General features: G+C 30.2%; 67 protein-coding genes and 4 tRNA genes (1 of these 71 cut by a window edge). 11 read left to right on the top strand and 60 right to left on the bottom strand.

Features of this window, described 5'->3' with window-relative positions; translation table 11 throughout:
• Positions 1–628, bottom strand: partial view of a 4-hydroxy-tetrahydrodipicolinate synthase gene (gene dapA / locus AC8IGH_RS00355; protein ID WP_507418729.1) — the 5' portion only. It extends 257 nt beyond the left edge of the window; only the first 628 of its 885 coding nucleotides appear in the window; it begins with the start codon at positions 626–628; its stop codon lies beyond the left edge, outside the window.
• 62 nt (positions 629–690) lie between these two features.
• Here dapA and AC8IGH_RS00350 point away from each other — a divergent pair, with 62 nt between their 5' ends.
• On the top strand, positions 691–3024 hold the full coding sequence (locus AC8IGH_RS00350) for a lytic transglycosylase domain-containing protein (protein WP_507418728.1): 2334 nt from the start codon (positions 691–693) through the stop codon (positions 3022–3024).
• Here the strand turns inward: AC8IGH_RS00350 and AC8IGH_RS00345 are convergent.
• Entirely contained in the window at positions 3021–3767 is a 747-nt protein-coding gene (locus tag AC8IGH_RS00345) for a hypothetical protein (RefSeq protein ID WP_507418727.1), read from the bottom strand. The genes AC8IGH_RS00350 and AC8IGH_RS00345 overlap by 4 nt on opposite strands.
• A 5-nt stretch (positions 3768–3772) precedes the next feature.
• A tRNA-Ser gene (locus AC8IGH_RS00340) sits at positions 3773–3867 on the bottom strand.
• Between the two features lie 101 nt (positions 3868–3968).
• Here AC8IGH_RS00340 and AC8IGH_RS00335 point away from each other — a divergent pair.
• Positions 3969–4199 (top strand): hypothetical protein, encoded by a 231-nt coding sequence (locus AC8IGH_RS00335; RefSeq protein ID WP_507418726.1) that lies wholly within the window; start codon positions 3969–3971, stop codon positions 4197–4199.
• A gap of 27 nt (positions 4200–4226) precedes the next feature.
• Positions 4227–4541, top strand: coding sequence for a DMT family transporter (locus AC8IGH_RS00330; RefSeq protein ID WP_507418773.1), 315 nt, complete (start codon positions 4227–4229; stop codon positions 4539–4541).
• A gap of 4 nt (positions 4542–4545) precedes the next feature.
• Here the strand turns inward: AC8IGH_RS00330 and AC8IGH_RS00325 are convergent, their stop codons facing one another.
• From AC8IGH_RS00325 to gatC, 9 genes are read right to left on the bottom strand one after another with little or no spacing between them, the layout of a single operon-like run.
• Positions 4546–5247 carry a pirin family protein gene (locus AC8IGH_RS00325; protein ID WP_507418725.1) on the bottom strand — a complete coding sequence of 234 codons (702 nt, stop codon included), beginning with the start codon at positions 5245–5247 and terminating at the stop codon, positions 4546–4548.
• 3 nt (positions 5248–5250) lie between these two features.
• Positions 5251–7074, bottom strand: a complete 1824-nt coding sequence (gene typA, locus AC8IGH_RS00320; RefSeq protein ID WP_507418724.1) for a translational GTPase TypA — start codon at positions 7072–7074, stop codon at positions 5251–5253.
• Between the two features lie 54 nt (positions 7075–7128).
• Positions 7129–7425: a TIGR03643 family protein gene (locus AC8IGH_RS00315; protein ID WP_507418723.1), complete on the bottom strand. Its 297-nt coding sequence runs from the start codon at positions 7423–7425 to the stop codon at positions 7129–7131.
• Positions 7425–7904: a peroxiredoxin gene (locus AC8IGH_RS00310; RefSeq protein WP_507418722.1), complete on the bottom strand. Its 480-nt coding sequence runs from the start codon at positions 7902–7904 to the stop codon at positions 7425–7427. The genes AC8IGH_RS00315 and AC8IGH_RS00310 overlap by 1 nt, the downstream gene beginning before the upstream one ends.
• A complete protein-coding gene (gene trhO / locus AC8IGH_RS00305) occupies positions 7901–8809 on the bottom strand; it encodes an oxygen-dependent tRNA uridine(34) hydroxylase TrhO (RefSeq protein ID WP_507418721.1) in 909 nt (302 codons plus the stop codon). The genes AC8IGH_RS00310 and trhO overlap by 4 nt, the downstream gene beginning before the upstream one ends.
• Position 8810: 1 nt before the next feature.
• Positions 8811–9470: a class I SAM-dependent methyltransferase gene (locus AC8IGH_RS00300; RefSeq protein ID WP_507418720.1), complete on the bottom strand. Its 660-nt coding sequence runs from the start codon at positions 9468–9470 to the stop codon at positions 8811–8813.
• Position 9471: 1 nt separating this feature from the next.
• Positions 9472–10938 (bottom strand): Asp-tRNA(Asn)/Glu-tRNA(Gln) amidotransferase subunit GatB, encoded by a 1467-nt coding sequence (gatB, locus tag AC8IGH_RS00295; RefSeq protein WP_507418719.1) that lies wholly within the window; start codon positions 10936–10938, stop codon positions 9472–9474.
• Positions 10938–12401 carry an Asp-tRNA(Asn)/Glu-tRNA(Gln) amidotransferase subunit GatA gene (gene gatA, locus AC8IGH_RS00290; protein ID WP_507418718.1) on the bottom strand — a complete coding sequence of 488 codons (1464 nt, stop codon included), beginning with the start codon at positions 12399–12401 and terminating at the stop codon, positions 10938–10940. Before gatA ends, gatB begins: the two co-directional genes overlap by 1 nt.
• A 2-nt stretch (positions 12402–12403) precedes the next feature.
• Positions 12404–12691: an Asp-tRNA(Asn)/Glu-tRNA(Gln) amidotransferase subunit GatC gene (gatC, locus tag AC8IGH_RS00285; protein WP_507418717.1), complete on the bottom strand. Its 288-nt coding sequence runs from the start codon at positions 12689–12691 to the stop codon at positions 12404–12406.
• Between the two features lie 37 nt (positions 12692–12728).
• On the opposite strand from gatC, the gene ruvX reads away from it, so the two are divergent.
• From ruvX to AC8IGH_RS00255, 6 genes are all read left to right on the top strand, one after another.
• Complete coding sequence (gene ruvX, locus AC8IGH_RS00280; RefSeq protein ID WP_507418716.1) at positions 12729–13208, top strand: Holliday junction resolvase RuvX; 480 nt, start codon at positions 12729–12731, stop codon at positions 13206–13208.
• A 57-nt stretch (positions 13209–13265) separates the two neighbouring features.
• Positions 13266–14213 (top strand): aspartate carbamoyltransferase catalytic subunit, encoded by a 948-nt coding sequence (locus AC8IGH_RS00275; RefSeq protein ID WP_507418715.1) that lies wholly within the window; start codon positions 13266–13268, stop codon positions 14211–14213.
• Positions 14210–15499, top strand: coding sequence for a dihydroorotase (pyrC, locus tag AC8IGH_RS00270; protein ID WP_507418714.1), 1290 nt, complete (start codon positions 14210–14212; stop codon positions 15497–15499). The genes AC8IGH_RS00275 and pyrC overlap by 4 nt, the downstream gene beginning before the upstream one ends.
• Positions 15499–16059: a glycerol-3-phosphate 1-O-acyltransferase PlsY gene (gene plsY, locus AC8IGH_RS00265; protein ID WP_507418713.1), complete on the top strand. Its 561-nt coding sequence runs from the start codon at positions 15499–15501 to the stop codon at positions 16057–16059. The genes pyrC and plsY overlap by 1 nt, the downstream gene beginning before the upstream one ends.
• A gap of 88 nt (positions 16060–16147) precedes the next feature.
• A complete protein-coding gene (topA, locus tag AC8IGH_RS00260; protein WP_507418712.1) occupies positions 16148–18715 on the top strand; it encodes a type I DNA topoisomerase in 2568 nt (855 codons plus the stop codon).
• Positions 18651–19169 (top strand): RidA family protein, encoded by a 519-nt coding sequence (locus AC8IGH_RS00255; protein WP_507418711.1) that lies wholly within the window; start codon positions 18651–18653, stop codon positions 19167–19169. Before topA ends, AC8IGH_RS00255 begins: the two co-directional genes overlap by 65 nt.
• Here the strand turns inward: AC8IGH_RS00255 and AC8IGH_RS00250 are convergent.
• From AC8IGH_RS00250 to AC8IGH_RS00230, 5 genes are read right to left on the bottom strand one after another with little or no spacing between them, the layout of a single operon-like run.
• Complete coding sequence (locus AC8IGH_RS00250; protein ID WP_507418710.1) at positions 19166–19489, bottom strand: hypothetical protein; 324 nt, start codon at positions 19487–19489, stop codon at positions 19166–19168. The two genes, AC8IGH_RS00255 and AC8IGH_RS00250, sit on opposite strands and share 4 nt — an antisense overlap.
• A gap of 2 nt (positions 19490–19491) precedes the next feature.
• Complete coding sequence (gene clpA, locus AC8IGH_RS00245) at positions 19492–21786, bottom strand: ATP-dependent Clp protease ATP-binding subunit ClpA (RefSeq protein ID WP_507418709.1); 2295 nt, start codon at positions 21784–21786, stop codon at positions 19492–19494.
• The gene (gene clpS, locus AC8IGH_RS00240) at positions 21787–22095 is read right to left on the bottom strand and encodes an ATP-dependent Clp protease adapter ClpS (protein WP_507418708.1); all 309 of its coding nucleotides are present in this window, start codon (positions 22093–22095) and stop codon (positions 21787–21789) included.
• The gene (locus tag AC8IGH_RS00235) at positions 22088–23404 is read right to left on the bottom strand and encodes a UDP-glucose dehydrogenase family protein (protein WP_507418707.1); all 1317 of its coding nucleotides are present in this window, start codon (positions 23402–23404) and stop codon (positions 22088–22090) included. The genes clpS and AC8IGH_RS00235 overlap by 8 nt, the downstream gene beginning before the upstream one ends.
• A gap of 1 nt (position 23405) precedes the next feature.
• Positions 23406–24209 carry a sugar phosphate nucleotidyltransferase gene (locus tag AC8IGH_RS00230; protein ID WP_507418706.1) on the bottom strand — a complete coding sequence of 268 codons (804 nt, stop codon included), beginning with the start codon at positions 24207–24209 and terminating at the stop codon, positions 23406–23408.
• 24 nt (positions 24210–24233) lie between these two features.
• Here AC8IGH_RS00230 and panC point away from each other — a divergent pair, with 24 nt between their 5' ends.
• Complete coding sequence (gene panC / locus AC8IGH_RS00225; protein ID WP_507418705.1) at positions 24234–25043, top strand: pantoate--beta-alanine ligase; 810 nt, start codon at positions 24234–24236, stop codon at positions 25041–25043.
• Positions 25043–25663 carry a lipoyl(octanoyl) transferase LipB gene (gene lipB / locus AC8IGH_RS00220; RefSeq protein WP_507418704.1) on the top strand — a complete coding sequence of 207 codons (621 nt, stop codon included), beginning with the start codon at positions 25043–25045 and terminating at the stop codon, positions 25661–25663. Before panC ends, lipB begins: the two co-directional genes overlap by 1 nt.
• Here the strand turns inward: lipB and AC8IGH_RS00215 are convergent.
• The 43 genes from AC8IGH_RS00215 to AC8IGH_RS00005 form a co-directional block, all read right to left on the bottom strand.
• Positions 25642–26571, bottom strand: a complete 930-nt coding sequence (locus AC8IGH_RS00215; RefSeq protein ID WP_507418703.1) for an RluA family pseudouridine synthase — start codon at positions 26569–26571, stop codon at positions 25642–25644. The genes lipB and AC8IGH_RS00215 overlap by 22 nt on opposite strands.
• On the bottom strand, positions 26571–26951 hold the full coding sequence (gene crcB / locus AC8IGH_RS00210) for a fluoride efflux transporter CrcB (RefSeq protein WP_507418702.1): 381 nt from the start codon (positions 26949–26951) through the stop codon (positions 26571–26573). The genes AC8IGH_RS00215 and crcB overlap by 1 nt, the downstream gene beginning before the upstream one ends.
• Before the next feature lie 15 nt (positions 26952–26966).
• Positions 26967–27407 (bottom strand): 50S ribosomal protein L17, encoded by a 441-nt coding sequence (gene rplQ / locus AC8IGH_RS00205; protein ID WP_507418701.1) that lies wholly within the window; start codon positions 27405–27407, stop codon positions 26967–26969.
• Between the two features lie 5 nt (positions 27408–27412).
• Positions 27413–28426, bottom strand: a complete 1014-nt coding sequence (locus tag AC8IGH_RS00200; RefSeq protein ID WP_507418700.1) for a DNA-directed RNA polymerase subunit alpha — start codon at positions 28424–28426, stop codon at positions 27413–27415.
• 26 nt (positions 28427–28452) lie between these two features.
• Entirely contained in the window at positions 28453–28929 is a 477-nt protein-coding gene (gene rpsK / locus AC8IGH_RS00195) for a 30S ribosomal protein S11 (RefSeq protein WP_507418699.1), read from the bottom strand.
• Positions 28930–28933: 4 nt separating this feature from the next.
• On the bottom strand, positions 28934–29314 hold the full coding sequence (gene rpsM / locus AC8IGH_RS00190) for a 30S ribosomal protein S13 (protein WP_507418698.1): 381 nt from the start codon (positions 29312–29314) through the stop codon (positions 28934–28936).
• Between the two features lie 55 nt (positions 29315–29369).
• Positions 29370–30023 carry an adenylate kinase gene (locus AC8IGH_RS00185; RefSeq protein ID WP_507418697.1) on the bottom strand — a complete coding sequence of 218 codons (654 nt, stop codon included), beginning with the start codon at positions 30021–30023 and terminating at the stop codon, positions 29370–29372.
• Positions 30023–31333, bottom strand: a complete 1311-nt coding sequence (gene secY, locus AC8IGH_RS00180; protein ID WP_507418696.1) for a preprotein translocase subunit SecY — start codon at positions 31331–31333, stop codon at positions 30023–30025. Before secY ends, AC8IGH_RS00185 begins: the two co-directional genes overlap by 1 nt.
• Positions 31334–31338: 5 nt before the next feature.
• The gene (gene rplO, locus AC8IGH_RS00175) at positions 31339–31815 is read right to left on the bottom strand and encodes a 50S ribosomal protein L15 (RefSeq protein WP_507418695.1); all 477 of its coding nucleotides are present in this window, start codon (positions 31813–31815) and stop codon (positions 31339–31341) included.
• 4 nt (positions 31816–31819) lie between these two features.
• Positions 31820–32317, bottom strand: a complete 498-nt coding sequence (gene rpsE / locus AC8IGH_RS00170) for a 30S ribosomal protein S5 (RefSeq protein WP_507418694.1) — start codon at positions 32315–32317, stop codon at positions 31820–31822.
• A 3-nt stretch (positions 32318–32320) separates the two neighbouring features.
• The gene (gene rplR, locus AC8IGH_RS00165; RefSeq protein WP_507418693.1) at positions 32321–32659 is read right to left on the bottom strand and encodes a 50S ribosomal protein L18; all 339 of its coding nucleotides are present in this window, start codon (positions 32657–32659) and stop codon (positions 32321–32323) included.
• Between the two features lie 2 nt (positions 32660–32661).
• Positions 32662–33198 carry a 50S ribosomal protein L6 gene (gene rplF / locus AC8IGH_RS00160; protein ID WP_507418692.1) on the bottom strand — a complete coding sequence of 179 codons (537 nt, stop codon included), beginning with the start codon at positions 33196–33198 and terminating at the stop codon, positions 32662–32664.
• A 3-nt stretch (positions 33199–33201) separates the two neighbouring features.
• Complete coding sequence (rpsH, locus tag AC8IGH_RS00155) at positions 33202–33597, bottom strand: 30S ribosomal protein S8 (protein ID WP_507418691.1); 396 nt, start codon at positions 33595–33597, stop codon at positions 33202–33204.
• Between the two features lie 9 nt (positions 33598–33606).
• Positions 33607–33912, bottom strand: coding sequence for a 30S ribosomal protein S14 (gene rpsN, locus AC8IGH_RS00150; protein ID WP_507418690.1), 306 nt, complete (start codon positions 33910–33912; stop codon positions 33607–33609).
• Positions 33913–34551, bottom strand: a complete 639-nt coding sequence (gene rplE, locus AC8IGH_RS00145) for a 50S ribosomal protein L5 (RefSeq protein ID WP_507418689.1) — start codon at positions 34549–34551, stop codon at positions 33913–33915. It abuts the gene before it with no gap.
• Complete coding sequence (gene rplX, locus AC8IGH_RS00140) at positions 34548–34859, bottom strand: 50S ribosomal protein L24 (protein WP_507418688.1); 312 nt, start codon at positions 34857–34859, stop codon at positions 34548–34550. The genes rplE and rplX overlap by 4 nt, the downstream gene beginning before the upstream one ends.
• Positions 34856–35224: a 50S ribosomal protein L14 gene (gene rplN, locus AC8IGH_RS00135; protein WP_017943915.1), complete on the bottom strand. Its 369-nt coding sequence runs from the start codon at positions 35222–35224 to the stop codon at positions 34856–34858. Before rplN ends, rplX begins: the two co-directional genes overlap by 4 nt.
• Entirely contained in the window at positions 35225–35461 is a 237-nt protein-coding gene (rpsQ, locus tag AC8IGH_RS00130; protein ID WP_507418687.1) for a 30S ribosomal protein S17, read from the bottom strand.
• Positions 35461–35652 carry a 50S ribosomal protein L29 gene (rpmC, locus tag AC8IGH_RS00125; protein ID WP_507418686.1) on the bottom strand — a complete coding sequence of 64 codons (192 nt, stop codon included), beginning with the start codon at positions 35650–35652 and terminating at the stop codon, positions 35461–35463. The genes rpsQ and rpmC overlap by 1 nt, the downstream gene beginning before the upstream one ends.
• The gene (rplP, locus tag AC8IGH_RS00120) at positions 35652–36068 is read right to left on the bottom strand and encodes a 50S ribosomal protein L16 (protein WP_507418685.1); all 417 of its coding nucleotides are present in this window, start codon (positions 36066–36068) and stop codon (positions 35652–35654) included. Before rplP ends, rpmC begins: the two co-directional genes overlap by 1 nt.
• Positions 36052–36750, bottom strand: a complete 699-nt coding sequence (gene rpsC, locus AC8IGH_RS00115; RefSeq protein WP_507418684.1) for a 30S ribosomal protein S3 — start codon at positions 36748–36750, stop codon at positions 36052–36054. The genes rplP and rpsC overlap by 17 nt, the downstream gene beginning before the upstream one ends.
• Positions 36750–37130, bottom strand: a complete 381-nt coding sequence (rplV, locus tag AC8IGH_RS00110; RefSeq protein ID WP_507418683.1) for a 50S ribosomal protein L22 — start codon at positions 37128–37130, stop codon at positions 36750–36752. Before rplV ends, rpsC begins: the two co-directional genes overlap by 1 nt.
• Entirely contained in the window at positions 37117–37422 is a 306-nt protein-coding gene (gene rpsS / locus AC8IGH_RS00105) for a 30S ribosomal protein S19 (RefSeq protein WP_507418682.1), read from the bottom strand. Before rpsS ends, rplV begins: the two co-directional genes overlap by 14 nt.
• A 2-nt stretch (positions 37423–37424) precedes the next feature.
• The gene (gene rplB / locus AC8IGH_RS00100) at positions 37425–38252 is read right to left on the bottom strand and encodes a 50S ribosomal protein L2 (protein ID WP_507418681.1); all 828 of its coding nucleotides are present in this window, start codon (positions 38250–38252) and stop codon (positions 37425–37427) included.
• A gap of 2 nt (positions 38253–38254) precedes the next feature.
• Positions 38255–38557 (bottom strand): 50S ribosomal protein L23, encoded by a 303-nt coding sequence (gene rplW, locus AC8IGH_RS00095; protein ID WP_507418680.1) that lies wholly within the window; start codon positions 38555–38557, stop codon positions 38255–38257.
• Positions 38554–39180 (bottom strand): 50S ribosomal protein L4, encoded by a 627-nt coding sequence (gene rplD / locus AC8IGH_RS00090; RefSeq protein ID WP_507418679.1) that lies wholly within the window; start codon positions 39178–39180, stop codon positions 38554–38556. The genes rplW and rplD overlap by 4 nt, the downstream gene beginning before the upstream one ends.
• 4 nt (positions 39181–39184) lie before the next feature.
• Positions 39185–39970 carry a 50S ribosomal protein L3 gene (rplC, locus tag AC8IGH_RS00085; RefSeq protein WP_507418678.1) on the bottom strand — a complete coding sequence of 262 codons (786 nt, stop codon included), beginning with the start codon at positions 39968–39970 and terminating at the stop codon, positions 39185–39187.
• 3 nt (positions 39971–39973) lie between these two features.
• Positions 39974–40282 (bottom strand): 30S ribosomal protein S10, encoded by a 309-nt coding sequence (gene rpsJ, locus AC8IGH_RS00080; RefSeq protein WP_017943904.1) that lies wholly within the window; start codon positions 40280–40282, stop codon positions 39974–39976.
• Between the two features lie 3 nt (positions 40283–40285).
• On the bottom strand, positions 40286–42361 hold the full coding sequence (gene fusA, locus AC8IGH_RS00075; RefSeq protein ID WP_507418677.1) for an elongation factor G: 2076 nt from the start codon (positions 42359–42361) through the stop codon (positions 40286–40288).
• 4 nt (positions 42362–42365) lie between these two features.
• Complete coding sequence (gene rpsG, locus AC8IGH_RS00070; RefSeq protein ID WP_507418676.1) at positions 42366–42836, bottom strand: 30S ribosomal protein S7; 471 nt, start codon at positions 42834–42836, stop codon at positions 42366–42368.
• Positions 42837–42838: 2 nt separating this feature from the next.
• A complete protein-coding gene (rpsL, locus tag AC8IGH_RS00065; RefSeq protein WP_507418675.1) occupies positions 42839–43210 on the bottom strand; it encodes a 30S ribosomal protein S12 in 372 nt (123 codons plus the stop codon).
• Positions 43211–43402: 192 nt separating this feature from the next.
• Complete coding sequence (gene rpoC, locus AC8IGH_RS00060) at positions 43403–47563, bottom strand: DNA-directed RNA polymerase subunit beta' (protein ID WP_507418674.1); 4161 nt, start codon at positions 47561–47563, stop codon at positions 43403–43405.
• Positions 47564–47566: 3 nt separating this feature from the next.
• Positions 47567–51649 (bottom strand): DNA-directed RNA polymerase subunit beta, encoded by a 4083-nt coding sequence (rpoB, locus tag AC8IGH_RS00055; protein ID WP_507418673.1) that lies wholly within the window; start codon positions 51647–51649, stop codon positions 47567–47569.
• A 50-nt stretch (positions 51650–51699) separates the two neighbouring features.
• Positions 51700–52077, bottom strand: a complete 378-nt coding sequence (gene rplL, locus AC8IGH_RS00050; RefSeq protein ID WP_507418672.1) for a 50S ribosomal protein L7/L12 — start codon at positions 52075–52077, stop codon at positions 51700–51702.
• A gap of 19 nt (positions 52078–52096) precedes the next feature.
• On the bottom strand, positions 52097–52606 hold the full coding sequence (gene rplJ / locus AC8IGH_RS00045) for a 50S ribosomal protein L10 (protein WP_507418671.1): 510 nt from the start codon (positions 52604–52606) through the stop codon (positions 52097–52099).
• Positions 52606–53298 (bottom strand): 50S ribosomal protein L1, encoded by a 693-nt coding sequence (gene rplA, locus AC8IGH_RS00040; RefSeq protein WP_507418670.1) that lies wholly within the window; start codon positions 53296–53298, stop codon positions 52606–52608. The genes rplJ and rplA overlap by 1 nt, the downstream gene beginning before the upstream one ends.
• Entirely contained in the window at positions 53298–53723 is a 426-nt protein-coding gene (rplK, locus tag AC8IGH_RS00035) for a 50S ribosomal protein L11 (RefSeq protein ID WP_507418669.1), read from the bottom strand. Before rplK ends, rplA begins: the two co-directional genes overlap by 1 nt.
• Positions 53724–53725: 2 nt before the next feature.
• A complete protein-coding gene (nusG, locus tag AC8IGH_RS00030) occupies positions 53726–54253 on the bottom strand; it encodes a transcription termination/antitermination protein NusG (protein ID WP_169696840.1) in 528 nt (175 codons plus the stop codon).
• 3 nt (positions 54254–54256) lie between these two features.
• A complete protein-coding gene (secE, locus tag AC8IGH_RS00025; RefSeq protein ID WP_099340219.1) occupies positions 54257–54442 on the bottom strand; it encodes a preprotein translocase subunit SecE in 186 nt (61 codons plus the stop codon).
• 13 nt (positions 54443–54455) lie between these two features.
• A tRNA-Trp gene (locus AC8IGH_RS00020) sits at positions 54456–54531 on the bottom strand.
• A gap of 5 nt (positions 54532–54536) precedes the next feature.
• The gene (gene tuf / locus AC8IGH_RS00015) at positions 54537–55724 is read right to left on the bottom strand and encodes an elongation factor Tu (protein WP_507418668.1); all 1188 of its coding nucleotides are present in this window, start codon (positions 55722–55724) and stop codon (positions 54537–54539) included.
• 41 nt (positions 55725–55765) lie between these two features.
• A tRNA-Gly gene (locus tag AC8IGH_RS00010) sits at positions 55766–55839 on the bottom strand.
• Positions 55840–55904: 65 nt separating this feature from the next.
• A tRNA-Tyr gene (locus AC8IGH_RS00005) sits at positions 55905–55990 on the bottom strand.
• Positions 55991–56005 lie beyond the last annotated feature (15 nt).

The raw sequence follows: 56005 nt of genomic DNA, 5'->3' as shown, positions 1-56005 counted from the left end.
GAGCGACATTTGCAGTAACAGATATACAGCCAACACCCCCTCTTAACTTAAATTCAAGTGCATTTGAATCTTCTCCGGTAAATTGAATAAAATCTTTACCTAATTTTTTTCTTTGTTGAACCACTCTATTTAAATCACCAGTCGCATCTTTAACGCCTGCAATATTTTTAAGTTCAAAAAGTCTACACATTGTATCAACGCTCATATCAATGACTGAACGACCTGGTATATTGTAAATAAAAATTGGTATCCCACACTTATTATTAATAGCTTTATAATGTTGATATAAACCTTCTTGTGTTGGTTTGTTGTAATAAGGAGTTACAATTAATGCTGCCTTCGCTCCTGCTTTTTCAGCATATCTTGTTAGATGAATTGCTTCTTCAGTTGAATTTGATCCTGTACCAGCCATAATAGGAATTCTATCTTTTGACTCACGAACACAAATTTTAATTATTTCTCTATGCTCAAAATGACTTAGAGTTGGAGACTCTCCTGTAGTTCCACCTGGTACTAAACCACTTGTACCGTTGTCAATTTGGTGGTGAATTAATTTAACATAAGCATTTTTATCTAATCGATTGTTTTTAAATGGTGTAATTAGAGCGGTAAATGATCCTTTAAACATGATGTAAATATCTATAAAAAAGCATTTTTATAATACACTGTTTTTTTAAATAATAAAATTAAATGAACTTTAAATTTGCTGTAATTATTAATTTATTTTTGCTGTTGAGTATAACATTATCAGCTTATGCAAAAAACATACCTCCAAAACTAAAACCAGAAAAATTTATAGATAGCTCAGCACAATCATCTAAAACATCCAAATTTTTAGATAATTTAACCAAAAACAAAAAAAAGGAACAACCTGTTCTAAAACCTAAAGATGAAGCTAAGACTGAAGAAGATAAGACTCAAAAAAAAGAAGAAATAAAAAAAGAAATTATAGAAAAAAAAGTTAATGAAAAAAAACAAGAGATAATTAAACCTAAAGATAAAAAAGAAGTTAAAAAAAAGGATACTAATCAAACTGAAGCATCAAAAGAAATTATACCTAAAATAAAGCCGAAAGACTTCAAAACTTTTTCTCCTGAACATAAAGGTCCTTTGGAAAGCAAAACTCTAGGTGATAAAGATTTTGAAATAGCAAAAGTAGTTTTTGAATATGTTGATAAAAAACAATGGAAACTAGCATTATCTGATGCTCAAAGAATGCAAGATAAAACAATCTATACTTTAGTAAATTGGATGTATTTAATTGAACCACAAAGTGGAGCAAGTTTTAATGAATATCTTACATTTATAAAAAATCACAGAGACTGGCCAAGAATAAATCGCATTAAATATTTAGCAGAACATAAAATTAATTTTGATAATAACTCACCGTCTTCAATTATAGAATATTTTACTAACAATCCTCCATTAAGTGGCTTTGGTAGATTAAGATTAGCAGAAGCTTTTTTAGAAAATAATCAAAGTGATAAATCTAAAAACCTAGTCAAAGATGGTTTTAAAGATGCTGAATTAAGTAAAAATGATCTTAAATATTTTTCTAAAATATTTAAAAAGTTTTTAACACATCAAGATTATGTTTTAAGAGCAGATTATTTTGCCTACGAAGCTAAATACAAAGATTTAAGAGATACTATAGAATATTTAAATCGTGATTATCAAAAATTATATAATGCTAGAGCAGCTCTTTTTACTAAAAGATCTGCAGACAGTTTAATTGCTCAAGTACCTGATTATTTAAAAGAGGATCCTGGTTTAATATATGATCGGATCAAATGGCGCAGAAAAAAAGCCAGATTTAGCGAAGCACTAACATTAATGAATCAAAGTGCTTCTGACTCGTTAATGCGAAATCAATATTTAGCCAAGGAAAGACTGTCTGTTGCAAGAGATAAGATTGGGGATAAGGAATATAAAATGGCATATGACATTTTAAAAGATCATAGGCTAAACGAAGGTTCGGATTTTGCTGAAATTGAATGGCACCTTGGTTGGTTAGCTTTAAGCTTTACTAATCAAACAGAGGCAGCTCTTAATCATTTTTTAAAAATGAATGCGGCAGTTTCATATCCAATCTCTAAAGCAAGAGCAGCCTATTGGATTGGTAGAACTTATAAAAAATTAGGTCAAACGAACCAAGCTAATACTTGGTTTAAAACTGGCTCGCAATACGGAACAACATTTTATGGTCAACTTTCCCATAGAGAATTGGATGAAAAGAAATTCTTAATTAATAACAACTTTAAATTTAATGAAGATAAATATGCAGAATTTAAAAAAAACAACCTTCAAGCAAAATCCGTTGTTATATTAAAAGAGCTAAACAGAACTAGATACACTAAAGACATCCTTAGACATCTTGGAGATGTTGAACAAAATAGAACAACTGAAGAAGTTTCAATGGCAGGAACTTTGGCTCAAGAAATTGAAAGATTAGATTTTGCAATACAAATTGCAAAAAATGCATCCTATAAAAATTTAAATTTTTTAGAAATTAGCTACCCAAAAATTGAAATTCCAAAACAAATTAAAAATCAAAAGATATTAGAAAGTTCAGTAATTTTAGCTCTAATAAGGCAAGAAAGTGAATTTGATATATCTGCAAATTCTAAAGTTGGCGCAAAAGGTTTAATGCAAATTATGCCTGCAACAGCACGCTTGTTAAGTAGAGTTACTAATATTGATTTTTCTAGAGAAAAGCTAACCAGAGATAAAGACTATAATTTAGCTTTGGGATCATATTATATTTCAGATCTTGATGATTTATTTGGATCTCACTATCTAGCATTTGCAGCATACAACGCTGGACCTCATCGAGTTGAGAAATGGATAAAGAACTATGGTGATCCAAGAAGAAAACAAATTGATGCTATTGATTTTATTGAACTTATACCATTTCAAGAAACAAGAAATTACGTACAAAGAGTCAGTGAAAATATTAATGTATATGAATATTTGAATGATCCTACAAATGCTACCAATAAAATAGAAAAAATTTTATATCGTTAATTATTTTTTGTCGCTTTATAAGCATAGGATAATGAAGCAAAAACCGTAGCATAATTCAAATAAGAAATAAAAAAAGATATAAAGTCAAAAAATGGTTTAAAAAATTTATAAAATTCATAAGAATTTTGTAAAAAATAAACCTGCATTGCAAAAATTAAATAAGTAGGAAGAATAAAAGATAAAGTAATAATTAAAAAAATTAAAAATAATTTTCCTGAAAAATTATTAAATTCATTACCCGAAAAAATATTAATTGATTTGTTTAAAGCTATTTTTGGTAAAATTAAAATAACTTTAAAAGCTATATAGATCGTAGGAATTAACAATAATATTATGTATCGGCTATCAGAACCAAATAAAGTATTTATATCATTACGATCTAAATAATATTTTAAAAATAATGGACTTAAAGCAAATAGAGAAATTAAAGTACTATAAAATAAATATCTAATTATTGTAAAATCAAACATTTTAAATAATGGATTAAATATAGTTTGATTTAATAAAATATCTCTATGCACCTTATATGCAATTGTACTAACAATTAATCCCATTAATGAGAAAATTATAAAAAATGTAAATTTTGTTGCAATATTCTCTAAAACTAAAAAATATAGTCCGTTAAAAATTAATGTTAAAAATAAAACAGTAAAAAAACTTTCTCTAAATATTTTTTTTATGTCTTTAAATATATAAGAAAATGATTTTGAAATTATTTCACTAATAACAAGATTATCATTCATATTTTTGGCGGAGAGAGAGGGATTCGAACCCTCGATACGACTTTTCAATCGTATAACGGTTTAGCAAACCGCCGCCTTCAGCCATCTCGGCCACCTCTCCTTGCTTAAAGGCAAATATTTAAGCCATTAATTCTATATTACAAGTTTAACTATTAGGAAAAAAGTTGAATAATTATTTAAATATCATTAATAAACGCGCTTATGAAAAAAATTATAATCATGCTTTCAATAGTGCTGTTTAGCCAAAACTTAGCATTTGCTCAAAATACTGGGATTAAAAAATCAGCTAAATCTGGGATTTGTTACAGTGCAGAATCGAAATCTTATAAAAAACTTAAAGATTTTACTCCATACAAAACTATGGATGAATGTTTAGCAGCTGGTGGAAAATTACCAAAAGCCAAAGCTACAACAAAGAAAAAAACTGCCTAATTTAAGATTAAAATTTAAGTGAATTCAATTCATTGGATTTATCTAATTGCTGCTGGCTTTTTTGAAATAGGTTGGCCGCTGGGTCTCAAATTATCTGCTATCCCTTCTTTTAAAATATTAGGACCTGTCCTTTCAGTACTTTCGATGGCAATAAGCGGAATTTTATTATGGTTATCATTAAAAGGGATATCCATTGGGACTGCTTATGCTGTATGGACTGGAATTGGTGCTGCTGGAACTTTTATTATTGGTGTTTTATTTTTTAACGATCCATCAATTCTCTTAAGATGGATTGGAGTATCTTTAATAATTCTTGGAGTTATATTTCTTAAAGTTGCTTAATTTTTTATTTTGGAGCATCAATTACCAAAACTTCAGAATTATCATTAGCTTTAATTTTAAATTTTTTAATATTTAAAATTTCAGCAGCATCTCCTTTTTCTAGTACCTTATCCTCTAAAGTAATATTTCCATAAGAACATAATAAATAAGCCTGATGTTTAATGTCGTAATTTATTTCATCGCTTTTATTTATTTTTCCACCAAACACATAAGCATCTTGATAAATACCTAACGTTCCCTCTTTGTAATTATTGCCAAATCCTGAAACTAAAAGATTAAGTTTATTTTTAACAGGTGCTTTTGGAAATTGTTTTGCTTCCCATCTAGGTTTAACATTAGTTTTGTTTGGAATAATCCAGATTTGATAAAGAGTAGTTTCTTTATCTTCTAAATTATATTCTGAATGAATAATCCCTGAACCTGCACTCATAACCTGAATATCGCCAGCTTCTGTTCTTCCTTTATTACCTTGATTATCGGAATGAGTAATTGCACCAGATCTAACATAAGTAATAATTTCCATATCGTTATGCTGATGTGGATCAAAGCCGTTTTTAGCTTTTATAATATCGTCATTAATAACTCGAATAGAACCAAAGCCCATTCTTTTAGGATTATAATATGATGCAAAACTAAAATGATGTTTTGCTTTAAGCCAGCCATGATCAGCTCCGCCTAGATCTTTATACTTAATAACACTAATCATTAATTATATAGATTTTTGTGCTCTTTTACGTTCGTGTTCAAGTAAGAATTTTTTTCTTATACGAATAGATTTTGGAGTTACCTCAACAAGTTCATCATCATTAATAAATTGTAATGAATACTCCAAAGTTGTTTTAATAGGCGGAACAATAATTAAGGCTTCATCAGCAGTAACTGATCTTACATTTGATACTTTTTTCCCAATTAATGGATTAACGACTAAGTCATTATCTCTATTGTGTATTCCAATAACTTGCCCACCATAAACCTCATCTCCATGAGATATGAAAAACTTGCCACGATCTTGAAGATGAAATATTGCATAGGTAACTGCTTTACCTTGATCCTTTGCAATCAAAACACCATTATTTCTCTCCCCTAATGCCTGATTAATTTTAGGACCGTAATGATCAAAGGAATGATACATTAATCCTGTTCCTGAAGTAGTTGATAAAAAATCTGAACGAAAACCAATTAAACCTCTTGTTGGAATAATATAATCTAATCGAACTCTGCCTCTGCTGTCAGAGACCATATTTTTTAAATCTCCCTTTCTTTCACCAAGTTTTTCCATAATCTTACCTTGATGTTGTTCTTCAATATCAATGGTTAAAGCTTCAAAAGGTTCTTGATCTTGGCCATTAACTTTTTTGATAATTACTTCAGGTCTAGAAATTGCAAGCTCGTAACCTTCTCTTCGCATATTTTCGATTAAAATTGATAAATGAAGTTCCCCTCGACCAGATACTCTATATTTGTCAGGACTTTCTGTTTCAGAAACTCTAAGTGCAACGTTGTGAATAAGTTCTTTATCCAATCTATCTTTAATATTTCTAGTTGTGACATACTTGCCTTCTTTACCTGCAAAAGGAGAAGTATTAACTTGAAAAGTCATGCTAATTGTAGGTTCATCAACAACAAGTGGTGGAAGCTGTTCTACTTGTTTTGGATCGCAAACCGTATCTGAAATTTTAACACCATCAATTCCAGAAAACATAATAATTTCACCAGCTGATGCTTCTTGTTTTTCAACTCGTGTTAAACCTAAAAATCCTAAAATTTGTAAAATTTTTCCATTTTTAATTTTTCCATCTTTATTAATAATTGAAACGTTATCATTAACTTTTATAGTTCCTCTTTGAATTCTTCCAACTCCTATAACACCAACATAGCTGGAATAATCTAAAGCACTCACTTGCATTCTAAAAGGACCATCAAGATCTACATTCGGATGTGGAACGTTATCAACGATACACTGAAATAAGACGCTCATGTTATGATCAGCTTTTTTAGGTTCTTTTGCAGCCCAACCTTGAATTGCTGAAGTATAAACAATTGGAAAATCTAATTGCTCAGAAGTTGCTCCTAATTTGTCAAATAAATCAAAAGTTTGATCTAATGCCCAGTCTGGTCTAGCTCCGTCACGATCCACTTTGTTAATAACTACAATTGGACGAAGTCCAAGTTTTAATGCTTTAGATGTCACAAATCTAGTTTGAGGCATTGGTCCATCTACTGCATCAACAAGAAGCAAAACTGAATCAACCATAGAAAGTCCGCGTTCAACTTCACCACCGAAATCTGCGTGACCAGGAGTATCAATAATATTAATTTGATAACCATTCCAAGTTAATGAAGTATTTTTTGCAAGAATAGTAATACCCCTCTCTTTTTCAATTTCATTAGAATCCATTACACGCTCTTGAGCCATCTCAGAGGCTTTTAATGTTCCAGAATCTCTTAATAATTTATCTAGTAGTGTTGTTTTTCCGTGATCAACGTGCGCAATAATTGCAATGTTGCGGATTTTTTTAATATCTGTCGCCATGAAGAGTGTCTATCTAAACTAGAATGATATTTATTCAACTAAAATGTAAGAATTTTAATCGTTATCAGAAAAGTAAATTCTTTGATTTAATTGCTTTCTTGAGTCCTCAAATTTTTTTCTATGTTTAATGCTCTGATTACGAGTTCTCTTTCTCCATAATTTAAATGAACTTTCACTTAGATTCTTTCTCATAATTTTAATAACTTCAGACTCAGATTTTCCTGTTTGCTCTTTAATGTCTTCAAAAGTAATTCGATCGGCCCAAGCAGCCCAAATAATCCATGAAATAGAATTTTTATCTTGAGGTTCTGGATTTGCAGTTCGTGTGATAGGTCGAAGACCTTTTTTCATTAAATTTTTGACTTTAAATAACTAATCATAGTATTTGAATCGCTAACATCAAATTTACCATCTTCATCCAAAAACATTTTTTCAATAATCTTATTTTTAACATAGATGGAATATCTTTTAGAACGCTGACCCATTCCAGCTGCAGACCTATCTGTGATCATTCCCATCGCTTTAGTAAATTCTAAATTAGCATCAGGTAACATTTTAACATTTTTAAGATCTAAATTCTTTGCCCAAGCTTTCATAACGAACGGGTCATTAGCACTTAAACAATAAACTTCATCGATACCCAATTTTTTTAATTCATCATAATTAAGTTCATAACCTGGCAAATGATAATCATTGCAAGTTGGGGTAAAAGCTCCAGGTAGTGCAAATAAAACTATATTTTTATTTTTAAAAATGTCGTCTGAGGTTACAGAAACAAATTCTTTATCGGGTCGGGTTACAAATTTAACATTAGGAACTTGCTGACTCATACTGATGCACTATGTAATGAATTTGATTTTAATTTACCACCTAATTTTTGTGAAGCTCTCATTCTAAATCTATATTTTTGTTTGTCTGTTAACTTATCAAAACAATTTGGACAACTCACATCTTTTTCATATTTGGGAGAGTTTATATCTTTTTTTTTCATCGGAGTTCTACAACCTGCGCACATTAGATAGTTTCCCTTTTTAGAATTATTTACAACAGTAATTCTCTCATCAAAGACAAAACATTCTCCATTCCATAAAGATTTTTTAGCAGGTATTCTATTTAAATAGTTTAAGATTCCACCTTTTAATTGATAAACATTTTTAAAACCTCTTTTGAATAAATAACTAGCGGCTTTTTCGCAACGAATCCCCCCTGTGCAGAACATTGCAATTTTTTTATCCTTATCATCAGAAAGTTTTTCAAAGTATTCTGGAAATTTTCTAAAATCATTAATTTTTGGATTTATTGCTTTTTCAAAAGTACCAATTTCACTTTCAAAGGATTTTCTTACATCAACAACTGTCACATCATTGGATAAAATTAATTTATTCCAATCTTCAGGTTCAATTCTATTTTGGAATTTATACTTATCATCATTAAATAACTCATTTAAAGGAACTACTTCATTTTTTATTTTAATTTTAGCTCTTTTAAACGGAATAAAATCAACTTCACATTCATTAACAGTATCAAACTCTTGAAATGAAAATTTTTTCATTAAAAATTTTGTCAATAAATCAATGTTTGATTGTTTGCCAGCTACACTTCCGTTAATTCCTTCTAAGGAAAAAATAATGCTACCTTTTAACTTGTTATCAATAAGAAATTTTTTAAAGATTAATTTATTATCACTAGGATTTTTTATTTTAACAAATTTATAAAAACTGATTAATTTTAACATTTTATAATTTTCTACAAATGGTCATACCATCTGCGATAGGTAATATCATACTCTCGGTTCCCTTAAAATCTTTAACAAAACTATTAAATTCTTTAATAGAAATTGTTTGATCATCATTAATATTTGGATCAGCAACTTTCCCCTTCCATAAGGTGTTATCAATAATAATAATTCCATCCTTTTCTAAAAGCTCAAGTGATTTTAAAAAATAATTTTTGTAATTTTTTTTATCTGCATCAATAAAAATTAAATCAAAAATTTTATCTTGATTAATAAATTCTTCCATAGTCTCTAGTGCTGGAGCTAAAATAAAATCAATTTTTTTACTCACACTATGTTTATTCCAATATTTTTTAGCAATATCAGTATTTTTTTTATCAATGTCTAAACTGACGATTGATCCATTTTCTGGAAGCGCTAAAGCCATAGTTAAGGCGCTATAGCCTGTGAAAGTTCCAATCTCTAAACAATTTTGTATATTTGAACTCTTAATAATAAACTGCAGCAAAGCTCCTTGATCTGGACTAATTTGCATTATGGAAGCGTTACCGAGATTGCTTTCTGTATATTCTCGTAATTCCTTTTGCAACGGATGTTCGTTAATACCTGTTTTAAATAGATATGCTTGTAATTGAGTTGAATTTTCTAAGGACTTAAACACTTTATGAAAGTTTTTTCTTTAATATATCATTAACCAAAGCAGGGTTTGCTTTACCTTTGGACTCTTTTATTACTGATCCTACAAAAAAACCAAATAACTTATCTTTTCCAGATTTATATTCTGCAACTTTATCGGCATTATCCTTTAATACTTTTTCAATAATTTTTTCTAATTCTCCAACATTACTTTCTTGAATAAGTCCTTTTTCTTCAACAATAATTTTCGGGTCTCTGTTATCATTGATCATTAATTCAAAAACTTCTTTAGCAATTCTTCCTGAAATCGTATTATTTTTTATTAAGTTTATTAATTTTGATAAATTTTGAGATGAAATTGGAGATTCTTTAATTGATTTTCCAATTTTATTTAAAGCTGCAAATAAGTCACCAATGACCCAGTTAATAGCAAGTTTGATATCAGAATTTTTTGCCACATTTTCAAAATAATCAGAGGTGTCCTTATCAGAAATCAAAACGCCAGACTCATAATTTGAAAGTTTATAATCTTTTATTAAACGTTCTTTTTTTTCATCAGGTAACTCTGGTAATCTTTGTTTAAGCTCATCTACGAATGATTGATCAAATTTTAATGGCGGAAGATCTGGATCTGGAAAATACCTATAATCATGCGCATCTTCTTTACTACGCATCTGACGAGTTTCATTCTTTTTAGTATCAAATAATCTAGTTTCTTGATCAATTATTTTACCTTCTTCAAGTAAATCCACTTGCCTTTTTGCTTCATATTGAATGGCTTGTTGCATAAATTTAATAGAATTTACGTTTTTAATTTCACAACGAGTTCCAAAATCTTTACTGCCCATCTTTCTAACTGATACATTGACATCCGCCCTTAACGAGCCCTCTTCCATATTTCCATCGCAAGTACCTAAATAACGCATAATAGATCTTAATTTTTTAATATATTCCGCTACCTCTTCTGGTGATCTTAAATCTGGTTTACTTACAATTTCCATTAACGCAACTCCAGATCTATTTAAGTCAATAAATGTCTTGGTAGGATCTTGGTCATGTAGACTCTTGCCGGCATCTTGTTCAAGATGGAGTCTTTCAATCCCAACTTTTTTTGTTCCATATGGCATATCAAGAATTACTTCTCCTTCACCAACAATAGGATATTTAAATTGAGAGATTTGATAGCCTTGCGGTAAATCTGCATAAAAATAATTCTTTCTATCAAAGACAGAAAGTAAATTAATTTTAGCTTTCAATCCAAGTCCTGTTTTAACTGCTTGTTCAACACAAAATTTATTAATTACAGGCAACATTCCTGGCATAGCTGCATCAATTAGACTAACTTGTGAATTTGGTTCTGCTCCGAATTTTGTAGCAGAAGATGAGAATAATTTAGCATTTGAACTTACTTGAGCATGAACCTCAAGGCCAATTATAACTTCCCATTTTCCAGTCTCACCAGATATGTAATAATTAAATTCTTTATCAGCCATTACATCCACCAATCTTTAACTTGCGATTTAAAATTAACTTGCTGTTCTATTGAATAGGCTGTGTTTAATAACGTTTGTTCATCAAAAGATTTTCCAAATAGTTGCAGTGCTAAAGGCAGTCCATCTTTATTATATTTTATTGGCAATGATATTGCAGGAAGACCGGCTAAGTTTGCAGTTACTGTAAATATATCATTTAAATACATAGCAATTGGATCATCAATATTTTCTCCAAATTTAAATGCTGGTGTTGGTGTTGTTGGTGTTAAAATTACATCTACATTTTGATAAGCAGTATCAAAATCTATTTTGATTAGATTTCTAACTTTTTGTGCTTTTAAATAGTAAGCGTCATAGTAACCTGATGATAAAACATAAGTTCCAATCATAATTCTTCTTTTAACTTCAGTGCCAAAACCTTTAGATCTGGTATTTTCGTACATCTCCGTTAAATCTTTTCCTTCTGTTCTAAATCCATATCGAACACCATCATATCTTGCTAAATTTGATGAGGCTTCCGCTGGAGCAATAATGTAATAAGTAGGAAGAGCGTATTTTGTATGAGGTAATGAAATATCTTTAATTATAGCTCCGTTATCTTTTAAAATTTTAATTCCATCTTGCCATAAATCATCTACTTCTTTTGGCATATTATCAACACGATATTCCTTTGGAATTCCAACTTTTAAACCTTTAACATTATTTTTAATTGAATTAAGGAATGAGCTCTTAGGTTTATTTGCTGATGTTGAATCTTTTTCATCATAACCACAAATAACATCCAAAATTAATGCAGCATCTTTGACATCTTTTGTCATAGGTCCTGCTTGATCTAAAGAAGATGCAAATGCAACTATTCCCCATCTAGAACAACGACCGTAAGTAGGTTTTAAACCAACAATACCAGTAAATGCTGCTGGTTGACGAATACTTCCACCAGTATCAGTTCCAACGGTAGCCGTTGTTAAATCAGCAGCAACAGCACTAGCACATCCACCCGAAGACCCTCCCGGAACGAGATTTTCATTATTTAATCTATATGGATTTAAAACATTTCCAAAATGACTTGTTTCATTGGATGATCCCATTGCAAATTCATCTGAATTTAATTTTCCAATTAAAATGGCATCTTCATTCCAAAGTTTTTCTGTAACAGTAGATTCATACGTTGGTGTAAAATTTGATAAAATTTTACTTGAAGCTGTTGTTTTAACGTCTTTCGTACAAAATAAATCTTTAACAGCAATTGGAGCTCCAACTAAAGCTTTGTCTAATTTTTGATTAGCATCTATTTTTTTGGCTTTATTAAGAGCGTTTTCTAAATCTTTAGTATTAAAACAATTTAATTTATCAGATTTTTCTATTCTTTTGACATAAGCACCAACTAACTCTGTAGCACTACACTTTTTTTCTTTAATATTTTTTATACTATTAACTAAAGTAAGTTTTGTAAGATCAGTCATATTTATTCGATAACTTTAGGAACAATAAAATAATTAGAATTCTTATCAGGAGCATTTTTTAAAATCTCTTCTTTTTCATTAATTTTTTTAATCTCATCTCTATTCATTGTAAGAGCCTGATCAGATACTGAAGCAATCGGAGCAATTTTATCAGTGTTAAGTTCTCTTAACTGTTCAACAAATTTTAAAATAGAATTTAGATCTTTTTCTAGTCTATCAGTCTCTTCTTTAGCTACTGATATCCTTGCTAACTTTGATATTTTCTTAATAGTATCTTTGTTAATTGACATTAGACTTAATGGTAAATCTGGCTAAATTAACATTTTAATGAAAACTTACAACCTATTAGAGAACGATAAATTTGTAGAAATAATAAATAAACAATCCCGATTAATAGGTATTGATCATGGAAAAAAAAATATAGGTATCGCTATCTGCGATGAAAATCATAACATCGCAACTCCTTTAACTACAATTGAATTTACGCAGCTAAAATTTTTTATATCTAAAATAAGAAATATAATTAAAGAAAATAATGTTGAGGCAATCGTAGTAGGTAACCCTATTAACATGGACGGTTCACTTGGTCCAAGAGCTCAATCAGCCAAAGACTTTTCTAAGAGTTTAGCTGAACAATTGTCTATACCGGTAACACTTTGGGATGAAAGACTCTCAAGTGAAGGTGCTTATAAAGGTATGTCAAACTTATCCATTAACGTTACCAAGAAGCAGAAAAAATTAGATGAGAATTCTGCTGCCTTTATTTTACAAGGCTTTATTGATTATTATAAAAATCAAACAAAATAAGTGATTTTAACTTAATGCTTGCAAGCTTTAAGGTTTGCAAGTATAGAGTTGCTTTTAATGGCTATACAAAAAGAAGCTGTTAAATTCAGTCACAAACACCTCTTAGGCATTCAATCTTTATCTATTCCCGAAGTTAATTATATTCTTGATGAGTCAATGCAATTTGTTGACTTTAATAAAAAAGAACAAAAAAAATTAAATATTCTAACTGGTAAAACTCAAATAAATTTATTTTTTGAATCTTCTACTAGAACCTTAAGCTCATTTGAACTTGCTGGAAAAAGATTAGGAGCTGATGTGATGAATATGAATGTTTCAAATTCAGCAATCAAAAAAGGTGAAACTTTAATTGATACTGCAATGACTTTGAATGCTATGCACCCTGATGTTTTAATAATAAGACATCAAGATTCTGGAGCTGCAAATCTTTTAGCTCAAAAAGTCAATTGTTCAGTCATTAACGCTGGCGATGGTTGGAGAGAGCATCCAACTCAAGCATTACTCGATGCGCTGACAATTAGAATTAAAAAAGGAAAAATTGAAGGTTTAAGAATTTCGATTTGTGGCGACATAATGCACTCAAGAGTTGCACGATCTAATATTTATTTACTTAACATGTTGGGAGCTGAAGTTAGAGTAATTGCACCCCCTACTCTCATGCCAAAAAATATTGAGAGTCTAGGAGTTAAAGCATTCACAGATATGAATAAAGGTCTTGAAGGATCTGACATTGTTATGATGTTAAGGCTTCAAACAGAACGTATGCAAGGATCTTACGTGCCTTCAACAAGAGAATATTATGAATTTTACGGTTTAGATTATAAAAAAATTACAAAAGCCCATCCTAATGCACTCATTATGCATCCGGGTCCTATGAACAGAGGTGTTGAAATTGACACAACATTAGCAGACGACATCAATCGCAGCATTATTAAAGAACAAGTTGAAATGGGAGTTGCAGTTAGAATGGCCTGTTTAAAAATTATTTGCGGAAATAATAAATGAAAATGAAACTTTTAATTAATACACGAATAATAGATCCACAAAATAATATCGACGAAGTTGGTGGAATATTAATTAATAAAAACGGAAAAATTGAAGCAGTTGGAAAAAAAGTTACTAAAGAAAATGCCCCTAAAGACTGCGAAATTATAGATTGTAAAGGCAATATCTCAATACCAGGTATTGTAGATATGAGAGTATTTGTTGGAGAGCCTGGTTTTGAATACAAAGAAAATTTTAGAACCTTAAGTGAAGCTGCTTTATCAGGTGGAGTTACCTCTGTTGTTACAATGCCAAATACTATGCCAGTAATTGACAATGGATCTATATTGGATTTCACAAAAAGAAGAGCAAAAGATAAGTCGCAAATTAAAATTTATCCTCTTGCTACACTGACTAAAAATCTTGAGGGTAATGAAATGTCGGAGTTTGGTTTGCTTGGAATTATTGGAGCTGTTGGTTTTACAGATGGAATTAAATGTGTTCAAAATAATAGAGTAATGGATAAGATATTTAATTATTCAAAAAACCTAAACAGCTTAATCATACAATTTCCTCAAGACAACGAGCTTTCAGCTAACGGCGCAATTAACGAAGGCGAGATTTCAACAAGATTAGGATTAAAAGGAATTCCAGATATTGCTGAAAAAATTATTATAGAAAGAGACTTAAGTTTATTAGAACTTTACAAAAACAGATACCACATATCTACAATATCTTCAAAAACATCACTGTTGGTTATTGATAATTATAAAAAAAAAGGATTAGAATTTACAACTGGTGTTTCGATTAATAATCTTTCCCTAAATGAAAATGATATTGGAGATTTTAAAACATTTTTAAAATTATCTCCTCCTTTAAGAACTGAAAATGATCGTTTAGCTTTAATCGAAGCTGTTAAAAAGGGATTAATTGATGTAATTGTATCCGACCATAAACCCGAAGATGAAGAGTCAAAACGTTTGCCTTTTCAACAAGCAGCAACTGGCGCATCAGGAATTGAAACTTTATTGTCTCTAACATTAGAACTTTATCACAATCAATCTTGTGATCTAAATACACTTATAAAAACGTTAACTTGTAACCCCGCAAAAATATTAAATATCGATGCTGGAAATTTATCGGTTGGAAGTGATGCAGACATAGCTATAATTAATCTTAATAAGCCATGGGTTATCGAAAAAGAAAAAATTAAATCAAAATCAAAGAATACAGCAATTGAGAAAAGAAAAATGCAAGGAAAGGTTGAAAAAACTTTTATTAATGGAAATTTAGTATTCGAAGCTTAATGGACATCCTTATAGTAACATTTTACTCTTATATATTAGGCTCTATACCCTTTGGTTTAATTCTTGCAAAATTTGCTGGTTTAGGAGATGTCAGAAAAATTGGATCTGGAAACATTGGTGCAACGAATGTTTTAAGAACAGGCAATAAATTTATTGCTGGTCTAACTCTTCTTCTGGATGGTCTTAAAGGAACTTTATCTGTTTTATTAACAACACAATATTTTAATGAATTAACTTACTACTCTGCTGTAATTGTTTTTCTTGCACATATTTTTCCTGTGTGGCTAAAATTTAAAGGAGGAAAAGGAGTTGCAACATTTATAGGAAGTTTATTAGTAATTAATTTTTATTTATCAACTGTTTTTATTATCACATGGTTAATCATGCTTTTAATTTTTAGAATATCAGCTGTTTCCGCATTATTAGGATATTTTGTAGTAACGGTTACAACTTTTATATTTTTTGATCAAAAAATTTTTTTATTAATTTTCTTTTATTTTATAAGTTCAATATTCACACATAGACAAAACATAGCCTCCCTCATAAAAGATAATTTCTAAGTAATTAAAGACTTTTTTGTATATTATTTTTTTGAAATTTGACAAAGGTCACAAATTTTGACAGTTCTTGCCTTTTTACTCAAAACTTATGAATTTAGTTATCGTTGAAAGTCCGGCAAAAGCAAAAACAATTAATAAATATTTAGGTTCCGATTTTAAAGTTTTAGCAAGCTACGGGCATATTAGAGATCTTCCCTCAAAAAATGGTTCCGTCGACACAGAGCATAATTTTAAAATGATTTGGGAAATTGATCCAGGTTCAAAAAAACATTTAAAAGAAATTACTGATTATGCAATTGATGCTGATAGAATTATTCTAGCAACTGACCCTGATCGTGAAGGCGAAGCTATTGCTTGGCATTTAAAATGTATTTTAGAAGAAAATAAAAAAATTAAAGATAAAAAATTTGAAAGAGTCGTATTCAACGAAATTACTAAAAAAGCAGTAGAAAATGGAATTAGTAACCCAAGAGATATTAATCCAGAGTTAGTTAATGCCTATATGGCCAGAAGAGCTTTGGATTATCTAGTTGGATTTAACATATCACCAATTCTTTGGACAAAACTTCCAGGATCTAAATCAGCAGGAAGAGTGCAATCTGTCGCTCTAAGACTTATTGTAGATAGAGAACATGATATTGAATTATTTAAACCTCAAGAATATTGGACTTTTGCTTGCACTTTTTTAACTCAACAAAAAAAAGAACTAAACGCGAGACTTTATTCTTTTAAAGGAAATAAAATAGAAAAATTTTCATTTAAAAATGAAGAGGAAATTAAAAATGTTTTAAATCAAATAAAGAAAGAAAATTTTAATATTACAAATATAGATAAAAAACCTTATCGAAGAAGTCCCTACGCACCTTTTACAACTTCTACTATGCAGCAAGAAGCTTCTAAAAAATTAGGTTTTTCTGCTTCAAGAACAATGCAAATTGCTCAAAGACTCTATCAAGGAATTGATATTGAGGGGGATTCTGTTGGTTTAATTACTTATATGAGAACTGACGGAACTAACATCTCTCAAGATGCTATCAAAGAATGTAGAAATTATATCGATAAAGAAATAGGCAAAAAATACTTACCAAATGAAGCTAGAAATTATTCAGGTAAGAAAGCAAAAAATGCTCAAGAAGCGCATGAGGCAATCAGACCTACTGACATTTTAAGAACACCCGAAAAAATGAAATCTATTTTAGATAAAGATCAAGCAAGATTATATGAGCTGATTTGGAATAGAACTCTTTCATCTCAAATGGAAAACGCTGAATACGAGAGATGCACTTTAGAGATATTAAATGAATCAAAAAATATTACTTTTAGAGCAACAGGATCTGTTCAAGTATTTGATGGTTTTTTAAAACTATACCAAGATGTTAAAGAAGATGATGAAGTAGATAAAGATGATGAAAATGATCAAAAAATCCTACCAGAGGTTAAGATTAATGAAAAATTAGAAAATCCTAAATTCAATACTGAACAGCATTTTACTGAACCACCACCTAGATTCTCTGAGGCAAGTCTAGTTAAAAAATTAGAAGAACTTGGAATAGGAAGACCCTCTACTTATGCAAGTATAATCTCAGTATTATCAGCTCGAAATTATGTAGAACTTGTAACAAAACGCTTCATACCAACCGATAGAGGTAAACTTATTACAGCTTTTTTAGATAAATTATTTACTAAATATGTTGATTATAACTTTACTGCAACACTTGAAGATAGTTTAGATGAAATCACTACTGGTAAAATTGAATATCTTAAAGTTTTAGAAAATTTCTGGAAAGAATTTTATAAAAATATTAATGAAGTAAAAGAATTAAGAACAAGAGCTGTGCTTGATTTATTGAATGAAAGTTTAGGTGATATTATTTTCGATAAAGATGAAGATGGCAAAATTTCAAAAAAATGCAAGAACTGTAGCAACGGAGAACTTAGTTTAAAGAATGGAAGATTTGGAGCATTTATAGGTTGTTCAAATTATCCTGAATGTAAATTTACAAGACCTTTATCAAGAGCAAAAGCAGCTGAACAAGATTTTCTTGCTGAGCCAAAAGTATATGGAGAAACTGATAATAAAGAAAAAATTGTATTAAAAAAAGGAAGATTTGGACCTTATCTTCAAATTGGCAATGATGAAAAAAACCTTCGAAACGTATCTATACCTAAAGGAATTTCTTTAGATTTATTAGACTTGGATAAATGTAAATTTTTAGCATCACTCCCTAAAGTACTTGGTCAATATCCAGAAAATTCTAAGGATATTACTTTAAATGTAGGAAGATTTGGACCTTATGTGAAATGTGAAAATAAATCCGCTTCATTAGAAAATCCAGAAGAAATTTTTTCTTTAGGTTTAAATAGAGCAATTACATTAATTGCTGAAGCAAAACCAGGAAGAAGAACCTCCAATGAAATTAAAAATCTTGGTGAGCATCCTGAAGATAAAAAGCCTATCAAGATTATGAAAGGCCAATATGGACCTTATATTAAGTATAAAACAATTAATGCAACAATTCCTGACGATAAAGACCCTGAAAACATATCAATGGAAGAAGCTCTTGTTTTAATAGATGCTAGAATTGCTTACGATGAATCTAAAAGTGGAAAGAAATCTAAAAAAAGAAGTAAAAAAAATAACTCTGAAGATGAATAAAGCTGAAGAAATTATTAGAGAATTAAATATTAATATACCGTCTCCGCCAAAACCTGTTGGTAATTATTCAGCTTTTAGTAGGTATGAAAAACTTATTTTTATATCAGGTCAGCTCCCAATCGCTAATGATGGGAAAATAACAACCGGTAAAGTCATTAAAGATATTTCTATAGAACAAGCTCAAAAAGCAGCGGAAACTGCAATTTTAAATGCTTTAGGACAACTAAAGAACGCATGTAATGGAGATCTTAACAAAGTAAAAAACTGTATTCGAATAAGTGGTTATGTAAATTGTTTAGAAAACTTTTCAGATCATGCAAAAATTATTAATGGTGCATCAGATTTAGTTGCAAAAATATTTCCAGATAACTTACATTCTAGAATAGCTATAGGATGCAACTCTTTACCTTTAAATGCCTGTGTAGAAATTGAGAGTATTTTTGAGATTTACTAAGCTTTTATTTTAACTTTAACTTTATATTCAATTAAAATCTTATCTAATATCTTTTGCTCAGTTTTAGATAAAACGTGATCAGATTGCTTATATTCATTGGATAATTTACGAATAAATTCATTAAGATAATCTTTACCTTTTGCAACTTCCAATTCGTCATAAAGAGAATTTAATTCTTTGGTTTTACTTATATGTAAGCTTTTGTAGTTATTCTCATTTGGATAAACAATTATATTCTTTTGAATACTTGCAATTTCTATCGCAAGTTTCGACAATTTTTCTTCTATTTTTTTTGTCTTATTTAAAAATAAACCAAACATAATTATTGTACTGTTTTGCTAACTGATTTTTTGGATATTTTTTCAATTTTATTTATTTCAAATACAAGAATATCATTTTTGACATCAACTAAAACATGTCCACCATTAACTAACTTTCCATGAATAAGTTCATCTGCCAAAGGTTTTTTAATTTTTTCATCAATAACCCTATTTAATGGTCTAGCGCCCATTTTTTCATCAAAACCTAATTTTGAAATCAAATTACTAGCTTTATCAGTTAGATTAATAATAACATCCCTCTCTCCTAATTGAGTTTCAAGTTCAATTACAAATTTTTCAACAATCTTTTTAACAGTATCTTTGTTTAAAATATTAAATTGAACAATAGAGTCTAATCTATTTCTAAATTCAGGAGAAAATATTTTATTAATAGTTTCTAAATCACCATCTTTATTTATACTTTTATTAAATCCTATCTGAGATTTTTGCAAATCTTCAGCTCCAGCATTTGTTGTCATAATTAAAATAATATTTCTAAAATCAATTTTTTTTCCGTTTTGGTCAGTTAATTTTCCATAGTCCATAATTTGTAGCAAAATATTGTAAATATCAGGATGAGCTTTTTCTATTTCATCAATTAAAAGAACAGCATAAGGATTTTTATCAACTTTTTCAGAAAGTAATCCCCCTTGATCAAAACCAACGTATCCTGGAGGAGCGCCAATTAATTTCGAAACTGAATGTCTTTCCATATATTCCGACATATCAAAACGAATGAGCTCAATACCAAGAACTTTTGCAAGTTGTTTTGCAAGTTCAGTTTTTCCAACACCAGTCTGTCCTGAAAACATATAATTTCCAATAGTTCGATTACTATCTCTAAGGCCAGATCTTGATAATTTAATTGAGGAGACAAGACTATCAATTGCAAGATCTTGTCCATAAATAACTCTTTTTAAATTTTTATCTAAATCTTTTAAATACATTCTGTCATTAACAGATATGTTCTTTTCTGGAATTTTTGTAACCTGAGAAACTATCCGCTCAACATCATCAACATCTAATATTTTTTTTCTTTGTGATTCAGGTTTTAAAACTTCTGAAGATCCTAATTCATCAAGTACATCTATTGATTTATCAGGTAACTTTTTATTGCCAATATATTTGCTCGATAAATCAACTGAGGCTTTAATTGCAGCATCGGTAAATTTAACATTATGAAATGTTTCATATTTTGAACGGATACCGTACATAATTTTATAAGCCTCATCAATTGTTGGCTCTGGTACATCAATTTTTTGAAATCTTCTTTGTAAAGCTCTATCCTTCTCAAAAAATAATCTATATTCATTATAAGTAGTTGAGCCGATGCATCTTATGTTTCCTGCCTGTAAAGCTGGCTTAAGCATATTAGAAGCATCCATTGAACTTCCAGAAGTTGATCCAGCACCTACTAATGTATGAATTTCATCTATAAACAAAATATAATTTTTATTTTTTTCTATTTCTTTAATAATCAATTTTAGACGCTCTTCAAAATCTCCTCTATATCTAGTCCCCGCAATTAATGTCCCCATATCGAGAGAAAAAATCACATGCGATTTTAAAACTTCTGGAACTTCATTATTAAAAATTTTAAAAGCAAGTCCTTCAACAATTGCTGTTTTTCCAACGCCTGGATCTCCCACCAATAATGGATTATTTTTAGTTCTTCTGCATAAAATTTGAGCTAATCGATCTATTTCTACAGTTCTGCCAATTAAACGATCTATTTTATTTTGTTCAGCTTTTTTATTCAAATTTACACAATAAGTTTCTAATGGAGAATTAGTGCTGGCTTTATTGCTGCTATGTGAAGGTGAGCTATCAAATGATCCACCGTAAGCAAAATTATCAACTTTAGTGATTCCGTGTGAGATAAAATTAACTACATCATAACGTGTAACTTCCTGCTCTTGCAAAAAAAATGTTGCATGACTTTCTCGCTCAGCAAATAAAGCAACTAATATATTTGCGCCAGTAACTTCATTTTTTCCAGATGACTGAACATGAACGATAGATCTTTGAATTACTCTTTGAAAACTTGCAGTTGGCTGAGGTTCTAATTTGCTTTCAGAAGTAACTATATTTTCTAATTCGTTATCTATGTAAAATTCTAAATTTTCATTTAATAAATCTACATCTACATTACACGCTTTCATAACATTTCGAGCGTCAGTTTCATCTGTTAGAGCAAGTAGCAAATGTTCTAAAGTTACATACTGATGTTTTTTTTCAGTTGCGTATTTGAAAGCTTGCGAGATTGCCTGTTCTAAAGATTTAGTAAATGTAGCCATTTAAATAGTTTTTTTCATAATACATTTTAATGGATGCTGATGTTGTTTTGCATAATCTAGAACTTGTGCAACTTTAGTTTCAGCAACTTCATAGGGATAAACACCACAAACAGCACTGCCATTATTATGAATGTTCAACATAACTTTATTAGCGGTTGACTTGGTCATATTAAAAAATAATTGTAAAACTTTAACAACAAATTCCATTGTTGTAAAATCATCATTTAAAAGAATAACTTCGTAAAAATTTGGTTTTTTAATTTTAACTTGAGTCTTATATTTTTTTAGCTTTATAAGCTCTTTAGGCATTAGTTGATCTGCCGATAGAATAATAAGTAATATTAGTTTTATTTTTAAAAAAATTACTATCGTATAAATTTCTCAAATCATATATTATTATTTTTTTATTATTATTCAGAATCTTAGAAAAATTTAAATTTTTAAATTCATCCCACTCAGTATGGATAATAATTAAGTCTACTTTTTTTGTTGCTAAGTACAAATCATCAAAATAGTTTACATTTTTTTGCTTATCTAATATTTCTTTATTACCAGATGGTTCGTAATAATTAATTTTTGCCCCCTTTTTAACAAATTTAGATATTAGATTTATTGCTGAAGAATCTCTTAAATCATCTGTATTAGCTTTGAAAGTGACACCTAAAAAACAAATATTTTTATTTTTAATTTTATTCTTTAAAATTTTGTAAATATTATTTTCAATATCTTTTTTTCTTCTTTCATTAAAATTTATGACAGAATTAACAATAGAAAGAGGCGAATTATAATTTTTACCAACTTTTGCCAAAGCTTTAGTGTCTTTTGGAAAACATGATCCACCATATGCAGGTCCGGCTCTTAAAAATCTTGAACCAATTCGTTTATCAAGTCCGATTCCAAGAGCGACATCATCAACATTAACGCCTGCTTTCTCACATAAATTAGCAATTTCATTGATAAAACTAATTTTTGTAGCAAGAAATGCGTTGGCTGAATATTTAATAAGTTCTGCTGATCTTCTAGAACAAGAGACAAATGCAGCTCCTTTATTAATTATAGGTCGATATAATTCATTAAATATTTTAATTACATTTTTATTATTTGCGCCAATAACTATACGATCTGGATATTTAAAATCTTTTATTGCCTCACCTTCTCTAAGAAACTCAGGATTAGATACAATTGTAAATAATCCTTTCTTTTTATTTTTATTTAAAATTTTTTCAATTTTATCACCAGTACCAATAGGTACTGTGGACTTTGTTACTATAATTTTATGAGTTTTTATTTTTTTTGAAATTAATTTAACTACAGAAAACACCTGGGAAAGATCTGCAGAAACTCTATCTTTTGCCGTTGGTGTTCCAACAGCAATAAACACAATGTCAGATTTTTTTATAGAACCAATTAAATTATTTGAAAAACTTAATCTGCCTGCATCTAAATTTTTTTTAACTAGTTCGGATAAACCAGGTTCAAATATTGGAATATCTCCATTTTCAAGTCTATTTAATTTTTCACTGTCTTTATCAATACAAATAACGTTATTACCAAGATCAGAAAAACAAACTCCTGATACTAACCCAACATACCCTGTGCCAATAAAACAAATTTTCATTTTAGAATTTTTTTAATGAACTATTATATCCATAAACTGTACCACAGTCTAAGTAGGTTCCAGAAAATATATGACCTATAAATTTATTATCATTATAAATTAAATGTCTTATAGCATCTGTAATTTGTATTTCCCCAAGCGAACCTTTTTTAATATTTTTTAATAAAGAGATTATTTTAGTTGGCAGAATATATCTGCCTATAATAGCATAATTAGATGGTGAATTTTTTAAAGTTGGTTTTTCTACTAGATCACTAATTAACAAATTATTATCATTTTTTTTTGAAAATTTTATAATTCCATAACGTGATACCTCAGAGTTTTTTATTTTTTTTGATGCAATTACTGATGAGTAATATTTATTATGAATACCAATAATTTTTTTTGAACAGTTTCCATTAATAATTATATCGTCTGGCAAAACCAAAAGAAAAGATTTATTTTTAATTATTGATCCTGCTGCTAATACCGCATCTCCAAGTCCTTTAGGAGAATTTTGATAGACAAATTTAATTTTATTTCTATAACGTTCTATGACTTTAAGCCTTTGTATTGATTTTGTATCTTTCTTATTCTTCAAATAATTTAATAAATAAGGATCAGGATAAAAATAATTTTTAATAATCTTCTTTCTTTTTGAAATAATAAGAATAATTTTTTTTATTCCTGCATCTATACATTCATCTAAAATATGTTCTAAAATAGTTTTGTTACCTAAGGGTAATAGTTCTTTAGGGATTATTTTACTAAAAGGCAGAAGTCTTGTACCTAAACCAGCTAATGGTATTATCGCTTCTTTTATCATTAAATATTATAATTAATTTCATAAATGAAAATAATTAAAACAGCAAACAAAATAACTTTAGCGTTATTAAATAAAAAAAAAATTGGATTTATCCCAACAATGGGTTGCTTGCACGAGGGTCATGTATCATTAATTAAAAAATCTAAAAAAAAAAAATTATTAACTGTCGTAAGTATTTTTGTAAATCCATTACAATTTAATAATAAAAATGATTTTAAAAGATACCCAAAAACTATTTTATCTGATCTCAAAATTTGCAAAAAAAATAAAGTTGATTACGTTTATTTGCCTGAAAAAAATGTCATATATCCGGAAAAAAAAATTATTATAAAGAACAAAATTCACGGTTTCAAAAATTATATGGAAGGAAGATTTAGACCTGGTCATTTTGAGGGGGTTATTGAAGTAGTTAAGAGATTATTAACTCATGTTAAAACAAACTATCTTTTTCTTGGAAAAAAGGATTACCAGCAATTAATTATTATTAAAAAATACTTAGAAAGTATTAATTCAAAAATAATTATTGTGCCTTGCGAAACAATAAGAGCTAAAAATGGAGTTGCTTTGTCTTCAAGAAACAAACTTTTAAATCAAAAATCTTTAAATATCGCAGGAAAGATTATTAATTTTTTAAAAAAATATAAAAATCAAATCATCAAGACTAAAAATAATCTATTATTTGTAAAAAAAATGAAAGAACTTGGTGCAAATAAAATTGATTATTTATCTGCTTTTAACGTTAAAGTATTAAAAAAAACTAATAAACCTTCAATAAATACAAGAGTTTTTGTTGCCTATTATTTAAATGGTGTAAGATTAATAGATAATTTCTAATGGAAATTAAAATATCCAACAGTCCAGTCGATTATAAGGCAGCAATAAATTTTTTAGAAAAACGAGTGGACAATGTTCATGCAAAATTAGAAGATGAACTTATTTGGATATTAGAGCATGAATCAATTTATACAAAAGGAATTAGTGCATCTGATGAAGAGTTATTAAATCCTAAATTATTTCCTGTAATTGATACAAATCGAGGTGGAAAATTTACATACCATGGCCCTGGACAAAAAATTGTATACTTTGTGATTAACCTTAGTAATCGTGAAAAAGAAATTAAAAAATTTGTTCGCAATGTAGAAAAATGCATTATTAATATTCTTAAAGACTTTAATATTTCATCATACGCAGATCCAAAAAACATAGGTATTTGGGTAAAAAATAATAATGAAGAAAAAAAAATTGCTGCAATTGGAATTAAAGTTAAAAAATGGATCGCTTATCATGGGTTTTCATTAAATATTAATGTCGATAAATCTAACTATCGAGGAATAATTCCCTGCGGGATTACCGACAAAGGAATTATAAATATTTCTGATTTATGTAAGATTCCTAATAATGATGAAATTAATAACTCTATAAAAGAAAATTTCTATAAATTATTTAATTCGTAAGTTAATTTATTAGATTTGCAAAATTCCTGAAAGTAAATTGGTATTTCAGCGTTATGCATTACATTTTTACCGTTTATATGAAAATGAACTTTATAAGCATGAAGCATTAAATGTAGTTCTTTTGTTTTATTTAAGTTTTTATTAGTATATTTTTTTTCTCCCAAGATTGGATGATGAATAATACTTAGTTGTCTTCTTAGTTGATGTTTTCTACCTGTTTCTGGGTGAAGTAATAACAATGAGAAACTATTATTTTCAGAAATTACTTTATAGTTTGTAATTGATAAATGTTTTTTTTCCTTGTTGTTTTCAATATAGCTGAGTTCATTTCTTAAAACACCATTTTTATTATTCAATACCCCTTCAACAATTGCTAAGTAACTTTTATTTATAGTTTGATTTTTAAATGACTCAGAAAAAAATTTAGCACTTTTATAAGTTTTGCTTATAATTAAAATTCCAGTTGTTTCTGCATCTAGTCGATGCACCAGATGTGGTTTTGAATAATTAGTTTCTGGATAGTTTTTTAATATATCGTAGATATTTTTTCCAGTTTTAGTGCCTGATTGTACGGCTAAATTATAAGGTTTATTTAATACAAAATAATGATCATTTTCATACAAGATGTTATTTACTATCATTTCATAATCTTTTTTTGATGGAAGATATGAAAATTTTTTTTTAATTATTTTGCTGTCATTATCAATATCAGAGTAAATCTTAATTTCGTCATTAATCTGCATTTTATAGGAACTTTTGACTTTTTTGCCGTTAACAAGAATTTTGCCTTTTCTTAAAGTTCTTTCAATGAGTGATTGTGGCAACAATTTTACTTTTTTTTTAAACCATTTATCGAGACGAGTATTTTCAAAATCTTCTTCAATTTTAAAAATATACTTAGGATTCATTATGAAATAATGTGAATAAACTTATCTCCTAAATAAAACATTAGTAAACCAAAAAATACTGAAACAAAAATATAAAAAAAACCTAATAAATAATTTGAACTATTAATAAGATTAAAAAAATCCTGAGAAAATGATGAAAATGTTGTAAATCCTCCTAAAAATCCAATAGTAATATAATTTTTAAGACTCTCATCCAAAGGTATAAATTTTGTGTTTAATATTCCAGAAACTATTCCAATAAAAAAACATCCTAATAAATTTACTGTAAGAGTTCCGATTGGAAAAATAGTTTGAAAAATTTTTGGAGTAATTTGAATAACTGAAAATCTTGCTAAAGTTCCTAAAGCACCAAATAAAGCAATTAGTAAATAAGACTTCATTAATTACTTTTTTTATTATTTACTTAACTGCTGAGCTTCTTCCTTTGCTGGTTCAAGTTTTTTTTGAACTGGACCTGAATCTTGTCCTTTAGCATTAAAATCTTTATCTACCAGTTCTATATAAGCCATTGTTGAATTATCCCCAAAACGATTTCTAGTTCTAATTATTCTAGAATATCCACCTTTTCTATTTTCGTATCTCTTAGATAAAACTGTAATTAATTTCTCTGCTGAATCTTCATTTTGTAACTTGGAAATTAAAGACCTTCTTGCTGCTAAATCTTTCTTTTTTCCAATAGTAATTACTTTATCAATTAATGGTTTTAGTTCCTTAGCCTTTGGTAAAGTTGTTTTAATTTGCTCATGTTTAATTAAAGAATTAAGCATATTTTTAAACAAAGCTTTACGATGCTCTGAAGTACGATTTAGTTTTCTATGAGCAATTTTGTGTCTCATTGTAATTAATAGTTATCTTCTAATTTTTTTGAAAGTTCAGCAATATTTTCTGGTGGCCAATTTGGAACTTCCATTCCAAGATATAATGACATCGTTGTTAAAACTTCTTTAATTTCATTTAAAGATTTTCTTCCAAAATTAGGAGTTCTTAACATTTCACTTTCACTTTTTTGAACAAGATCTCCAATGTAGATAATATTGTCATTTTTTAAACAATTCATAGATCTTACTGATAACTCTAATTCATCTACTCTTCTAAGTAAGTTTCTATTAAATTCTGGCTCAGATGGTTTTTTCTCTTGAATTGTTGCCACTGGTTCGTCAAAATTCACAAACATCGCTAATTGATCTTGTAAAATTCTAGCAGCAAAAGCAACTGCATCTTCAGCTGTTACTGAACCATTTGTTTCAACTTCCATTGTTAATTTATCGTAATCTAAAGTTAATCCTTCTCTAGCATTAGATACATTATAAGAAACTCTCTTAACTGGACTAAAAACAGCGTCAATTGCTATTAATCCTAACGGAGAATTGCTAGCTTTATTTCTATCTGCAGGAACATAACCTTTTCCAGTGCTTACTGTTAATTCCATATGAAATTTAGTCTTTTCATCTAAATTACAAATTACTAAATCTGGATTTAATATTTCAATATCTGGATTTGGAGTAATCATTTTTGCTTTAATTTCACCAGGTCCTTTTGCATCTAAAATTAATTTTTTTGGACCAGATGTTTTTAAATTCAACGCTAAAGCTTTTACGTTAAGAACAATGTCAGTTACATCTTCTCTTACGCCATCTATTGATGAAAATTCATGTAACACTCCATCAATTTGAATAGCTGTTACAGCTGTACCTTGAACCGATGACAATAAAACTCGTCTTAATGCATTTCCTAAAGTTAATGCATAACCTTTTTCTAAAGGTTCGGCGATAATTTTCGCGTGTTTTTTATCTTCACTTTGTGTAACGTTTAATTTTGATGGTTTTATAAGTTCTTTCCAATTTTTATCTATCAAGTTACTTCTCCTATATTTAGTTATTATTAAACTCGTCTTTTCTTTGGAGGCCTGCAACCATTGTGTGGCATCGGACTCATATCTTTTATAGAGGTAATTTTAAAACCTCTAGCTTGCAATGCTCTAAGAGCAGTTTCACGACCTGAACCTGGCCCTTTAACTTCAACTGTAATATTTTTTAATCCATGTTCTAAAGCTTTGCCTGCCGCATCATCAGCTGCTACTTGGGCTGCATATGGAGTAGATTTTCTTGATCCTTTAAATCCTTTTGATCCTGCAGAAGACCATGAAATTACATTGCCTTGTTTATCCGTAATTGTAACAATTGTATTATTAAAAGTTGCATTTACATAAACATTTCCGTTTATGACATTCTTCTTTTCTTTTTTTTTAACTTTTATTTTTTTTTTAACTCCACCAGCTTCTTGTTTTGAATCTTTTGCTGAAGTGGTAACGCTATTATCTTTTGTTTTTTTTTCTTTTATATTTTTGTCTTCAGCCATTAAATTATTTCATACTAGTTAATTTTTTTCCAGCAATTGCAATAGCTTTTCCTTTTCTTGTTCTTGCGTTGGAATGTGTTCTTTGTCCTCTAACCGGAAGTCTTTTTCTGTGTCTTGATCCTCTATAAGTACCTAAATCTTTTAATCTTTTTATGTCTAAAGATACATTTCTTCTAAGATCACCTTCAACTGAATATTTGCTGTCAATAAATTCTCTGATCTTTAGAACTTCATCATCTGTCAAAGCGTTTGTTCTTTTATGTTTGTCGATTTTTAATTCATTACAAATATCATTAGCAGTTTTATCGCCAATACCGTGAATATAAGTAAGAGCAGTTTTGACAACTTTATTTTGAGGAATATTCACTCCAGCTATACGAGCCATAAATTAAAAATCTAATTTTTGAAAAAATGCGATTATATGAATCAAACTATCAAAGTCAACTGCGTACGGCACGCACTATAGTAAATAATTGATCACTTATTGCATTAATTTCCTGCATTCCGTCTACATTTTTGATTATTCCTTTTTTTAAGTAATAATCTAAGACCGGAAATGTTTTTTCATCGTAAGTTTTTAATCTTTTAACAATTGTTTCTTCGTTATCATCAGATCTAGTAATAAGTTTTTTTTCTGAACAATTTTTTAATTCACAATTCTTTGGAGGGTCAAAAAAAGTATTAAAAGTTTTATTACATATAGAGCATGTCACTCTGCCAGTAATTCTTTTAACTAAAATTTGATTATCAACTTTTAAATTAAGAGCGAGACTCATTTGTTGGTCATATTTATTTAATAAATTATCTAAACTTTTTGCTTGCTCAAGATTTCTTGGAAAGCCATCAAAAATTATACGGTTTTTATATTGTGAATTAGAAACTTTTTTTTCAATTAAATTATTAATAATTTCATCAGAGACTAATCCTCCTGATTTCATGATCTCTTCTATCTTATTTCCAAATTCAGTTTTTTTACTTACCTCATCTCTAAGCAAGTCACCTGTTGATAATTGGTATAGGTTAAATTCTTTTACCAATTTTGCTGATTGAGTTCCTTTTCCTGCGCCTGGAGGACCAAAAATTACAAGGTTCATTAACGATTAAATTTTGTTTTTTTAATTAAACTTTCATATTGTTGACTCATTAATCTCGTTTGCACTTGAGCAACTGTATCCATTGCAACTACAGCCACAATAAGAAGTGATGTTCCCCCTAAATAAAATGGAATTGGATAATTTGCAATAATAAGTTCTGGCAACAAGCAAATTACAACTAAATATAAAGATCCAATTGCAGTTAATTTTAATAACAGTTGATCTATAAATTGTTCAGTTTGTTCGCCAGGTCTAATTCCTGGAACAAATCCACCATACTTTCTTAAATTTTCAGCTGTTTCTTTTGGATTAAAGATAATTGAAGTATAAAAAAATGAAAAGAATATTATTCCAGCTGCGTAAATAATCATATACAAGGGCTTTCCCTGTCCAAGCATTGAAGTAATTCCAACAACAATTTCACTTGAAGAAGATGTAAAATTAGAAATTGTAATTGGTAAAATTAAGAGTGCTGAAGCAAATATTGCTGGTATAACACCTGCCGTATTAACTTTTAATGGAAGATGGGAAGCATCTCCTCCATACAATTTATTACCGATTTGTCTTTTTGGATAATGAATCAAAATTTTTCTTTGTGCACGTTCTACGAAGACAATAAAATAGATAGCTGCAACAAGAATAGCAATTATAAGAAGTATTGCTCCAGCTGTAATAGCCCCAGTTCTACCTAATTCAAAAGTAGATGCTAATGCACTTGGAATTTCTGCAACAATTCCTGCAAAGATAATTAATGAAATACCATTTCCAATTCCTCTTGCGGTAATTTGTTCACCAAGCCACATTAAAAACATAGTTCCTGTTAATAATGTGATTGTAGTTACTAATCTAAAATAAAATCCTCCTTCTATAACAATCCCTTGAGAATTTTCTAAACTTACTGCCACACCATATCCTTGAACTAACGCCAAAAGCACTGTTCCATATCTAGTATATTGTGTAATTTTTCTTCTTCCAATTTCTCCTGAATTTTTTAAATTTTTAAAATAATCAGTAACTCCTGTTAATAATTGAATAATAATTGATGAGGAAATGTATGGCATTATTCCTAATGCTAAAATTGCCATTCTCGATACAGCTCCACCTGCAAATAAATTAAACATGCCAAGCAAAGATCTTTGATTATTAGATATTAAACCTTTAAGGGCTTGAGCGTCTATTCCAGGTAAAGGAACATAAGTACAGAATCTATAAACAATTAAAATAAATAAAGTATAAAATATTCGCTTTTTAAGATCGTCTAATGAAGAGTTAGACTTTAGAGAGTCAACTGAAGCAAAAGAACTAGACATAAAATCTATTTAGCCTCTTCTTGTTTCAATAAATTAACGCTTCCACCTGCTTTTTCAATTTTAGTTTTAGCGGATGCGCTGATTTGATGTGCCTCTATTTGTATTTTTGATTTAATATCTCCATTACCTAAGACTTTTAATGATTTATAATTATTTTTAATATTTTTTACTTTTCTAAAACTGTCTAATGTAACTTTAGAGGATGTATCAAGCTTTTTCTTTTCTATTAAATTTTGAATATCATTAAGATTAATAATCATTTGTTCGTACGAATGCTTTTTTATAATTGCATTGAAACCTCTTTTAGGAAGTCTTCTATAAAGAGGCATTTGACCTCCTTCAAAACTCTTAATAGATACTCCAGATCTAGCTTTTTGACCTTTAACTCCTCGTCCTGCAGTTTTTCCTTTTCCAGAACCTATTCCTCTAGCATATCTTCTTTTTTTTTTATAAAGAGAAACATTTAAAGTATTTAATTTCATATTTTTATCTCCTTGCTACGACTTCACTAATTTTTTTTCCACGAAGTATTGAAATATCTTTAGGTGATCTTTGTTTAGATAAAGCCAACATGCATGCTCTAACTACATTATAAGGATTTGAAGAGCCAATTGATTTTGCAACAATATCTTGCATTCCTAACATTTCGCATATTGCTCGGATTGCTCCGCCAGCTATAATTCCTGTTCCGGCAGGCGCGCTTCTTAACAAAACTTTTCCTGATCCACTTTTTCCATACGTATCATGGTGAATAGTTCTGCCCTCTCTCAATGGAACTTTAACTAATGAACTTTTAGCTTCTTCAGAAGCTTTTTTAATTGCATCTGGAACTTGTTTGGCTTTTCCATGACCAAATCCAACCAATCCTTTTTGATTTCCAACAACAACTAATGCTGCAAACCCAAATCTTCTTCCTCCTTTAACCACTTTAGTAATTCGATTAATTGCAACTAATTTTTCTTTAAGTTCAGATTGTGTATTCATAAATTAAAATTTTAACCCTTCTTTTCTAGCTGAGTCCGCTAATATTTTAACACGACCATGATATTTATATCTTCCTCTATCAAAATAGACTTCTTTAATTCCTTTTTCTAAAGCTCTTTTTGCAACTAATTTCCCAACTTCTACTGAGAGCTCCATTTTTTTCTTTTTATCCATAATTTTTTCAACTGATGATGCAGAAACTAACGTCTGATTTTTAGTATCGTCTATAACTTGAGCATAAATATTTTTCAAAGATCTAAAAACAGTAAGACGCAATCCAGTTGGGTTGTACTTCTTCATTTTTCCTCTAATTCTATTCTGTCTTTTAATATTAGTAGCCATAGTTATTTCTTTTTACCTTCTTTTCTTAAAACAAATTGGTCTGAAGAAGTTATTCCTTTTCCTTTATAAGGTTCGACAGGTTTTAAAAATTTAATATCAGCACAGACTTTACCTACTAATTCTTTGTCAATTCCTTTAACTTTTATTGCTGTTTGTTTATCAATTGCAATCTCTATACCTTCAGGAATCTCATAATGAACATCATGACTAAATCCTAATTGAAAAATAATTTTTTTACCTTGTAATGTAGCTCTAAAACCAACTCCAGTCAGTTTTAAATCTTTTTCAAATCCTTTCGATACACCAATAATTCCGTTATTAATCAAGCTTCGATGCAATCCCCATGTAAGTTTATCTGCATTTTTTTTATCTACTGGTTCAAGATAAACTTTGTTATCTGTAACTGTTACTTTTAGAATATTTTGATCTACAATTAATTCTTTTTTACTTTTAGCGCCTTGAATAATAACTTTATTATTCTCAACTTTTACAGAAACGCCAGATGGTAATGCTATAGGTGTTTTTCCAATTTTTGACATACTTTAAGAAACCTTAAAAAGGACCTCCCCACCTAATTTTTTTTCTCTTGCCTCGTTATCTGAAAAAATTCCTTTTGATGTAGAAATGATAGATATTCCTAATCCATTTTGAATTTTCTGAATACTATCAGATCTTGAATATATTCTTCTTCCTGGTCTAGAAACTCTTTGAATTTCTTTAATAACTGGATCTCCATACATATATTTCAAGTTAATTTCTATTGTTTCAAAACTTTTGTCTTTTGAAATAGTATACTCCTGAATAAATCCCTCTTTTTGAAGAACATCTAAAACCGCTTTTCTTAATTTAGAACCAGGAACTGAAACTTTTTTTAGGCCGCGCATTTGACCATTTCTAATTCTAGTTATCATATCTCCAATAGGATCTGTAATTTTCATATTTCCTCCTTACCAACTAGCTTTCGTCATGCCTGGAATCTTTCCGCTAGAAGCAAATTTTCTAAGCGCTATTCTCGACATTCTTAATTTTCTATAATAACCGCGTGATCTTCCAGTTATCTCACATCTATTTTTCACTCTGTTTTTTGCTGAATTTCTTGGAACTTTTGAAAGTTTTAAACTAGCTAAAAATCTTTCATTTAATGGTAATGTTTTATTCATAATAATTTTTTTAAGCTTAGATCTTTTATTTTCAAATCTTTTAGCCATTTTTACTCTTTTTAAATTTCGTTCAATCGAACTTCTCTTTGCCATTTAGTTAAGCTCCTTATTTTTTTCTTTATCTTTTCCTTTTTCAACTTCATTTTCTTTTTTTACTTTTTTCTTATCTGCCGAAAAAATTCCTACTTTAGCAAACGGAAAATTAAAACTATCAAGTAACATTCTTGCTTGATCCTTAGTTTTCGCGGTAGTCACAATAGTAATATCTAAACCTCTAATTTTATCTACTTTATCAAAGTTAACCTCTGGAAATATTATGTGCTCTTTAACTCCAAAACTATAATTTGCTTCACTATCAAAACTATTAGGATTTAAACCTCTAAAATCTTTAATTCTTGGCAAAGCAATATTTACTAGACGATCTAAGAAAAAATACATTTGATCTTTTCTTAAAGTAACTTTTAACCCTAAAGGGATTCCAACTCGTGTTTTAAAATTAGATATTGATTTTCTTGACTTTGTAACTTGTGCTTTTTGCCCAGCAATAGCCGAAAGGTCGTCCTCAGCGCTTTTTAAAATTTTACTATCAGTTCCGTCTAATCCTAGACCCATATTTAAAACAATTTTAACAAGTCTTGGGGCTTGCATTTTGTTACTAAAAGATAAATTTTTACATAGTGCTGGCACTATTTCTTTTACGTATTTTTCTTTTAATCTAGGCACTAACTTCATTTTTTACTCTTTGTTTTAGGTTTTTCTATTTTTGCAACTTTTTTAACCTCATCTTTTTTTTCAACTTTTTTATCTACTTTTGCATCAGATAATTTAACAACATTTGATATATCAACAGGTCTTTCAATAGTTATAATTCCACCTTTTTTCTCTCTAGTTGGTTTTTGATGTTTTTTCTTTTCATTTACACCTTTAATTAAAACTTTCCTAATGTCTGGAAATACTTTAATAACATTTCCTGTTTTACCTTTATCATCACCAGTAATAATTTTTACGTTATCTCCTTTTTTAATTTTTAATTTAATCATAATACCTCTGGTGCTAACGAAATTATTTTCATAAAATTTTTATTTCTTAATTCTCTTGTCACTGGTCCAAAAATTCTTGTTCCTATTGGCTCTCCGTTTGGTTGTACTAAAACTGCTGCATTAGCATCAAATTTTATTGATGTTCCATCTAATCTTTTAATTTCTTTTCTTGTTCTTACAATAACAGCTTTGTGAACATCTCCTTTTTTTACTTTTCCTTTTGGAATAGCATCTTTAATTGAAACTACAATTATATCTCCAATTGTAGCATATCTTCTTTTAGACCCACCTAAAACTTTTATACACTCTACTTTTCTAGCTCCTGTATTGTCTGCAACAAATAATTCAGTTTGCACTTGTATCATTTATTTATTACCTCCAACTACAGTCCAACGTTTAAGTTTTGAAATTGGTTTACTCTCAATAATAGAAACTACATCGCCAATTTTTGATTTATTATTTTCATCATGCGCATGATATTTTTTATAAGTGGTCATTACTTTTTTATATATAGGATGAACAAATCTTCTGCTGACTTCAACAACAACTGTCTTGTTGCTTTTGTCACTAACTACTTTTCCTTTTAAAATTCTTTTAACCATTATTTTGTTTTGTTTAAATTGATAAATGTTTTAACAGCAGCAATAGAGCGTCTGTTGGTTTTAATTGAAGCTGTATTAGTCACTTGACCATTTTTTTTCTTAAACCGAATATTGAATTGTTCTTTTTTTAACTTTTCCAACTCAGAAAATAATTGATCTTGAGTTAATTTTTTTATTTCTTTAGTTTTCATTATTGTGTTCCTAATCTTTTAATCATTTTAGTCTTTATAGATAATTTTGCCTGCGCTCTCTCAAAGGCTTCTTTAGCAACAATTTCGTCTACTCCGTCAACTTCAAAAATAATTCGTCCTGGTTTTACTCTAAATACGTAATACTCCAGACCACCCTTACCTTTACCCATTCTAACCTCTATTGGTTTTTTTGTTACTGGAATATTTGGAAAAATTCTTAGCCATACTCTACCAGCTCTTTTCATATGTCTGGTTAAAGCAACTCTAGCAGCTTCTATTTCCTTAGAAGTTACTCTATTAGGCTCGATTGCTTTTAAACCAAATGAACCAAAATTCAATTCAGCGCCACGCGTAGCAATTCCACTGATTTTTCCTTTAAATGCTTTTCTGTATTTTGTTCTAGCTGGCTGTAACATTTTCCTTCTCGCTTATAGTTTTAGTTTCTAAATCATCATTTTTTTTCTTATCTTTTTCAAACACAATACCTTTGTATATCCAAACCTTTACACCAATTATTCCATAAGTAGTTTCTGCTTCCGCTTCTCCATAATCAACATCAGCTCTTAACGTATGAAGAGGTATACTTCCTTCCCTTAACCATTCAGTTCTTGCAATCTCAGTTCCAGCAAGTCTACCAGCAACTGTTACTTTTATTCCTTTTGCTCCTAACCTAAGAGTAGATTGCATAGCTCTTTTCATTGCTTTTCTATATGCAATTCTTTTTTCAAGTTGCTGTGCTACGTTTTCTGCAACTAAGTAGGCGTCTAACTCGGGTTTTCTTATTTCTTTTATATTTACTGAAACTTCAGAACTTGAAATTTTATTAAGATTGCTTTTAATTTTATCAATATCTGAACCTTTTTTTCCAATTACAAATCCAGGTCTAGATGTGAATATTGTTACAATGCATTTTTTTGTTGGTCTTTCAATAAAGATTTTTGAAATACCTGAATTCTTAAGATTTTTTTTGATGTATTCTCTAATTCTAAAATCTTCAATCAAATACTGACCATATTCTTTTTTCTTAGCAAACCACATTGAGTCCCAATTTTTATTTATACTTAGTCTCAAGCTAATTGGATTAACTTTCTGTCCCATTATTTAGCAGCCTCCACTGGAGTTTTTTTGTTTTCTGAAACAATTATAGTCAAATTTGAAAAATGTTTTTTAATTCCTGCGGCTCTACCTCTTGCTCTAGGCATAAAACGCTTTAAAGTTATTCCTTTGCCTACGTAGGCTTCTTTAACAATTAAATTATCAATGTCTAATTGATTATTATTCTCAGCATTTGCAATTGCCGATTTTAATGTTTTTTTAATTTCACTTGCTACTCTTTTATCTGTAAATTCTAGATCTCTCATTGCTAGATTAGCATTTTTTCCTCTAATACTTTTTAATATATTATTAACTTTTCGAGGACTTGATCTTAAGTTCCTATAAATTGCTTTTACTTGATTTAAATCTTTATTTTTTGTCATCTTTTTTCTCAGTTGCTGGTGCAGCTTTTTTGTCTGCAGGAGTGTGTCCAAAGAATTGTCTTGTAGCAGAAAATTCTCCTAATTTATGACCAATCATCTCTTCAGTAATAGTTACTGGAAAGAATTTTTTTCCATTATGAACTTCAAAAGTCATTCCAATAAATTCTGGAATAATTGTCGATTTTCTTGACCATGTTTTAATTGGTTTCTTAATATTTTGTTCTTTATGCTTTTGTACTTTTTTCATTAAACTTAATTCTACAAAAGGACCTTTCCAAACTGATCTACTCATAATTAATTAATACCTCTCTTTTTCTTTCTAGAGATAATGTATTTATCTGTATTTTTATTTTTTCTTGTCTTTTTACCCTTAGTTTTTATTCCCCAAGGTGTAACAGGATGTCTTCCACCGTTAGTTCTTCCTCCGTGAGGATGATCCACAGGGTTCATTGCTATTCCTCTTGATTGTGGTCTAACACCTAACCATCTACTTCTTCCTGCTTTACCAATTTTGATATTTTTTTGATCCGGATTTGATACGGCACCAATAGTTGCTTTGCACAAACTTTGAACTTTTCTTACTTCGCCAGATGCTAATTTTAAAGTTGTATAATCTTGATCATGACTCATAATTTGTACGGAGGAACCTGCTGATCTTGCTAATACCCCACCATTTCCTGGTCTCATTTCAACATTATGAACAACAGTTGCTGGAGGAATATCTATTAATGGCATGCAGTTTCCTATTTCTATGTCTTTTTTTCTGCCAGAGTAAATTTTAGTACCTACTTTAATATCTTGTGGAGCTATAAAATAACTTTTTGTTTTATCCTCATATTCAACAAGCATAATATTAGCTGTTCTATAAGGATCATACTCAAATCTAATTACTGTTGCTGACATATCAAACTTATTTCTTTTAAAATCTACAAATCTGTATTTTTTTTTATGTCCAGCTGAACGATGTCTTGATGTAATTCTTCCTAAATTATTTCTACCGTAGGAACCGCTAATACCCGAAGTTAAAGATTTAACAGGTTTTCCTTTCCAAATACCTGTTCTATCTAGGATAATTGTTCCTCGTGAAGATTTTGTATATGGTTTATATGTTTTTAAACTCATTTTTATATTCCTGTAGTAATATCAATTGATTGTCCCTTTTTAAGAGTAACGATTGCTTTTTTATATCCAGAACTTTTAGCAACTTTTCCTCTGACCATTTTAAATCTTGGATGAAGATTAATAGTGTTAACTTTAATAACACTTACTTTAAAAAGTTTTTCAACGCTTTTTTTAATATTCGCTTTTGTAGCAAAAGGTGCAACTTTAAATATTACTTTGTTTAATGAGCTTAAATTAGTGGACTTCTCAGTTACTACTGGCTCTAAAATAATATCATATGCAAAATTATCAGCTCTTTTTTTCATTTTAATAATCTTTCCTGAAGTTTTTTAATTGATGAATGAGTAAACAAGACATTTTGGTATTTTAGAACATCATATACATTTGTTCCAATTTCAGGGATATTTTTAATATTCTTAATATTTTTTATATTATTTAACAAAACTTCATTTTCTTTATCGTAAATTAATAATGCACTTTTCGAATTAATTTTTGATAAAAATTTGCTGAAATCTTTAGTTTTAAAATTTTTAAAATCTTTCTCAGATAAAATATTAATTTTATTGTCTAAGACTTTACTAGACAATGCATGTTTTAATCCTAATTTTCTAACTTTTTTATTTAATCTTTTAACTCTATGTTTTCCTTTTGCTTTTGGTCCATGCGCAATACCTCCGCCAACAAAAATAGGGGCTGTAATATTACCATGTCGAGCTCCTCCAGATCCCTTTTGTGGTCCAATTTTTTTTCTAGATCCTGCTACTTCACCCCTTGTTTTGGTATATCCAGTTTTTTTTGAATGACGACTTATTTGCCAATCAACAACCATTTTTATTATGTCTTTTCTTGGTTTTAATGAAAATATATTGTCAGAAACTTCTATATTTCCAACATCTTTTCCATCAATACCTAATTCCTTAATTTTCATATAATTACTTTTTTTTCTCTGTTGTTGCAGCTGTCGCAGGTTTTGTTTCTTTTTTATTTGTTTCTGCGCTTTTTTCTTTTTTATTTGATTTTTCTTTTAACCCTTCAGCAAGATCATCTTTAAAAGATTGAATAGTATCTTTCATTGTTCTCTTATTTCTTTCTTTTATTGCTTTATTAATTTCCACTACAGAATTTTTTGCTCCTGGCACTGATCCTTTAACAAATAATAAGTTATTCTCTAAATCTGTTTCGATAATCTCAAGTCTCTCTATTGTTCTAAATTTATCGCCCATATGCCCTGCCATTTTTTTTCCTTTAAATACTCTACCTGGGTCTTGTCTTTGACCTGTAGAACCATGCGATCTATGAGAAATAGAAACACCATGAGTTGCTCTTAATCCAGAAAAATTATGTCTTTTCATAACACCAGCGAAACCTCTTCCGATTGTTTTAGATCTAATATCAACAAAGTTTATATCTTTAAAAATATTTAGATCGACATCCGAACCTAATTTAAGATCACTATCTTTATCTACTCTAAATTCTTTTAAAATTTTTTTAGGTTCTAAAGATTTTTTGGAAAAAACACCTTTCATCTGTTTTGTAAGTTTTGAATTTTTAATGTGTCCAAATCCAACTAATACAGCGCTATAACCACGTTTTTCTTTAGTTATAATATCTACTACCTTACCTGGCTCAATGTGAAGAACTGTTACAGGAACAGATTGACCATTCTCATAAAATCTTCTTGTCATACCAATTTTTTTTCCGATTAAACCTAAAGTCATAATTTAAATTTTAATTTCTACATCAACGCCTGAAGCTAAATCTAATTTCATCAACGCCTCAACAGTCTGAGGAGTTGGATCTAGAATATCTATCATTCGCTTATGTGTTCTTGTTTCAAATTGTTCTCTACTTTTTTTATCAATATGAGGTGATCTCAAAACTGTAAAAATTTCTTTACGCGTAGGAAGTGGAATAGGTCCTCTTACTTGAGCGCCAGTTCTTTTTGCAGTATTTACAATTTCGATAGTAGACTGATCCAAAACTTTATGATCGTAAGCTCTTAATTTAATTCTAATATTTTGTTTATCCATAATCTATGCCATTTTTTTTGTAACTTCGTCCTGAACGTTTTGAGGAACGCGATCATAATGATCGAACTGCATTGTATATTGTGCTCTACCTTGCGACATTGATCTTAAAGTATTTACATAACCAAACATATTTGCGAGTGGGACCATTGCATTAATAACTGCTGCATTACCTCTTTTGTCAGTTGATCCGACTTGTCCTCTTCTGCTATTTAAATCTCCAATGACATCTCCCATATAATCTTCAGGTGTAACTACTTCTACTTTCATAATTGGTTCTAAAAGTTTTGGATTTGCCTGAAGACATAGTTCTCTAAAACAATATCTTGCAGCTAATTCAAATGCTAAAGGACTAGAGTCTACTTCATGATGTAATCCGTCTAAAATTTGAACTTTATAATCTAATAATGGAAAGCCGGCTAATACTCCTGAATCTGCAACACTTAATATGCCTTTTTCGACTCCTGGAATAAATTCTCTTGGAATTGCTCCGCCTTTAATTAAATTTTCTACAATTCTACCTTCTCCTTGAGAAAGAGGTTCAACGGCTAATTTAACTTTTGCAAATTGTCCTGCGCCACCACTTTGTTTTTTATGAGTATATTCAAGTTTTGAAGATGAAGTAATAGTCTCTCTGTAAGCAACCTGCGGTGCTCCAATATTAGCTTCAACTTTAAATTCTCTTTTCATTCTATCTACAATAATTTCAAGATGAAGTTCTCCCATTCCTTTAATAATTGTTTGTCCAGACTCATTATCAGAAGAAACTCTAAACGATGGATCCTCTTTTGCTAAACGGTTAAGAGCTTCACCCATTTTTTCTTGATCATTTTTTGTTTTAGGTTCAACTGCAATTTCAATAACTGGTTCCGGGAAGTCCATGGACTCCAATACGATTGGATTATTTTTGTCACAAAGAGTATGTCCAGTGATTGTATTTTTAAGTCCAGCTAATGCTACAATATCTCCTGCGCTTGCACTTTTAATATCTTCTCTATTATTAGCATGCATTAATAACATACGACCAATTCGTTCTTCTTTTCCAGTTGAAGCATTTAATACACCAGTACCAGTAGATAATGACCCTGAATAGATTCTAATAAAAGTTAGTGATCCAACAAAAGGATCATTTGCAATTTTGAATGCTAATGCTGAAAATGGTTCAGCATCATTACATTTTCTAACAAGTTCATCTTCAGAATTAGGTTTTGTTCCTTTAACTTGACCAACGTCTTTTGGACTTGGAAGAAAATCAACTACTGCATCAAGAATTAATTGCACTCCTTTATTTTTAAAAGCAGCTCCACAAACTATAGGAACAAAAGCAAAAGTGATTGTGCCTTTTCTAATACAAGCTTTTAATTCTGCTTCTGATGGATCTTTACCATTAAGATAATTTTCCATCACTTTTTCATCTTGTTCGACAGCAAGTTCTACTAAATCTTTTCGATATTTATTTGCTTGTTCTTTAAGCTCTGCAGGTATTTCTACATAATCAAATTTAGCTCCCAAACTCTCGTCCTGCCAAACAACGCCCTTCATTGTTACTAAATCAACTACACCTTTAAAGGTATTTTCAATTCCAATTGGAAGTTGAAGTACTAACGGAGTAGCTCCTAATCTCTCCTTAATCATGTCAACACACATGAAAAAATTAGCACCAGTCCTATCTAATTTGTTAACAAAACAAATTCTTGGAACTTTATATTTGTCTGCTTGTCTCCATACTGTTTCTGACTGCGGTTCAACACCTGCAACACCATCAAAACAAGCAACTGCACCATCTAAAACTTTTAGTGATCTTTCAACTTCAATTGTAAAATCAACGTGTCCAGGCGTATCAATAATATTAATTCTATGACCCTTCCAAAAACAAGTAGTTGCAGCTGATGTTATAGTAATGCCTCTTTCTTGTTCTTGCTCCATCCAATCCATAGTTGCAGCGCCATCATGCACTTCTCCAATTTTGTGAGCTTTGCCTGTGTAATATAAAATTCGTTCTGTAGTCGTGGTTTTGCCGGCATCAATGTGTGCTGCGATGCCAATATTTCTATATTTATCTATTGGATATTTTTCGCTCATAAATTTACCATCTAAAATGTGCAAAAGCTTTATTTGCTTCTGCCATTTTATGAGTGTCTTCTCTTTTTTTAATTGCTGAACCTTTATTAGATGCCGCGTCTAACAATTCTTTCACTAATTTTTCTTGCATACTTTTGTCTGTTCTTTTTCTTGAAGCATCAATTAACCAACGAATAGCCAAAGCTTGAGCTCTATCAGCTCTTACATCAACAGGAACTTGATATGTTGCTCCACCAACTCTTCTAGATTTAACTTCTAAATTTGGTTTTACATTTTTAAGAGCATCATTAAAAACTTTAATTGGATCATCATTCGTTTTAGATTTAATAAGTTCAAAAGTTTTATATAAAATTTTTTCAGCTACTGTTTTTTTTCCTTGGTACATTAATGAATTCATAAATTTTGTGACAACTTTAGACTTGTAAACTGGATCTGGACTTACATCTCTTTTTGTTTGTTTTCTTCTACGTGACATAATTATTTAGGTCTCTTTGCTCCGTATTTAGATCTTTGTTGTTTCATTTTTGTAACACCTTGAGTATCAAGAACTCCTCGAATAGTATGATATCGAACTCCTGGTAAATCTTTTACCCTTCCGCCTCTAATCATTACCACTGAGTGCTCTTGTAAATTATGACCTTCTCCTGGAATATAACTTGTAACTTCATAACCATTGGATAAACGAACTCTTGCGACTTTACGTAATGCAGAATTGGGTTTCTTTGGAGTTGTTGTGTAAACTCGAGTGCACACTCCTCTTTTCTGAGGTGATGCTTCTAGAGCAGGAACTTTGTTCCTTACTTTTGGTTTAACTCTTCCTCGCTTAACGAGTTGATTTATCGTTGGCATAAATTTTTAAAAATTTAAATAATTTAAGGATAGAAAATAAGGTTAAAACCTAAAATCTGGTAGGAGTTTAAGTGCTTGAAAGCCTTACTTACTACCTTAAAAAGTGTGGGCATATTACTTAAAATAAGCGAAAGGTCAAATCGTAGTTACACAAAAAACTACTTAATTAATGTTGAAAAACTTAGCTATTTTTTACTTAGCGGCTTCTAACTGCTCAGGCGCTTTTACTTTGCTATTTTGTAGTTCTATATCTCTTTCACGAGCAATTTTAGAGTATTTAAATGTACTATCGCCTGTTCCAGCAGGTATTAATCTTCCAACAATAACATTTTCTTTTAAACCATGAAGAACATCAATTTTACCTTTGATTGCAGCTTCGGTAAGAACTCTAGTTGTTTCTTGGAATGAAGCAGCAGAAATAAATGATTTAGTCTGTAATGAAGCTTTTGTAATACCTAATAATACAGGGTCAACTTTAGCAGCTGTTTTTCCTTCTGAAACTAATTTTTTATTTAACTCATCTAAATCAATCTTATCAACTAATTCACCAACCAAGAAAGGAGTGTCTCCAGATGCTTTGATTTCAACTTTTCTTAACATTTGTCTAACAATGACCTCAATATGCTTATCATTAATGATAACACCTTGTAATCGATAAACTTCTTGGACCTCATCAATAAAATAATTAGCAAGTGCTTCTACACCTAAAATTCTTAAAATATCATGAGGAGCAGGACTTCCATCTAATAAATATTCTCCTTTTTTAATTTCTTCCCCTGGATTGAAATTAACCTGTTTTCCTTTTGGAATTAAATATGAAGACTCAATTCCAGATTTAGATTTAATAGTAATTTTTAATTTACCTCTAACTTCTTTTCCAAATTCAATCTTACCATCATTCTCAGCAATGATAGCTCCTTCTTTAGGTTTTCTTGCTTCAAATAATTCAGCAACTCTAGGTAAACCTCCTGTAATATCTTTTGTTTTAGATGTAGCTTTTGGTAATCTTGCTAATACGTCACCCGCATTAACTTTATCTCCATCTTCAACAGATAAAATTGTTTCTGGAACTAAATAATATCTTGCTTCATTATCATCAGCTTTTTTTACTACTTTGCCTTTGCTATCTCTTAGAGTAATTCTTGGTTTAAGATCAAGGTTTTTTGACTGAGCTCTCCAATCTAAAACTACTTTAGAGGAAATTCCTGTAGTTTCATCTGTAGCATCTGTAATCGATGCTCCATCTATTAAATCTACAAAATTAACTATACCATCTGTCTCTGAAATTACTGGAAGCGTATACGGGTCCCACTCACAAATCTTTTGACCCTTTTTAATTTGTTGGTCTGGTTTTGCAAATAGTTTTGCTCCATACGGAATTTTATACATAGCAACGTTTGTTCCATTTTTTTCGATAATTATTTCGGTGTTTCTTCCCATTACTATTAATTCTTTTTTAGAATCTTCAATTAAGTTTTGATTAGAAACTTTTAATATACCTTCTGAAGGAGCAACGATTGATGACTCTTGTTTAATTTGCGCTGTTCCCCCTACGTGGAAAGTTCTCATTGTAAGTTGCGTTCCTGGTTCTCCAATTGATTGAGCGGCTATCATTCCAACACACTCACCGATTGATACTAATCTACCTCTTGCTAAATCTCTTCCGTAACAAGTTGAACAAATTCCATCTTTAGCTTCGCAAGTAATTGGTGAATAAACATCAATAGATTTAACTCCTGCGGCATCCATTAATTCACATTGCTTTTCCTCAATTAATTGTTTTGCCTTAACTATAACGTCACCAGTATTAGGAGCTTTAATATCTTTAGCGGCAACTCTTCCTAACGATCTCTCTGTTAAAGAAACAATTACATTACCACCTTCTATAATTTCGCTGATATTAATATGTTTTTTAGTTCCGCAGAATTTAAGTCTTACAATAACATCTTGTGAAACGTCGCATAATCTTCTTGTTAAATATCCAGAGTTTGCTGTTTTTAAAGCTGTATCTGCTAAACCTTTTCTAGCACCGTGTGTAGATGTAAAATATTCTAAAACTGTCAAACCTTCTTTAAAGTTTGAAATAATAGGCGTTTCAATAATTTCACCGGATGGTTTTGCCATAAGACCTCTCATGCCTGCTAGCTGTTTCATTTGAGCTGCTGAACCTCTGGCTCCAGAATCAGCCATCATAAATATTGAGTTTGTTGTGATAGAACCATCATCCTTGTTGATTTTAGAAGCTGAGATGTTTTTCATCATCTCACTTGCAATCTTATCAGTACATTTAGACCATTGATCTACAACTTTATTATATTTCTCACCTTTGGTAATTAATCCTTCAGAATATTGAGTTTCATATTCCTCAACCATTTTTTTAGCATCACTAATAATTTTTTCTTTTGACTCTGGAATGACTAAATCATCTTTTCCAAAAGAAATTCCTGCTTTGAATGCATTCAAGAAGCCGATTCCCATTAATTTATCGCAGAAAATAACAGTTTCTTTTTGTCCGCAGTATCTAAAAATTACATCAATTAATTCAGATATTTGTTTTTTTGTTAATAATTTATTAACTAAATCAAAAGATATCTTGTGATGTTTAGGAAGTATATCTGCTAATAAAAATCTACCAACGCTACTTTGATATGTTTTAAAAACTTGATTACCTTTTTCATCAACAGTCTCAAATCGAGATACTATTTTAGAATGTATATTTATAGATTTGTTTTCAAGTCCTTGAGCAATTTCATCTAAATTCAAAAAGTAACCTACGGGTTTAGCATCTTGATCACCAAAAAACTGTGACATGTAGTATATTCCTAAGACCATATCTTGGGATGGAACGATAATAGGTTTGCCGTTAGATGGACTTAAAATATTATTAGTCGACATCATTAAAACTCTTGCTTCTAATTGAGCTTCTAAACTTAAAGGAACATGAACAGCCATTTGGTCGCCGTCGAAGTCAGCATTGAAAGCAGCTGTTACTAAAGGATGTAATTGAATAGCTTTACCTTCAATTAATAAAGGTTCGAAAGCTTGTATTCCTAATCTATGAAGTGTTGGAGCCCTATTTAGAAGAACCGGATGTTCTCTAACAACTTCTTCTAAAATATCCCAAACTTCTGACTTTTCTTTCTCTACTATTTTTTTTGCTTGTTTAATTGTTGTGGCAAGTCCTAGTTTGTCTAATTTAGCATAAATAAATGGCTTAAATAATTCTAGTGCCATTTTTTTTGGAAGACCACACTGATGAAGTTTTAATTCTGGTCCAACAACAATTACTGATCTGCCTGAATAATCTACTCGTTTTCCTAATAAGTTTTGTCTAAAACGTCCTTGTTTACCTTTAAGCATATCTGCTAAAGATTTTAGAGGTCTTTTTCCAGTTCCGGTTATTACTCTTCCTCTGCGACCATTATCAAATAAAGCATCTACAGCCTCTTGTAGCATACGTTTTTCATTTCTAACAATAATGTCTGGAGCTCTTAACTCCATTAATCTTTTTAATCGATTATTTCTATTAATCACTCTTCGATAAAGATCATTAAGATCAGATGTTGCAAATCTTCCACCATCAAGTGGAACAAGCGGTCTAAGTTCGGGTGGAATAACTGGAATAACAGTTAAAATCATCCATTCAGGTTTATTTCCAGAGTTAATAAAATTCTCAACTAATTTTAATCTTTTAATAGTTCTTTCTTCTGCAACTTTGGAAGTTGTATTTTTTAATATTTCTCTTAATCTTTCTCTCTCTCCAGATAAATCAATTGAAGCCAAAACCTCCCTTATAGCTTCAGCACCAATTCCAGCTGAAAATTGATCTTCTCCATACTTTTCCTGAGCTTTTATTAATTCTTCTTCAGTAATTAATTGATTCTTCTTAAATTCAGTTAGACCTGGTTCGATAATAATAAAATTTTCAAAATATAAAACTTTTTCTAGATCTTTAAGCTTCATGTCCATGGCTAGTGCTATTCTGCTTGGTAATGATTTTAAAAACCAAATATGAGAAACTGGAGTTGATAATTCTACGTGACCCATTCTTTCACGTCTCACATTTGCTTTGGTTACTTCTACACCGCACTTTTCACAGATAATTCCTCTAAACTTCATACGCTTGTACTTACCGCACAAACATTCATAATCTTTTACAGGTCCAAATATTCTTGAACAAAACAATCCATCTTTTTCAGGTTTAAAAGTTCTGTAATTAATAGTTTCTGGTTTTTTAATTTCACCAAAAGACCAAGATTTTATCTTTTCGGGACTAGCTAAAGAAATTTTAATATTATTAAAATTATCTTTATTAATATTTTTTTTAAATAAGTTTGTTAATTCTTTACTCATATTTTAATTTGTTAATTCAATATTTAAACCTAAAGATCTAATTTCTTTAATTAAGACATTGAATGACTCTGGTACTCCTGACTCAAAATCATCATCACCTTTTACAATTGTTTCGTAAACTTTTGTTCTACCAGCAACATCATCCGATTTGATTGTTAAAATTTCTTGTAATGTATAAGCAGCGCCATATGCCTCTAATGCCCAAACTTCCATTTCACCAAATCTTTGACCTCCAAATTGAGCTTTTCCTCCTAAAGGCTGTTGTGTAACCAAACTATATGGACCTGTAGAACGAGCATGAATTTTATCATCAACCATATGAGCTAATTTTAACATATAAATAATTCCAACTGTGACCTGACGATCAATTTTTTCACCTGTTCTACCATCGTACAAATCTGTCTGGCCAGATTCAGGTAATCCACAAAATTTTAACATTTCAGTAACATTATTTACGCTAGCACCATCAAAAACAGGTGTAGCTATAGGAACACCACTTGATAAATTATAACTAAGTTCATTTAGCTCTAAATCTGATAAATTGTTAATTTCATTAGCCACATCACCTTTATAAATTTTTCCTAAATAACTTTTTAATTCATCTTTTTTAGAAGAATTTTTTTGAACATCTTCTATTAATTTTTTAATTTTCTCCCCCATTTCAGAGCATGCCCATCCTAAATGTGTTTCTAAAATTTGACCAACATTCATACGACTTGGCACGCCTAAAGGATTTAAAACGATGTCTACTGGTCTACCATCTTTCATGTATGGCATATCTTCAACAGGAACAATTCGGCTTATAACACCTTTGTTACCATGTCTTCCCGCCATTTTATCTCCAGCTTGAAGCTTTCTTTTCATAGCAACAAAAACTTTTACCATTTTCATTACACCAGGTAACAAATCATCTCCTTTTTGAATTTTATCTACTTGGTCTTCAAATCTTGTTTGAATATCTTTTTTAGCTTTAACAAATTGTTCTTTTAAAATTGTTAAGTTTGCTTGAATTTTTTTATCTTCTATAACTAATTTAAAGAGTTCATTTGCTGTTAATTCAAATAAATTCTCTTCTGATAATGCTGTACCTTTTTTTAAAGATTTAAAATCTTCATCTAGTTTATTAGAAATTAATGTATTTTTTACTCTGGCTTTAATATTAGACTCTAATATTTCTTCTTCTGCATTCTTGTCATTTTGTACTGACTCAATTTCAGCTCTTTCAATTGAAATTGCTCTTTCATCTTTTTCAATTCCATGTCTATTAAATACTCTTACTTCAACTACAACTCCGTTAGTTCCAGAAGGCATTTTTAAAGAAGTATCTCTAACATCAATTGCTTTTTCACCGAAAATTGCTCTTAATAATTTTTCTTCAGCATTTACTGGTGAATCTCCCTTTGGAGTAACTTTACCAACTAATATATCTCCAGGTTTAACTTCTGCTCCCACATAAACAACGCCAGATTCATCTAAATTAATTAAATTTTCCTCAGCAGTGTTTGGAATATCTCTTGTAATTTCTTCAGGACCAAGTTTTGTATCTCTTGCCATAACGCTATATTCTTCAATATGAATTGATGTAAAAACATCATCAGTCACACATCTTTCTGAAATTAAAATAGAGTCCTCAAAATTGTAACCACGCCATGGCATAAATGCTACCATCACATTCTTACCTAAGGCTAATTCTCCAAATTGAGTTGAAGGACCATCAGCAATAACATCGCCTTTTCTAATTTTATCTCCAACTTTAACTAATGGTCTTTGATTGATGCATGTATTCTGGTTGGATCTTTGAAATTTGCTTAAATTGTAAATATCAACGCCAGATTTTGTAAGATCTTTCTCGCTAGTTACCCTTACAACAATTCTTTTTCCATCAATTTTATCTACAACTCCATCTCTTTTTGCAACTAATGTTGCGCCAGAATCTACTGCAACATCTTTTTCTATTCCTGTTCCAACTAATGGAGATTCATTTTTAATTAAAGGAACGGCTTGTCTCATCATATTCGATCCCATTAACGCTCTATTAGCATCATCATTTTCTAAAAATGGAATTAAAGCTGCAGCAACTGACACAACCTGTTTTGGTGAAACGTCCATAAAGTCAACATTTTCAGGTTTTGCTAATTCAAATCCTAATGATTTTCTGCAAGAAACTAAATCATCAACAAAAGTATTTTCTTTGCTTAAAGGAGAGTTAGCTTGAGCGATTGTATATTTACCTTCTTCCATAGCGGATAAATAATGTATCTCCTTTGTAACTTTTCCATTAACAACTTTTCTATAAGGGCTTTCAATGAAGCCGTATTTATTAATTCTTGAATAAGTTGCTAGACTATTAATTAATCCAATATTTGGTCCTTCCGGCGTCTCGATCGGACATATTCTTCCGTAATGTGTTGGGTGAACATCACGAACTTCAAATCCTGCTCTTTCTCTATTTAATCCTCCTGGTCCAAGAGCTGATACTCTTCTTTTATGAGTAATTTCAGCAAGTGGATTTGTTTGATCCATAAATTGAGATAATGGAGAAGTTCCAAAGAATTCTTTAAGACAGGCTGCTATTGGTTTTGCGTTAATTAAATCTTGTGGCATTACTGAATCGATTTCAACAGAAGCCATTTTTTCTTTAATGGCTCTTTCCATTCTTATTAGTCCAATTCTAAATTGATTTTCTACAAGCTCTCCAACCGATCTAAGTCTACGATTTCCAAGATGATCAATGTCATCTACTTCGCCTTTACCGTCTTTGAGGTCTAGCATATGCTTAACGATTGTAACGATGTCTTCTTTTCTTAGAACGGTTAATTTTGGATCGCAATCAAGGTCCATTCTCGCATTCATTTTTACACGACCTGTTTCTGAAAGGTCATATCTTGTATGATTAAAGAATAGGTTACCAAATAAATTTTTAGCTGTTTCTATAGTTGGTGGCTCACCTGGTCTTAAAACACGATAAATGTCCATGCTAGCTTCATCTTGATTAAGATTTTTATCAATAGTTAAGGTATTTCTTAGGAATGGTCCTCTATTTACGCCATCAATATCAAGTAGATAAATTGTTTTTGTTTTGAGATCTGTAAGCTTAGTTATTAAATCGTTAGTTATTTCGTCGCCAGATTCAGCGATAACTTCTCCTGTTTTTTCATTAATAATATCATTGGCTAAATACTTACCAAACAAATCAGGAGTCTTAACTAAATAATTATTAAGTCCTTCTTTCTTTAATTTTAATGCCATCGGATACAAAATTTTTGTATCTTTTTTTATAATTACTTTTTTAGTTTCAGCATTAATAAGATCATTTTTTAATTTATAATTCCTAAAATTTTCAGGTATAAATTTTGTTTTCCACTCATCTTCTGAAGTTAAATCATATCTAATATTTTCGTAAAAAAGACTTAGAATATCATCTCGATTATAACCAAGAGCCATTAATAAAGTTGTTACTGGTAACTTTCTTTTACGATCAATCCTAAAATTTAAAATATCTTTAGTATCATATTCAAAATCTAACCAAGATCCTCTGTATGGAATAACTCTGCAGCTAAATAATAATTTTCCACTAGAATGAGTTTTTCCTTTATCATGATCAAAAAATACTCCAGGACTTCTGTGCATTTGATTTACACAAACCCTCTCTATACCATTCACAACAAATGTTCCCCTTGGAGTCATAAGAGGAATATCGCTCATATAAACTTCTTGTTCTTTTGCTGATAAAACTTGTTTAGTTTGTTTTTCTTCATTGATGTCATACGCAACTAATCTTAACGTTGCTTTTAATGCTGCTGAATATGTAAGACCTCTTTGATTGCATTCTTCAACAGTATATTTTGGTTTTTCAAATCGATAAGAAATGTATTCAATCGTCGCAAGTCCAGAAAACTCTTCAATTGGAAAAATATCTTTAAATACTTTTGTAATCCCAGAATCAACTTTATGTTCTGTGTTTGCCTCTAAAAAATTTTTATAAGAATTAACTTGAACTTCAATTAAATCTGGAATGTTAAGTATATTTTCTAATTTGCCAAAACTTTTTCTAACTTTTTTTTTATCTGTAAAAGATAACAACATAGTTTATTAACCGAATATTTTATTATTCGGCTTTAAAAAAAAATTTAAATTTACTTAAGTTCTACTTTTGCGCCAACTGCTTCAAGTTTCTTTTTCACATCGTCAGCATCTTTTTTGCTAACGCCAGCTTTAAGTTGTTTTGGTGCACCTTCAACTAAATCTTTAGCTTCTTTTAAACCTAACCCAGTAAACGCTCGTACTTCTTTAATAACACCAATCTTATTATCGCCTGATGAAACAAGATTAACTATGAAATCATTTTTTTCTTCTCCTGGTGCTGCTGCGCCTGCTGCTGCTGCTGGAGCTGCTGCTGCAACTGGAGCTGCTGCTGACACTCCCCATTTTTCTTCTAAAGTTTTTGAAAGTTCTGCTGCTTCTACAACAGTTAGTTTTGATAATTCTTCTACAATTTTATTTAAGTCTGGCATTTTGAATATCCTAGTGGGTTTAATTTTTTAAATTTTTAGCGTGCATCAAATTAACTATTTTTGCGCTTGGTGCAAGCAAAATACTTGCAATTTTTTGGGCTGGTGCGGCTAAAATACCTACAATTTTAGCTCTTGCTTCATTTAATGTAGGTAATGTTGCTATATGAGCGACGTCAGAGGGCTCTAAAAGCTTCTCATCCATTAAACCACCAAGAATTTTTAGTTTTTGATTATCTTTTGAGAAAGTAACTAAAGTTTTTGCAAGAGTAATTGGATCTTTTGAACATGCTATGGCAGTTGGTCCTTTAAAAAATTTTTCTAATTTTTCAGCTTTAGACCCCTTAAGAGCAATTTTTGTAATTCTATTTTTTGTAATTTTTAAGAAAGCACCACTTTCTCTCATTTTGGTACGAAGACTTTCTAAATCTTTAACAGTAATGCCCTCGTAATGGTAAACTAAAATTCCTTCATTAGCTGCGATCACAGATTTTAAATCGTTCACATATATATTTTTTTGTTCTCTATTCATTATAAGCTAGAAAGTTGAAGTTTAACTGAAGGCCCCATAGTTGTAGACAAGTAAATTGAATTAATAAAATTTCCTTTAATACCAGTTGGTTTTTCTTTTGAAACAACCTCATAAACACTCTTAAAATTTTCTGTTAACTCTTTGTCAGAAAATTTAACTTTTCCAATTGATAGACCTAAATTTCCATCTTTATCGCATTTGATTTCAATTCTACCTTTCTTAATTGCATCAACAGTAGATTTTATATCTTTAGCAACAGTGCCTAACTTTGGATTTGGCATTAATCCTTTAGGTCCTAGAACTTTTCCTAATTTTCCAACTTTTGCCATCATATCTGGTGTTGAGATTAGTACATCAAAATTTACCTTACCAGAATTAATCTCATTAATTAAATCTTCTGATCCAGCAATTTCAGCGCCTGAGGATTTTGCTTCGTTTAATTTGTCATTACCACAAATAACTGCAACCTTAACTTTTCTTCCATTACCATTTGGTAAATCTACTACTGTTCTTAAATTTTGATCTGCCTTAGCTTTATCAACATTTAAAAAGAAAATAGCTTCCATAGATTCTGGAAATTTTGTATTTGATTTTGTTTTTAATAATTTAATTGCCTCAGATAAGGCTAATTCTTTAGTCTTATCGTGACCTTTAATTAAAGCTAAATATCTTTTTGAATGTTTTTTTGACATTAATCTTTAACTTCAACCCCCATTGATCTTGCTGATCCAGCAATAATTTTAATTGCTTGCTCAATATTAAAAGCATTAAGATCTTTCATTTTAATCTCTGCAATTTTTTTAAGTTGTGCTTTGGTAATAGATGCAACAATATTTCTTCCTGGTTCTTTAGAACCGCTTTTAAGTTTAATAGCTTCCTTAATCAAAAAAGAAGCTGGTGGAGTCTTGATTATAAAATCAAATTTTTTATCTTTATATATAGTAATAACAACTGGAACTGGCTGTCCCATCAAAGATTTAGTTTTGTCATTAAATGATTTACAAAACTCCATGATATTAACTCCTCTTTGTCCAAGAGCAGGTCCTACTGGTGGAGCTGGATTAGCTTGTCCACCTTTAATTTGTAATTTTAAAATACCTGAAACTTCTTTAGCCATACTTAAATTTTTTCTACCTGCCCATATTCTAACTCAACAGGTGTGGGCCTACCAAATATCGAAACAGAAACCTTTAGTCTAGACTTTTCTTCATCTACTCCTTCTACCAAGCCACTAAATGACGCAAAGGGTCCATCACATACTCTTACCTGTTCTCCGATATCAAAACTTATACTAGTTGAAGGTTTAAGGGCCCCGTCTTCAATTTTTCCCATAATCTTTGTAACCTCAGCTTCAGATATTGGAGTGGGTTTTCCAGGAACACCTAAAAACCCTGTAATTCTTTTAATTGATTTAATCAAATGATAAACTTGATCATTCATATCAAGCTTAGCTAAAAAATAGCCTGGGAAATATTTTTTTTCGGAAGTAGTTCTTTTACCTTTTTTTACTTCAGTAACTTCATGTGTTGGAACCAATGTCTGCTCAAAATGATGAGCTAAACCCTCTTTTTCTAATTTTTCAGGAATAAGACTGGCAACTTTTTTTTCCGCTCCTGAATGAGCCTGAATAATATACCATTTCATCATAAATTAAATTCCCAATAAATAATTTAAACCAAATTTAAAAATTTGATCTAGTAACAAAAAAAATAAGGCTGCTATTACAGACATAACAAAAACAGTTAATGCTCCAATAGTAGTTTCTTTTCTTGTTGGCCAAGATATTTTTAAAGCCTCCTGCTTAACAGATCTCAAAAATTGAATAGGATTAAACATATTTTATAATCTGTGGCAGGAGTGGAGGGACTTGAACCCGCAACCTCCGGTTTTGGAGACCGGCGCTCTACCAATTGAGCTACACTCCTAAGATTTATTCTATAATCTTAGTAACTACTCCAGCTCCTACGGTTCTTCCTCCTTCTCTAATCGCAAATTTTAAATTATTATCCATCGCAATTGGAGTGATTAAAGTAACAGTCATTTTCGCATCATCGCCTGGCATAATCATTTCGACGCCTGCTGGTAATGCAACTTCTCCTGTAACGTCTGTAGTTCTAAAATAGAACTGAGGACGATATTTAGTAAAGAATGGAGTGTGTCTTCCACCCTCTTCTTTTTTTAGAATATAAGCTTGAGCTTCAAATTTTGTGTGAGGTTTAATAGATCCTGGCTTGGCCAAAACTTGCCCTCTTTCTACTTGATCACGTTCAATTCCTCTTAAAAGAATACCAACGTTATCTCCTGCTTCACCCGAGTCTAAAAGTTTTCTAAACATTTCAACACCAGTACATACAGATTTTTGTGTAGCTCTAATTCCGATGATTTCCATTTCTTCACCAGTTTTAATCACACCTGACTCAATTCTACCTGTAACAACTGTTCCTCGACCAGAAATAGAAAACACATCTTCTATTGGCATTAAGAATGCTTTGTCTTTTGGTCTATTTGGTTGCGGAATAAATGCATCGACAGCATCCATTAATGCAAGAATTGGTTTTTCACCAAGTTCAGCATCACCTTCGATTGCTTTTAATGCTGATCCTTTAACAATTGGAGTTTTATCTCCAGGATAACCATAAGAAGTTAATAACTCTCTGATCTCCATTTCAACTAAATCTAAAAGTTCTTTGTCATTAACAGTGTCAACTTTATTTAGAAAAACAACAAGAGCTGGAACTCCAACTTGTCTTGCTAAAAGAATATGTTCTCTAGTTTGTGGCATAGGACCATCTGCTGCATTCACAACTAAAATTGCTCCATCCATTTGTGCAGCACCTGTGATCATGTTTTTTACATAATCGGCATGTCCAGGACAGTCAACGTGTGCGTAGTGACGTTTTCCTGTTTCATATTCAACGTGAGCTGTAGAAATAGTAATACCTCTTGCTTTTTCTTCAGGTGTTTTATCAATCTGATCGTAAGCAACAAATTTTGCTCCTCCAGTTTTTGCAAGAACTTTTGTGATCGCGGCTGTTAAAGTTGTTTTACCATGATCGACATGACCAATAGTACCAATATTACAATGTGGTTTCGTTCTTTGAAATTTTTCCTTAGACATTTACTTTTTCTACACCTCTCAGTTTATTATTAATTTTAATCTGGAGCGGGTGAAGAGAATCGAACTCTCACAACCAGCTTGGAAGGCTGGAGTTCTACCATTGAACTACACCCGCGTAACCAAACCTTACTCCTAATTTTATTTCGTTGCCATCAATTCTTTTCTTTAAACACTCCCTCTTGGTGGAGGGGGAAGGATTCGAACCTTCGTAGGCCGGAGCCAACGGTTTTACAGACCGTCACCTTTAACCACTCGGTCACCCCTCCAATTTTTCACAAAAC

Origin of the sequence: Candidatus Allofontibacter sp. (assembly GCF_038145245.1) — a bacterium.
GTDB lineage: Bacteria > Pseudomonadota > Alphaproteobacteria > Pelagibacterales > Pelagibacteraceae > Fontibacterium.
Note: the sequence above shows the minus strand (reverse complement) of the source record. Positions and strands in the feature narration are given on the sequence as shown.

Excerpts from the sequence above, each read along its gene's own strand:
- typA (WP_507418724.1), bottom strand. The coding sequence starts at position 7,074 with ATGGCGACAGATATTAAAAAAATCCGCAACATTGCAATTATTGCGCAC.
- pyrC (WP_507418714.1), top strand. The coding sequence starts at position 14,210 with ATGAAAATGAAACTTTTAATTAATACACGAATAATAGATCCACAAAAT.
- rplO (WP_507418695.1), bottom strand. The coding sequence starts at position 31,815 with ATGAAATTAAATACTTTAAATGTTTCTCTTTATAAAAAAAAAAGAAGA.
- rpsL (WP_507418675.1), bottom strand. The coding sequence starts at position 43,210 with ATGCCAACGATAAATCAACTCGTTAAGCGAGGAAGAGTTAAACCAAAA.
- clpS (WP_507418708.1), bottom strand. The coding sequence starts at position 22,095 with ATGCCTAAAGAGCTTATAAAGCTAAAAAAATATAAGACTCAAGTTAAA.
- rpsK (WP_507418699.1), bottom strand. The coding sequence starts at position 28,929 with ATGGCTGAAGACAAAAATATAAAAGAAAAAAAAACAAAAGATAATAGC.
- rplJ (WP_507418671.1), bottom strand. The coding sequence starts at position 52,606 with ATGAATAGAGAACAAAAAAATATATATGTGAACGATTTAAAATCTGTG.
- rplL (WP_507418672.1), bottom strand. The coding sequence starts at position 52,077 with ATGCCAGACTTAAATAAAATTGTAGAAGAATTATCAAAACTAACTGTT.
- AC8IGH_RS00345 (WP_507418727.1), bottom strand. The coding sequence starts at position 3,767 with ATGAATGATAATCTTGTTATTAGTGAAATAATTTCAAAATCATTTTCT.
- AC8IGH_RS00215 (WP_507418703.1), bottom strand. The coding sequence starts at position 26,571 with ATGAATCCTAAGTATATTTTTAAAATTGAAGAAGATTTTGAAAATACT.
- ruvX (WP_507418716.1), top strand. The coding sequence starts at position 12,729 with ATGAAAACTTACAACCTATTAGAGAACGATAAATTTGTAGAAATAATA.
- rplC (WP_507418678.1), bottom strand. The coding sequence starts at position 39,970 with ATGACTTTAGGTTTAATCGGAAAAAAAATTGGTATGACAAGAAGATTT.
- rplA (WP_507418670.1), bottom strand. The coding sequence starts at position 53,298 with ATGTCAAAAAAACATTCAAAAAGATATTTAGCTTTAATTAAAGGTCAC.
- AC8IGH_RS00315 (WP_507418723.1), bottom strand. The coding sequence starts at position 7,425 with ATGAAAAAAGGTCTTCGACCTATCACACGAACTGCAAATCCAGAACCT.
- rplD (WP_507418679.1), bottom strand. The coding sequence starts at position 39,180 with ATGAAAATTAAGGAATTAGGTATTGATGGAAAAGATGTTGGAAATATA.
- AC8IGH_RS00325 (WP_507418725.1), bottom strand. The coding sequence starts at position 5,247 with ATGATTAGTGTTATTAAGTATAAAGATCTAGGCGGAGCTGATCATGGC.
- rplW (WP_507418680.1), bottom strand. The coding sequence starts at position 38,557 with ATGAAAAAAAGAGCTGATAATTTTGCATATGATATTATTTTAGAGCCA.
- rpsJ (WP_017943904.1), bottom strand. The coding sequence starts at position 40,282 with ATGGATAAACAAAATATTAGAATTAAATTAAGAGCTTACGATCATAAA.
- rplE (WP_507418689.1), bottom strand. The coding sequence starts at position 34,551 with ATGAAGTTAGTGCCTAGATTAAAAGAAAAATACGTAAAAGAAATAGTG.
- nusG (WP_169696840.1), bottom strand. The coding sequence starts at position 54,253 with ATGATGAAATGGTATATTATTCAGGCTCATTCAGGAGCGGAAAAAAAA.
- trhO (WP_507418721.1), bottom strand. The coding sequence starts at position 8,809 with ATGTTAAAATTAATCAGTTTTTATAAATTTGTTAAAATAAAAAATCCT.
- AC8IGH_RS00235 (WP_507418707.1), bottom strand. The coding sequence starts at position 23,404 with ATGAAAATTTGTTTTATTGGCACAGGGTATGTTGGGTTAGTATCAGGA.
- rplF (WP_507418692.1), bottom strand. The coding sequence starts at position 33,198 with ATGTCAAAAATTGGAAAAACACCTATAGCATTACCATCTGGCGTTTCT.
- panC (WP_507418705.1), top strand. The coding sequence starts at position 24,234 with ATGAAAATAATTAAAACAGCAAACAAAATAACTTTAGCGTTATTAAAT.
- rpsE (WP_507418694.1), bottom strand. The coding sequence starts at position 32,317 with ATGAATACACAATCTGAACTTAAAGAAAAATTAGTTGCAATTAATCGA.
- AC8IGH_RS00275 (WP_507418715.1), top strand. The coding sequence starts at position 13,266 with ATGGCTATACAAAAAGAAGCTGTTAAATTCAGTCACAAACACCTCTTA.
- AC8IGH_RS00250 (WP_507418710.1), bottom strand. The coding sequence starts at position 19,489 with ATGTTTGGTTTATTTTTAAATAAGACAAAAAAAATAGAAGAAAAATTG.
- fusA (WP_507418677.1), bottom strand. The coding sequence starts at position 42,361 with ATGAGCGAAAAATATCCAATAGATAAATATAGAAATATTGGCATCGCA.
- rplQ (WP_507418701.1), bottom strand. The coding sequence starts at position 27,407 with ATGAGACACAAAATTGCTCATAGAAAACTAAATCGTACTTCAGAGCAT.
- rpsH (WP_507418691.1), bottom strand. The coding sequence starts at position 33,597 with ATGAAAATTACAGATCCTATTGGAGATATGATAACTAGAATTAGAAAT.
- secE (WP_099340219.1), bottom strand. The coding sequence starts at position 54,442 with ATGTTTAATCCTATTCAATTTTTGAGATCTGTTAAGCAGGAGGCTTTA.
- rplB (WP_507418681.1), bottom strand. The coding sequence starts at position 38,252 with ATGAGTTTAAAAACATATAAACCATATACAAAATCTTCACGAGGAACA.
- AC8IGH_RS00185 (WP_507418697.1), bottom strand. The coding sequence starts at position 30,023 with ATGAACCTTGTAATTTTTGGTCCTCCAGGCGCAGGAAAAGGAACTCAA.
- plsY (WP_507418713.1), top strand. The coding sequence starts at position 15,499 with ATGGACATCCTTATAGTAACATTTTACTCTTATATATTAGGCTCTATA.
- topA (WP_507418712.1), top strand. The coding sequence starts at position 16,148 with ATGAATTTAGTTATCGTTGAAAGTCCGGCAAAAGCAAAAACAATTAAT.
- rpsM (WP_507418698.1), bottom strand. The coding sequence starts at position 29,314 with ATGGCTCGTATAGCTGGAGTGAATATTCCTCAAAATAAAGTTGTCAAA.
- secY (WP_507418696.1), bottom strand. The coding sequence starts at position 31,333 with ATGTCTAGTTCTTTTGCTTCAGTTGACTCTCTAAAGTCTAACTCTTCA.
- rplN (WP_017943915.1), bottom strand. The coding sequence starts at position 35,224 with ATGATACAAGTGCAAACTGAATTATTTGTTGCAGACAATACAGGAGCT.
- lipB (WP_507418704.1), top strand. The coding sequence starts at position 25,043 with ATGGAAATTAAAATATCCAACAGTCCAGTCGATTATAAGGCAGCAATA.
- AC8IGH_RS00310 (WP_507418722.1), bottom strand. The coding sequence starts at position 7,904 with ATGAGTCAGCAAGTTCCTAATGTTAAATTTGTAACCCGACCCGATAAA.
- rpoB (WP_507418673.1), bottom strand. The coding sequence starts at position 51,649 with ATGTTGTTATCTTTTACAGATAAAAAAAAAGTTAGAAAAAGTTTTGGC.
- rpsS (WP_507418682.1), bottom strand. The coding sequence starts at position 37,422 with ATGAGTAGATCAGTTTGGAAAGGTCCTTTTGTAGAATTAAGTTTAATG.
- rplP (WP_507418685.1), bottom strand. The coding sequence starts at position 36,068 with ATGTTACAGCCAGCTAGAACAAAATACAGAAAAGCATTTAAAGGAAAA.
- tuf (WP_507418668.1), bottom strand. The coding sequence starts at position 55,724 with ATGTCTAAGGAAAAATTTCAAAGAACGAAACCACATTGTAATATTGGT.
- rpmC (WP_507418686.1), bottom strand. The coding sequence starts at position 35,652 with ATGAAAACTAAAGAAATAAAAAAATTAACTCAAGATCAATTATTTTCT.
- gatA (WP_507418718.1), bottom strand. The coding sequence starts at position 12,401 with ATGACTGATCTTACAAAACTTACTTTAGTTAATAGTATAAAAAATATT.
- AC8IGH_RS00255 (WP_507418711.1), top strand. The coding sequence starts at position 18,651 with ATGAATCTAAAAGTGGAAAGAAATCTAAAAAAAGAAGTAAAAAAAATA.
- AC8IGH_RS00230 (WP_507418706.1), bottom strand. The coding sequence starts at position 24,209 with ATGATAAAAGAAGCGATAATACCATTAGCTGGTTTAGGTACAAGACTT.
- gatB (WP_507418719.1), bottom strand. The coding sequence starts at position 10,938 with ATGGCTGATAAAGAATTTAATTATTACATATCTGGTGAGACTGGAAAA.
- crcB (WP_507418702.1), bottom strand. The coding sequence starts at position 26,951 with ATGAAGTCTTATTTACTAATTGCTTTATTTGGTGCTTTAGGAACTTTA.
- AC8IGH_RS00350 (WP_507418728.1), top strand. The coding sequence starts at position 691 with ATGAACTTTAAATTTGCTGTAATTATTAATTTATTTTTGCTGTTGAGT.
- rpsQ (WP_507418687.1), bottom strand. The coding sequence starts at position 35,461 with ATGGTTAAAAGAATTTTAAAAGGAAAAGTAGTTAGTGACAAAAGCAAC.
- rpoC (WP_507418674.1), bottom strand. The coding sequence starts at position 47,563 with ATGAGTAAAGAATTAACAAACTTATTTAAAAAAAATATTAATAAAGAT.
- rplR (WP_507418693.1), bottom strand. The coding sequence starts at position 32,659 with ATGGCTACTAATATTAAAAGACAGAATAGAATTAGAGGAAAAATGAAG.
- rpsC (WP_507418684.1), bottom strand. The coding sequence starts at position 36,750 with ATGGGACAGAAAGTTAATCCAATTAGCTTGAGACTAAGTATAAATAAA.
- rpsN (WP_507418690.1), bottom strand. The coding sequence starts at position 33,912 with ATGGCAAAGAGAAGTTCGATTGAACGAAATTTAAAAAGAGTAAAAATG.
- gatC (WP_507418717.1), bottom strand. The coding sequence starts at position 12,691 with ATGTCAATTAACAAAGATACTATTAAGAAAATATCAAAGTTAGCAAGG.
- rplV (WP_507418683.1), bottom strand. The coding sequence starts at position 37,130 with ATGACAAAAAATAAAGATTTAAATCAAGTAAAAGCAATTTATAGGAAC.
- rplX (WP_507418688.1), bottom strand. The coding sequence starts at position 34,859 with ATGATTAAATTAAAAATTAAAAAAGGAGATAACGTAAAAATTATTACT.
- AC8IGH_RS00335 (WP_507418726.1), top strand. The coding sequence starts at position 3,969 with ATGAAAAAAATTATAATCATGCTTTCAATAGTGCTGTTTAGCCAAAAC.
- rpsG (WP_507418676.1), bottom strand. The coding sequence starts at position 42,836 with ATGTCACGTAGAAGAAAACAAACAAAAAGAGATGTAAGTCCAGATCCA.
- rplK (WP_507418669.1), bottom strand. The coding sequence starts at position 53,723 with ATGGCTAAAGAAGTTTCAGGTATTTTAAAATTACAAATTAAAGGTGGA.
- clpA (WP_507418709.1), bottom strand. The coding sequence starts at position 21,786 with ATGGCTACATTTACTAAATCTTTAGAACAGGCAATCTCGCAAGCTTTC.